A 57,671-nucleotide genomic window follows, 5' to 3' on the forward strand; every position below is an offset into this window, starting at 1 on the left:
AAGCCCAATTGGCGGGTTGAGCGCCTATAATAAGTCTACTTTCTAGACCTATTTCCGTGAATTGGGCTAGTTGGTGAAGAATAGATCTAGTTTCTAGATCTATTTCCGCTGGCGGAGTGCCCGGAAGCACATTTGGCGGGTTGAACGCCTATAATAAGTCTACATTCTAGACCTATTTCCATGAGTTGGGCTAGTTGGTGAAGAATAGATCTAGTTTCTAGATCTATTATCGCTAGCGGGGTATCCAGAAGCCCATTTGGCTGGTTGAGCGCCTATAATAGGTCTACTTTCTAGACTTATTTCCGTGAATTGGGCTAGTTGGTGAAGAATAGATCTAGTTTCTAGATCTATTATCGCTGGCGTAGTGCCCGGAAGCCCAATTGGCTGGTTGAGCGCCTATAATAAGTCTACTTTCTAGACTTATTTGCGTGAGTTGGGCTAGTTGGTGAGGAATAGATCTAGTTTCTAGATCTATTTCCGTCAGAGGAACTTCCTGTTGCCCACTTGGTTGCGCGAAATAAAAAAAGCTGCCCTTTAAGGTTGATAACCTTTTGGGACAGCTCCGGTGATTACTTAATGCCTGAAATGGCGTAGTTCTCGATAATGTGCTTCTGAAAGAAGATAAAAATGATTATAATCGGCACGACCATAAACGTGGAGCCGGCCATCTGAAGCGCATAGTTGCCGCCGTATTGCCCTTTAAGCAAGGACAAGCCGACGGATAGCGTGTACAGCTTCTCGTCATTGGCAATAATGAGCGGCCATAGGAAGCTGTTCCATCCGCCGATGAAGGCGAGAATACCTTGTACCGCGAGAATAGGCTTCGAGATCGGAAGCACGATCTGCAGGAAGGTACGGAATTCGCTTGCACCGTCAAGACGGGTCGCTTCAAGCAGCTCGTCCGGAATGGTGGACATAAACTGACGGAACAGGAATATGCCGAACGCCCCGACAAGGCCTGGCAGCACGACGCCGATCATCGTATTCGTGAGATGCATCTCATTCAAAATCAGGTAGACCGGAATCATCGTAACCTGACCTGGAATCATCATCGTAGCGAGCACGATATAGAACAAGTTATTGCTGCCCTTGAATTTATATTTCGCAAAGCCGAACCCGGCCATCGCATTCATGAATAGACCGATAAAGGAGAAGAGGACGATAATGAGCGTATTTTTCAAATAGACGCCAAAGTTCATATTCTCGAACAAATTTTTAAAGTTTTCCGTCGTGAACCGCTCAGGCAGCAGGGTAGGTGGGATATTTTGAATCTCGCCCTCCGGCTTGAAGGCAGAAAGGATCATCCATACGAAAGGAAGGATGACCAATACCCCGCCGACTGCGAGGCAAATGCCCAGTATCCACTTGAGCGCTTTTTCGCCGCTTGAGGCGCTAGACGCTTTGGTTTGCGAACTCATCCATTACACCTCCGTTAGGATTATAGATCCGTTTCTTTGTTTTGAAATCTGAATTGAACGAGCGTAATAATAATGATTGCGATAAACAGGACGAACGATCCCGCTGCCGCATATCCGAAGTTGCTAAGCTGGAAGCCGTTGCGGTAAATGAACAGCGCCACAGAGGTCGTGCTATCGAGCGGGCCGCCGTTTGTCATAATGAAGGGCTCCTCGAAAAATTGCAGCCAGCCGATCATCGTCGTGATCGATACGAAGAAGATCGCGAAGCGAAGCATCGGAATCGTAATATAGATAAGCTGCTTCCAGGTGCTTGCGCCATCGAGCTGAGCCGCCTCGTAGTAAGATTTCGGAATGCCTTGCAGAGCAGCGATAAAGATGATCATATTTAGACCGATCCCTCTCCATACCGCCATCAGAATAAGCGATATCTTGGCCATAATTGGGTCTTGAAGCCAAGGAACGGTAGGCAGATGGATCGAATCGAGTGCATAGTTAAGCAGACCAAAAGCCGGATTGTAAAGAAAGCCCCATACAACCGCAACGGCTACAACGTTCGTTACCGAAGGCATGTAATAAATAACGCGGAAAGCTTTGAACGCACGGTTCGCGCCAAAATTAATCATGATCGCAATAGCGAGCGAGCATAAGATAACGAGTGGAACCCCGATAATAACGTAAAACAACGTATTCAATATGGCTTTTACAAAAATAGGATCGGCCAGCACGTCTACATAGTTTTTGAATCCGACGAATGAAATATTGGACCAGTCAGCGAGACCCGCCAAGTCCATATTAGTAAAGCTTATTATTAAGGCTACGAGGATCGGCAATAACGAGAATAAGGTAAGTAAAATAAGCGTTGGAGCGATAAAGAAATACGGTGCCTTGCTCTGGGAGATCCCTTTCATATACGACCCTTCCTTTGCTATGAGCGCCTGGCTTCTTCCATTCCTAATGGAACCGGCAGCGGCTCCGTTTCAGGAGCGCTGCCGACACTAGCGATCATTATTTATTCAAAATTTGCTCGGATTTAGCGTTGAAGCTGTCCAGTTCCTTCTGTACGTCTGAGTTGCCGCGGTAAATTTTCTCGAATGTGGATAGAACGTTTTGGGCAATTTCTTCCCATGGCTTAATAACTGGCATTGGCTCCGAGTTGTTCATTTGCTCGCCAATAACTTTCAAGTTAGGGTCAGTCGTCAAAGCTTCGTCTTCCCATGCTTTCTTCGTGGAAGGAAGGGAGTTCGAAAGCTCCAGCCATTTCAATTGCGTTTCAGGCTTGCTCATGTAAGCTAGGAATTTCAAAGCTTCCTCTTTGTGCTCCGTATATTGGAATACGGACAGGTTAGAGCCGCCTAGGGAAGATAGATTGTTCTCTTTCTTAGGAAGCACGGCAGTAGCCCACTTGCCTTTAAGCTCAGGAGCTTGGTCGTTGATTAGTTTAATCATCCATGGGCCGCTGATGAACATAGGCAAAATGCCATCGCCCTTGAACGCAGGGATGATGTCCATGCCAAGATCAATCGGCGCAGAGCCGTCTTTGAAGAAGCTGTTCAAATAGTTGACCGCTTCAACAAACTCGGGTTGGTTGAATAACGGCTTGTTGTTCTCGATAAGCTTCGAGCCATTTTGACGCGCAAACATGAATAGAAGCGATTGCTCGTTTACATCTAGGCTGATGCCGTACTTGTTTTTGCCGCGAGCTTTGAGCTTGGTTGCAGCATCCTTCAGCTCGTCCCACGTTTTAGGAGCTTGATCATATCCGGCTTCCTTCAGAAGGTCTGTACGGTAGTAAAGCACGCGAGTGTCGATATACCAAGGCACGCCGACAGTTGCATTTTCGTATTTAGTCGTTGTAATCGAACCGGGATAGAAGTTCTCTTCAGCAAGCTCCGGATATTGCTCGACGTAAGGAGTCAGATCCAAAAGCGCTTTGGCGGAGCCGAATTCAGGAATCCAAGTCGTACCCATTTGAAGCACGTCCGGGCCTTTCTTGGAAGCGACAGCCGTTAGCAGCTTGTCATGCGCCGTATCCCAAGGAAGCGCCTGTACATTGACTTTAATGTTAGGATTCTCGCTTTCGAATTGCTCAGCAATTTTCGGCAAGGCTTTGGCTTCTTCACCCATGCCCCATACGTTGATCGTTACTTTGCTGTCAGCGGCTTTGTCGTTTCCATTGCCACCGCAGGCAGTGAGTGCTCCGATAATCAGCATAGAGCTGGCTAGCGTAGTTGCTACCGATTTTTTAAACATAAAAAATACCTCCCGAGTAAAAGATTCTAATAAGTACTATGCAGTGAATAAGTGCAAGTTATGCACGAGGGCGGCTGTCATTTCAGCCAAAATGCCGAACGGGACAAGCAGAATGCTGCTCATACACCTCCTGAAGCAAAAACGATCGCCACATGATATATAGCCTATCTTTTTGATGTGGTGAAACGTTTCTATTAACGAAATAATACCCCATTTAAAACTTCCAAACCAAACTGCAATTGATCCTCGAAACGTTTCGACATCATTATAGATCAAACTGAAATCGTATTCAAGCCTTTTTTATTGAACAAAAATAGTCTTATATTGGCAATATAAACGTTTCTATCCTATTTGAAACAGTCATTGACGACTCTTTTTGAATTGTTTATAATCCAGATTAGGTATCAATAGAAACGTTTCGATTCCGTAAAACATGGGGTAATACACATAGTTGTGTTGTATAGACTGATGGACCTGCAAACATTAATGATAAGAATGATGGATCTGAATTGGATACAACGAGGGAGGAACACGGATATGGTGAAGCAACCTGCGGAGCTTCTAAAGCTCATGACGCTTGAGGAGAAGGTTGGTCAGCTGCTGCAGCTGGCGGCGCCTTTCTTTCAAGGCGCGGATGGGCAAATAACCGGACCGATGGCGGAGATGGGCATAACGGAGGAAACGGTGCGCAATACCGGCTCGGTTCTAGGCTTAACGGGCGCTAATGATGTCATTAACGTTCAGAAGCAGCATTTGGCGACCAACCGCCTTGGCATACCTCTGCTCGTTATGGCGGATATCGTCCACGGCTACAAAACGATCTTCCCCGTGCCGCTGGCGATCGGCTGCTCGTGGGATTTGGAGCTGGCCGAGCAAAGCGCGGAGATTGCGGCCAAGGAAGCCGCTGCGGCTGGCGTACACGTCACGTTCGCGCCAATGGTCGATCTCGTGCGTGACCCAAGATGGGGAAGAGTGATGGAATCGACCGGCGAGGACCCTTACTTGAACAGCGAGTTTGCGAGAGCATTCGTAAGAGGCTTCCAAGGGAAGGATCTTGCTAACGATGTTAGCCGCGTTGCTGCCTGCGTGAAGCATTTTGCGGCATATGGAGCTGCAGAGGGCGGACGCGACTATAACACGGTTGATCTTTCCGAGCGTCAGCTTCGCGAGTTTTATTTGCCTTCCTATAAAGCGGCGCTGGACGAAGGCTGCGAAATGGTCATGACGGCATTCAATACGGTAGACGGCATACCAGCTACGGGCAACAAATGGCTGATGCGCGATCTGCTTCGCGGCGAATGGGCGTTTGACGGCGTCATGATCTCCGATTGGGGCGCTGTAAAAGAGCTGATCCCGCACGGTGTTGCGGCGGATGAGGCAGAGGCGGCGATGAAAGCGATCAGAGCGGGCGTAGATATCGAGATGATGACGACCTGTTACGCCGATCATCTCCAGCGCCTTGTCGAAGCGAACGAGATTGACGAAGCGCTGATAGATGAAGCTGTGCTGCGTATTCTGGAGCTGAAGCAGAAGCTTGGTTTGTTCGAGCAGCCATACCGCGGCGCGAATGCGGGGCTTGAGCAGGAAATTGTGGGCTCGGCAGCCCATCTGAAGGCTTCGAGAGAGCTGGCGCTTAAATCATGCGTTCTCTTGAAAAATGAAGCTGTTCTTCCGCTTGGGCGCGAACAGAAAATAGCGTTAATCGGCCCGTTCGCGGCTAACGGCGATATTCTTGGTCCATGGTCTTGGCTTGGCTCTAAGGACGAGGCGGTTCAGCTGGCAGCAGGCATAGCGAGCAAGATCGATGCGTCGCTGCTGTCTGTGTCAGAGGGCTGCGGCATCGAATCGGCGACAGACGAGCAGTGGCAAGCAGCGCTTACGGCGGCAAGCCATGCGGATGTCCTTGTGCTGGCACTGGGCGAGCATTCCGATATGAGCGGGGAAGCGGGAAGCCGCTCCGATATCCGGCTGCCGAAGGTGCAGCTGGAGCTGGTCGCCAAGCTGAAGCAGCTAGGCAAGCCGATGGTCGCTGTATTATTCAACGGTCGGCCGCTTGATCTGCATGGCGTTATCGATCAAGCAGACGCGGTGCTGGAAGCTTGGTTCCCAGGAACAGAGGGCGGCGCAGCTATTGCGGAGCTGCTGTTCGGCGAAGCCGAGCCAACGGGCAGGCTGACGATGTCATTTCCTTATTCCGTCGGCCAAGTGCCGGTCTATTATAACCGGTTCAATACTGGCCGTCCGCAGGGCGCTCCGGATGCGCAGGTGAGATACGTATCGCAATACTTGGACATTCCGAATGAGCCGCTGCTGCCGTTTGGCTACGGGCTAGGATATACGACCTTTGAATACAGCGGAGCGGAGATGGCCGTGGATACGATGAGTGCCTCGGAGCCATTGCGTGTAAACATAACCATAACGAACACGGGTGCTCGCGATGGCGAGGATACCGTGCAGCTGTACGTGCGGGACATGGCTGGCGACGTCGTGCGGCCGCTGCAGGAGCTGAAAGCATTCCGCAAGGTAATGCTGCAGCCGGGCGAGAGCAAAGAAATCTCCTTCACGCTGGAGGAGCAGCAGCTGCGCTATTATCATGCTGATCTTACGTTTGCTAGCGAACCTGGCGACTTTGAACTATATATAGGTCCTAATAGCCGTGATGTAACGGCGCTTAAATTCAAACTAAGCAAGTAGAAAGGCAGTGAGAAGCATGGAAGCTGTAATCGATACGCTTAAGGCGATGGATTTGGTACAGATAAAAGCAGGAGAGCTGACTTTTGATTTTTTGAGCAGCGGGGATCTTGCAAGAGCTGTTCATCAAGGAACGATGCTGAATCAAGTGGTGTCGAACGCGGTTGACGGATCACTTAACAATCTTTATTTGCGCATGCATGGCGCAGAAGGCATATCTTACGAGCCGCTGCTTGGCATTCGTTCAACGAGCCGCATGTCGGCGGCAGGCGAACGCCTGCTTTGGGAGGGGACGGCGTTTGGCAGCATCCCTTACCGCGTTGTTTTCACTGCGACGAAGCATGGCATTTGGTTCTGGGATGTAACGGTTGATTCGCTTGGAAGCGAAGCAAAGATCGACATCATCTACGGACAAGATATCGGACTAGCCGATATCGGCGCGGTACGGACAAACGAAGCCTATATGTCGCAGTATGTTGACCATAAGGCGTTTAAAGACGAGAAGCAAGGCTATGTGCTGTGCTTCCGTCAGAATCAGCCGATGCAAGGCGGCGCATTCCCTTATGTGCAGCATGGCTCGCTTACGGGTGCGGCTGGCTATTCGACGGATGGGTTCCAATTTTTCGGCCTCAGCTATAAGGAAACGGATGTGCCGGAGGCGCTTGCAAAGCCTACGCTCGCGAATGAAGTATATCAATACGAATTCGGATATGCGGCGCTGCAATCGGAGCTTACCCAGCTTAAGGGGGAAGCGCGCTTCGTATTTTATGGCTTGTTCAAAGCGGATCACCCTTCTGCTGTCGATTCGCTCGCATTCGGCGCGGAAGTTCGGAGCGCTTGGGAAGAGGTTGAGCGCTCCAAAGACGCTGACCTATCAGCAGCCTCTGAGCCTTCAGCTCAAGTAGAAATCGCGGCTGACATCGGTTCGCCTGTACGTACGGCATCGATGACTTCGGCGGAGATTGACGCCTATTTCCCTTTCCGTCATCAAGAGGAATGGCAGGATGGCAAGCTGCTTTCCTTCTTCACTGACAGCCATGAGCATGTTGTGCTGAAGGAGAAAGAGCTGCTTGTTGAACGTCCGCATGGTCATATTCTAATGTCCGGCGGCAATGACAAGATGACTGAGAACGTCATGACGACAACTTCATATATGTATGGCATTTTCAACTCGCAGCTTCTTGCAGGCAATACGAACTTCCATAAGATGCTTACAAATGCCCGCAGCGCTCTGAATACGCTCAAAACCTCGGGTCAGCGCATCTACGTAGAGGTGGAAGGAACGTACCGCCTGCTCACAATGCCTTCGATGTTCGAGATCGGGTTCAACTATGCCCGTTGGTATTACAAGATGGCAGACGATACGCTTATCATTACGAATTTCACGACAGTCGATACGCCTGAGGTTCGTCTCCACTTGCGTTCGGTTAACGGGAAAGCCTATCGCTGCCTCGTTTCGAACCAAGTTTCAATGAACAACAACGAATATGAGCTTCCCTTCCATATGGAGCAGGCGGATGGCGTATTTTCGTTTAAGGCAAACCGTGAATCGATCAGCTCCTCTGTCTTCCCTAATCTGCAATACCGGATGACGGTTAATGGAGCGGACATGACAGCAGGCGATGAAAGCTTGCTTATCAGCGGCGTTAAGCCTGGGGCAGCTTCGTTAGTGGTTCTTCAGCTTGGCGCAAGCACAGAATGGACGATTACGATGCAAGGTCTCTTGCATGGTGAGGATCTGCCGCTCATAGAACGGAAGTCGGAGCTGGAAATCGAACGCTACCGTGAATTTTTCCGGGATGTGATGAACGGCTTCCGCCTGTCTGGGGAAGGAACAGCTGAAGCTGCGGCTGAGCTGGACAAAGTGAACGCGCTGGCATGGTGGTACACGCACAATATGCTCGTCCATTATTCCGTTCCGCACGGACTAGAGCAGTATGGCGGGGCAGCGTGGGGAACGCGTGACGTTTGCCAAGGCCCTACGGAATATTTTATGGCGATGCGCAAATACGAGCAGGTTGCTGAAATTCTTAAGACCGTTTATTCGCATCAATATGAGGATGACGGCAACTGGCCGCAATGGTTCATGTTCGACCAGTACTTCCGCATTCAGCAGGAGGAGAGTCATGGCGACATTATTGTCTGGCCATTGAAGGTGCTTGGCGATTACCTCGCTGCGACGAAGGATTACAGCATTTTGCAAGAACGCGTTCCTTATACGGTACGCCACAAGGGTGAATTTACGACGGAATCGGCAACGCTGCTCGAGCATGCGCTGAAGGAAATTGCTTATATGAAGGATCACTTCCTGCATGACACGCATTTGTCTTCGTATGGCGACGGCGATTGGGATGATACGCTTCAACCGGCAAATGCGCAGTTGAAGCAATATATGATCAGCAGCTGGACAGTCGCGCTGACGTATCAGGTGATTGCGCAGTTTGGACGCGTAATGGAGGCAGTGGATGCAGTGCAGGCCGCTGAGCTTACGGAGCTGGCAACCGCGATCAAAGAGGATTTTAACCGATACATGCTTCAGCAGGAAGTTATTCCGGGCTTCGTCTATATGGAGAAGCCGGGCGATGCGAAGCTGATGCTGCATCCTACGGATACGACTACAGGCATTCAGTACCGCCTGCTTCCTATGACACGCAGCATGATCAGCGAGCTGCTGACAGAGGAGCAAGCGGCGGAGCATTACCGCATTATTAAAGAGCAGCTGTATTGCCCGGATGGCGTGCGGCTCATGGATCGCCCTGCGCAGTATGCGGGCGGCGTAAGCACGAACTTCAAGCGGGCGGAGCAGGCAGCGAACTTCGGCCGGGAGGTTGGCTTGCAATACGTGCATGCTCACATCCGCTATGTAGAAGCAATGGCGAAGCTGGGCAAGACCGATGAAGTGTGGCAAAGCCTCTTGATGATTAATCCGGTCGGCCTTCGCGATGTCGTACCAAATGCGGAGCTGCGCCAAAGCAACTCGTACTTTAGCAGCTCGGATGGCAAGTTCAATAACCGCTATGAGGCGCAAGAGCGCTTTGGCGAGCTGCGTGAAGGGACAGTACCGGTTAAAGGCGGCTGGCGGATCTATTCAAGCGGCCCCGGCATTTATATGAACCAATTGATTTCGAATGCACTCGGCATTCGTCAATCAGAAGGCGAGCTGGTCATCGATCCGGTTCTGCCTGCCAAGCTTGACGGCATGCAATTCGAATTCATGTGGAACGGCTTGCCGATCATCTTCGTCTATCGCATCAGCGAGGCGAAGCAGATTACAAAGATTACGATTAACGGCAAGGAAATGCCGCTAATACCGTCAGCTAACCGCTATCGTACAGGCGGTATGCAAATTCCGGGCGAGCAATTGAAAGCAAGCCTGAATGCGGCATCCAACCGGATAGAAATTTTTATGTAAGAAGCTGACTGGCGGTATCCAAGAACCGCCAGTCTTTGTGATATAGTGAAGGAACAATGATAGATAGGAGCGAGTGCTGTGGTTAGTATTAAGGATATCGCTAAACAAGCGGGGGTCTCGATCTCGACGGTATCTTACGCGCTTAACGGCAGCCCCAAGGTGACGGACGAGACGACAGCAAGAATACTTGCTATCGCCAAGGAATTGAATTATGTCCCGAACGCTGCTGCGAGATCGCTCAAGACGAGGGAAACGAAAATTATCGGTGTCTTTCTTACCGACTTCAGCGGCGCGTTCTATGGCGATCTCCTGCAAGGAACGAAGGAGATTCTGTCGCAAAAGGGCTATGACCTTATTGTATGCAGCGGCAAGCAGTCCCATCGGATGCTGCCCGAGCGCATGATCGACGGGGCCATTATATTGGATGAGACATTCGGCAGCGAAGAGCTGATGAGCTATGCAGATCGCGGCCATAAGCTCGTTGTACTGGATCGAGAGCTTTCGCATCCGAACATCAATCAGGTGCTGCTCGACAACAAGGCGGGAGCTAGGCTGGCGGCGGAATATCTTATCGAGCAAGGGCATCGAACGCTTTACGTCGTAACGGGACCTAGCGGCTCATACGATTCGAAGCAGCGGCTGCAGGCAGTTACGCAAGCGGTAGAGCGGACAGCCGGCGTTACGCTTACCGTCATCGAAGGCGATTTCAACAAGTCGGCGGGGGAGCGGGCAGCGGCGCGAATTATGGCAGACAGCAGCGGCGGTTCGGTCTCCGCCTCTGTGTTTTGCTTCAATGATGAGATGGCGATCGGCATGTACAATTATTTGGCGGGGAACTATCCGAACATTCGGATTGGGGAACATATTCATATCGTTGGGTTCGATAATATGGAGCTGGCTTCGTATACGCAGCCACGTCTATCCACGATTGATTATTCGAAGCGCAAATGGGGAGCGCTTGCTGCCGAGCAGCTCATTAAGCTTATAAGCGGCGAAACGGTTGAGCATGAACGGATATATGTTACGCTAATCAAAGGCAATTCAGTCAGAACGGCTAAGTAAAACAAAATGGCAGGAAATGACCCGAGAGATTTTCTATCCTTATGATAGGGAATCTCTTTATTTTATACTTAGCGATGGGATTCCATCTAGATTTGAAAAATCGAGCTCCGCTTTCATTCCTATGTTGTTTTCCGTGCCTGCAAAAAAGTTTAGAAAAGCAGTTGACAACTGTTTCAAAATATATTATCTTTAATTCAAGATAATTAACTTAAAGATAAATGCAGCGCAGAAGGGAGTGATAATCATGGCCAACGAAAAACAAAAACAAAATGATTCATTAGATCTCTTCATCGCGCTGTCTAGAGCGACCCAATGGGTGAACGCGCATGCGGATCGCGATATACGTAAAAATGGCTTAAACCGGACAGAATTCGGCGTGCTTGAGCTGTTGTATCACAGAGGGCCGCAGCCCTTGCAGCAAATCGGCGAAAAGGTGCTGATGAGCAGCGGCAACATTACGTATGTGGTCGACAAGCTGGAGAAGAAGCAAGCAGTTCGCCGCAGAGCCTCAACCGAGGATAGACGTCTTATCTACGCCGAGCTGACCGATCAGGGCAAGCAGTTCGTGGAGGAAGTATTCCCCGGCCATCAAGCGACGATCGAGCAAGCGGTAAACGGGCTTACGGCGGAAGAGAAGCAAGTGGCAAGCAAGCTTCTGAAGAAGCTAGGCAAGTTTGCGCAGGAGAATTATAAGTAGCTGGGATGTTCTTAAATGAGCAGAGTCCTCATTCTTTTCAAAGCGAAGTAGGCTTTAACAGCTATAGGCGGCATCAGCCGCTCCTGTTCGTCTAATATCTTAAATTAGAGATTCTTTAATTAGCGATAAAAACAAAAACAAAAAAATGGAGGAATTTAAAATGAGTATGGCATTAGGATTGTTGGTAGTTCGTGTAGTTGTAGGTTTGTTGTTTGTAGGGCATGGCGCGCAGAAGCTGTTCGGATGGTTTGGCGGTTATGGTCCAAAAGGAACGGGCGGCTGGATGGAGTCGATTGGCATTAAGCCAGGGGTAGCTATGGCGGTAGCCGCCGGACTGATGGAGTTGGTTGGTGGACTGTTATTTGCAGCAGGACTTCTTACGCCGCTTGCCGCAGCGCTTATCGTGCTCGCGATGCTGGGCGCCATTGTAAAGGTGCATGGTCCGAACGGCCTATGGGCTACAGCTAATGGTTATGAATATAATTTGGTGTTAGTAGCCATTGCTATAGGTGTTGCTTTAACAGGTGCTGGCGACTATTCGATTGATGCGCTTATCCGTTAATCTGTCATTTGGTTCGTTACATTACTTTAAAACTAAACTAATATAAAATAGGGAGTGTGTTCGATATGACAACGCAAACGACTGGTATTCATCATATAACTGCTTTTGTAAGAAATCCTCAGGTTACGGCTGATTTTTACGCAGGGGTGCTTGGCCTCCGCTTGATTAAAAAAACGATCAACTTTGATGCCCCTGAGGTTTATCATCTGTACTTCGGCAATGAAATCGGAAGTCCGGGTACGATCATTACGTTTTTCCCTTGGGAAAACTCACGCAAAGGCAAAGTTGGCGGCGGTCAGGTTGGTTACACCACCTATGTTGTTCCCACTGATGCGTTCGATTTCTGGAAAGAGCGGCTTGCAAAGCTGAATGTAGATGCGGTGCAAACGTCGAGATTCGGCGAACAGTATTTGCAATTTGTCGATCCGGACGGCTTAAAGCTTGAAATCGTTGCCCGTGAGCAAGGCGCTTTAAGCAAATGGGCATTTGGCGGAGTTCCAGCGGATAAAGCGATCAAAGGGTTCGGGGGCGCGATTTTGTACAGTACCGCTCCTGCCCAAACGGCTGAGCTTCTTGTAAAAGTGATGGGGCTTTCGAAAGTCGGAGAAGAGGGCGGCTATGCCCGCTTTCAAGCGACAGGTGACCTCGGCAACCTAATCGACGTTAATGTCGAAAGCATGGAGCTGGGCCATGGCGGCGCCGGCACTGTCCACCATATCGCATGGCGGGCGAAAGACGATGCGGAGCATGCGCTATGGAGAAGCCATGTCGAGAGCAATGGGTTCCAGCCTACGCCAATCGTAGACCGTCAATATTTTAACGCGATCTACTTCCGCGAAGCCGGCGGCATTTTATTCGAGATTGCAACGGATCCTCCGGGCTTTGCTCGCGATGAAGAGCCGGCGCACCTCGGCGAGAAGCTGATGCTTCCTGCTTGGTATGAAGAGCATCGCACACAAATCGAGCAATTATTAACGCCATTTGATATCAGGGTATTGGAGGAGGATAAATAATGAAACATCTATTCAAACAAGGGACCGATCAATCTGCACCCGTACTGCTGCTTTTGCACGGTACGGGAGGAACCGAGCGGGATTTGCTCCCGCTCGCGGACCACATATCACCAGATTCATCTGTGCTTAGCGTAAGAGGGAATGTGCTGGAGCATGGCATGCCGCGTTATTTCCGCAGACTAGCTGAAGGCGTCTTTGATCTTGAGGATTTGGTATTCCGTACGAAGGAGCTAAATGATTTTCTAGACAGCGCCGCAATCGAGTATAGCTTTGACCGCAGCAACATCGTAGCGATCGGCTATTCCAATGGTGCCAATATTGCAGGAAGCTTGCTGTTCCATTATGAGGGAACGCTGCGCGGCGCGATTTTGCATCACCCGATGGTGCCGATCCGCGGCTTGGAATTGCCAAATCTGGCTGGCGTGCCTGTCTTTATCGGTGCAGGCTCTAACGATCCGATATGCACGCCGCAGGAGACCGAAGAGCTTGATCGTTTGCTGCAAGGAGCTGGAGCTCCCGTTACGGTTCACTGGGAGCAGCATGGCCATCAGTTGACGAGCTCAGAGGTAGCAGCCGCTGCCGCTTGGTATAAGAAAACCTTCAAGTCCTAATAAAAGCATGCAGATTTAAGCAATCATAATGCCGTGAAAGGGGAGCTGACTGTGCTATCCATTGATCCAACGAGCCAAAGCGTACAGGATAATTACAAGCTGCTGATCGGCAGCATTGTGCCTAGGCCTATCGCTTTCGTTACGACGCTATCGAGCGAGGGAGTGCTGAATGCAGCGCCGTTCAGTTTCTTTAATATCGTGACGGCTAATCCGCCGATGGTTGCGGTATCGGTGCAGCGCAAGCCGGGCGGTGCCTTGAAGGACACCGCCCGAAATGCAGCAGCCGCAGGCGAATTCGTCGTTCATATATCCGACGAGAGTTACATTGAAGCGTTAAATGAGACTGCAGCGAATGTACCGCCTGAGGAGAGCGAGGTAGCTATAGCCGGACTGACGGCGATTGCGAGTGAACATATTAGCGTACCTGGCGTGGCCGAGGCGAGAATACGAATGGAATGCGTATTGGAGCAATCACTCCCGCTTGGCGGTACTGAAGCATCTCCAGCTTGTGACCTGCTCATTGGTCGCGTTGTACGATTTCATATCGATGAGGCGTTGTACGAGAACGGTCGGATCAACGCCAAGGCTTTGAAGCCAGTCAGCCGCCTAGCCGGCAGCGATTATGCGAAGCTGGGCGATCAGTTTTCCATTGAGCGTCCTGTTTGATGAATAGATAAGCAAGCAATACGAAACAGCCCGTACCTTGTGAGCATTCACCGGTGCGGGCTGTTTTTTGACATTGTAGTCTAGATAAGGCGCTTGCGGATCACGCCGGAAAGAAGATCAATAATCGTAATTAGAATGACGATACCGAGCAAAATAATGCCGACGCGATCCCAGTTGCGGGTGCTCAGGGCGAAGATGAGCGGCGTGCCGATGCCGCCTGCCCCAATGACGCCGAGAATGGTCGCAGAGCGCATATTGATTTCGAAGCGGTAGAGCATATACGATAGGAAGCCGGGCAGCACCTGCGGAATGACGGCAAACCATAGGATTTGCAGCCGATTCGCGCCGGAGGAGAGCAGCGCCTCCACGGGTCCCTTGTCCATATTTTCCACTTCATCGGCAAACAGCTTGCCCAGCATGCCGACCGAATGCAAGCCCAGCGCAAGCACGCCGGCGAAGGAGCCTGGCCCGACCGCTTTAATGAACATGAGCGCCAGCACGATTTCGGGAACGGCCCGAATGAAGCTGAGCACCATTTTGCCAGAGCCTGACACGAATCTCGATCCGCTCATATTAACCGCAGCCCAGAAGGCAAGCGGCAGGCAGAGCAGCGCAGATATAAAGGTGCCCAAAATGGATATGGCGAGCGTCTCCAGCAGGCCTCTCAGCAAATCCTCGCCTTCAGGCAAATAAACGAAGCCCCAGTCCGGGGAGAGGATGCCGGTTACGATTGCTTTCGTAATTTGAACGGCGGTTTCTTTAATGCCCGTAAACGGGATGCCCGCAAACGCCCATATATAGACGGCAGCAAGCGCTAAGTAGATCAGCCAGCGGTAACGGTTATTTTTTGGCTTACGAACGATTGTGTTCCATGGTTTAGTCATAGCAGCTTCTCCCGCAGCTTCGTGCTTGAATAATCAATGAGCAAGACGATGGCTAGTGTAAATATAATGATGACGCTTGTTTTGTCGTATTCCAAAAAACCTAACGTAATTTCATAATAATGACCGATGCCGCCAGCGCCTACGAGACCAAGCACGGCTGCTGCGCGAACGTTGATCTCAAACGTATAAAGCGTAAAAGACATGAAATGAGCTTGAATTTGCGGGATAACCGCATATATAATCCGCTGCAAGCCGGTTGCTCCGACGGCGGTCATCGCTTCAAGCGGTCCGCGGTCTATCGCCTCCAGAGCCTCATAGGTTAGCTTTGCGATTAAGCCTAATGAGAAAATGGTCAGCGCCATCATGCCCGGCAGCGGGCCGATGCCAACGATGGATACAAAGATGGCCGCGAGCAGCAGATCGGGAATGGTACGGATCAGATTGAGCACGAAGCGCAAAGGATAACGAAGCCACCCGCTCTTCGTTATGTTGCTGGCGCTAAGCAAAGCGACCGGAATGGCCAATATGGCGCCGATTGTCGTGCCGATGAGCGCCATTCGAATCGTCTCCAGCATCGCGCCGACGATATTGTCGAAATAGGACCATTTTGGCGGGAACATCTCCTCAAGCAGGTCGAACATATTCGGAAAACCTTCAATAAGCTCCCCTAACGTAGCATCGGTCTGGACGGAGCTGCCCCACAGCAGCAAAATAATGATCATTGCCGTCAAATAATGCTTAAGCCTGCTTGGCGCCTTCGGACGATTAAGCTCCGTTTGTGTACTCATGCGCGTCGCTCTCCCAGCAGCTCGGCTTCTTCAATCGGGCGTCCGTAAATTTCCGCAAAACGTTCGTCAGTCGCCTCAGCAACAGGGCCGTCAAATACGACTTGTCCAGCGCGCAAGCCGATGATCCGGGTAGCGTATTGCCTCGCCAAATCCACATAGTGCAGATTCACAACCGTAGTGATGCCCAGATCGATATTGATTTTTTTGAGATCATCCATGACTTGCTTCGTCGTAAGCGGATCTAAAGAGGCGACGGGCTCGTCTGCCAAAATAATTTTGGCTTCCTGCGCGAGCACGCGCGCGATCGCTACACGCTGCTGCTGTCCGCCGGACAGCTCATCGGCGCGCGAATACGCCTTTTCGACAATATTAACGCGTTCCAGCGCTTCGAATGCAATATTCATATCCTTCTCGGGAAATCGTCCCGATATCGTTCTTAGAGTGGAATGATAGCCGACGCGGCCCGCGAGCACGTTGCGCAGCACGGAAGAACGCTTGACGAGGTTGAAGCTTTGAAAAATCATGCCGATGTTGCGGCGGATCAAACGCAGCTGCTTCCCTTTCGCGCTTGTAATGGATTGTCCTTCAATGAGAATATCGCCCTCCGAAATATCGTGAAGACGGTTAATCGAGCGCAGCAGCGTCGATTTTCCGGCGCCCGAAAGCCCGACGATGACGATGAATTCCCCTTTTGCAAACGTTAAATTAATGTTGTTCAAGCCTTTTGTCCCGTTTGGGTACAATTTAGATACATTCTGAAGCTCTATCACGGGAGGATCATTCCTTTGCTCAATATCGTCGTAATAAAGGATAGCCAGTCCGGGCGCAAGTAGGCGCGAACTGGCTTTCGATACGCTATTAGAGGTGCTTTTTTGCGGGGATGGAAGATTACTCGGTCTTAACCTTCTCGCCGTATTCGCGAACGATATTGAAGATGCTGTCCTCGGATTTCACATAGCCCTGGTGGGAGTAGATGTCAAAAATAATTTGGCGGCTAGCTTCGTCGGTGCCAAGCGCAATAAAGGCATCTTGAATTTTTGTCATCCATTCTGCATTCATGTCGGAACGAACGGAAATCGTGTCATTCGGAATATTTTCGGTATACGTCAATACGCGTGTATCTTCAAATACAGTCGGGAAATCCTTCGCTACGATCGTGCGGGCATCTTGGAAAATAGCAGCCGCGTCAACATCGCCGTTCAATACAGCAATAACGCCTTGGTCATGGCCTTTTACGGTAACAGCCGTTACGTCCTTAAGCGGATCAATTCCAGCTTCGAGCAACTTGCCTGCCGGCCATACGAAGCCTGCGGAGGAGGTTACGTTTTGGTAAGCGATTTTTTTGCCTTTCAAGTCCTCAATCGATTTAATAGGGGAATCCTTCTTCACGATAATCATCGATTTGTAGAAATCAACGAGCTGGTCGGTCGGAGCGCCCGTGTCGTCTTGTACGCCAAAGCGCTGCGCTTGAAGAATAACTTCAGCAGCACCCTTGTCCTTTGCTAATACATAGGCAGTTGGGGGAAGGAAGCCTACATCTACTTTTTGCGAAGCCATCGCTTCGATAATGGTGTTGTAGTCGGTAGAGATGCTTACTTCAACTGGGATGCCAAGCTTATCGGAGAGCAGCTGCTCAAGCGGCTTCGCCTTTGCTTCCAGCGTATCTGCATTTTGTGAAGGGACGAATTGCACGGTCAGCTTCTCTGGCACATACCCCTCGGCTTGTTCGGTGGCAGCTGGAGCATTTGTAGCATTTGTTGCAGCGTTGTTTGTTGCCGCAGCTTCGTTATTCGTTTTGTTTGCGCCACAAGCACTGAGCAGAGATACGGACAATAGCAACGGAAAAACAAACTTAGCGATTTTTTTCAAACGATAACCCTCCAAAAATTCTAGTTTATGGTACTTGGTTAACTATAAGGACGGATTATTATCAGATCGTAAAACAGAGGATAAGCTTTTGTAAATTTGGTATATTTTGGTCCATACCTGCTAGCTTAGCTGTTAAAATAGAAGGATTAAGGCAGTTGGAGGGAACGCATCGAGTGAAAACAAATGACGTATTTACGTATGAGATCATGGTGACAAGCGATATCCACGGCCATATTCAGCCGGTCGATTATCGCACGCGCGAGGAGCGCCATACGGGGCTAGCCAAAATCGCAACGCTAGTGAAAGCGGCAAGGCTGCAAACGCCGGAGCTCCTGCTGGTGGATAATGGGGACCTGCTGCAGGGAACGCCATTTGCCTATTATTCCGCGTCAGCGGGCAAGGAGCAATTGAATCCAGCCATTGCAGTGCTGAATGAGCTGAAATACGATGCGGCGGTGCTCGGCAACCATGAGTTTAACTACGGCTTGGAGCTGCTTGGCAAAGCGGTGAAGGATTCCAGCTTCCCTTGGCTGTCGGCGGGCATTGTGGATTGCGATACGAATAAGCCTGCATTTGGCAAGCCATATATCGTAAAAACGTTAAGTCAGGGCATAAAAGTAGCTTTGTTAGGCGTTACGACACACTATATTCCGAATTGGGAAAACCCCGCTCATATTAGAGGGCTAACCTTCATGGATGCGCTGGAAGCGGCCAAGAAATGGGTCGCCCATATTCGAAAGGAAGAAAAACCGGATCTGCTCGTCGTCGCTTATCACGGCGGCTTCGAGCGCGACCTATTAAGCGGCGAGCCGGCGGAGAAGCTTACGGGGGAAAATCAGGCCTACGCCATGTGTACGGAGCTGGAAGGCATTGACGTGCTTATTACGGGGCATCAGCATCGTTTTCTCGCAAGCGAGCTTGGTGGTGTTGCCATCCTTCAACCGGGCTGCAATGGGCAAGCGTTAGGCAAAGTCAGCGTCGCATTCCGGAGAGGGCAAAGCGGATGGACCATTGCGGAGAAGAAGGCGGAGCTGCTGAGATTAGATGAGACGGTTGCCGCTGATCCCGCGATCCTGGTGCTGACGCAGGAGGTGGAGGCACAGACGCAGATCTGGCTGGACCAGCCAATCGGGCAAGTTGCCGGCGATATGACGATAGCAAGCCCGCTGCAATGCCGCAGCGCAGACCATCCTTTTATCGAGTTTATGAATAAGGTACAGATGGATGCGGCGGGCGTTGATGTCTCGAATGCAGCGCTGCTGAGCAATGAATCCGAAGGCTTCCGCGGTGATGTGACGATGCGGGATATACTTGCGAATTTCATGTATCCGAACACGCTGACCGTGCTGAGGCTTACCGGAGCGGATGTAAGAGCGGCGCTTGAGCTGACTGCGGCGTATTTCCAAGTGAATGAGGACGGTACATTAGGCGTCAATCCAGCCTACATTGTGCCGAAGCTGCAGCATTACAACTACGATATGTGGGAAGGCATCGAGTATGAGTTAAACGCGGCGATGCCGATCGGTCAGCGTGTCACGAAGCTGCTTCGGAACGGACAGCCTTTGCAGGGCGGCGAGGAGCTTGAGGTCGTCATGAACAATTACCGGGCAGCCGGCGGTGGGGATTATGATATGTATCAAGGCAAGCAGGTCGTGCGCGAGGTACAGATCGATATGGCGGAACTGGTCGCCCAGTATTTGCAGAAGCATGGCGTGGTCGAGGTAACGTGCAACAACAATTGGCGGGTTGTCATGGAAGCTTAATTACAAGGAGCAGCCCGAAGCCGGAAAATATCGTTTTGGGCTGCTTCTTCTTCTTCCTTCCGCTGTGTTGGCGCTATACCCGATTCATCCGACGATATTCAGAGGGGCTAACCTTCACTTTTTTTGAAAATATTCGGCTTAAATAAAATCCGTTGCTGTAACCGCATGCTTGGGCAATTTGCTCTAATGGCAAATGGGTCTCGGTCAGAAGTGATTTGGCTTTTTCTATTCGAAGCGTGGATAGGTAGCGAGAAGGCGCCAAGCCTACGCTCCGCTGGAACCTGCGGCTAAGCTGTACAGGACTTATGCCGAGCTCAGCTGCAAGATTATGCATGCTTATATCCTGATAGCGATTCTGATGAATGAAGGCCTTGGCCTGTTCAATAAGCGGATCAGCAAACTCAGCCTCCTGATTAACGGGATAGGATTCCGTCTGGCGGCAAAATTGCCAAATATCGTTCAGTATATGATTTTGCCAATACAGATTCTGATCCTCGGTGGATCCCGATTGCTGCTTTAGGCTATTCAAATTGTCGGCCAGGCGATTCCGGTGCTGAATGATCAGCTTGTATGCGGATTCGGACAGCTGCTGCTGGACCGCATGTTCACGTTCATTCATGGCGAATGCATGGCTTGAAACCGAGCCAAGAGTAAATCCGATAAAGTGAAACGATAACGCATGGATCACGCTGCGATGAAAGCGATAGCCCGGCGGACAAACGACCACATCTCCCATTCGAGCTGTTCCCTCTACTTCCCCTATTCGATACGAGAAGCTCCCGCTCTCCACGGCAAACAGCACCCATAGATCATACGTATCTACGCTTAATTGAAACTGGGACTTGCTATCCCAAAAGATATGGTGAGAAAGAATAGGATAAAGGCTGGAGCTGAGTAGCGTCACTTTTCTCCACCTCCACGATGAAATAAAGTATATGGGTATATGATAGCGTAGTGCATGTTAAATCACTAGCCTCCATATTATGATGAAGTCAAATCGATGTAGTGGAGGTTTAGCCAGATGAAAATCGAGCATATAAAATCCGATATTACCGTAATTGGCGGTGGGCTTGCGGGTGTTTGCGCCGCCGTCTCTGCAGCCCGTCTTGGGCAGACCGTATCTTTAATTAATAACAGACCGGTTCTCGGAGGCAATTCCAGCAGCGAGGTCCGGGTATGGGTGTGCGGTGCAACGGCGCATGGAACGCAGCGTTATGCAAGAGAAACCGGCATCATGGGTGAAATGTTCGTCGAGAACCAGTACCGAAACCCCGAAGGGAATCCTTATTTATGGGATCTTGTCGTTCTGGAGACCGTTCGCGCGGAAAAAAATATTCGCTTATTCCTTAACACGGATGTGCATGAGGCGGAAGCGGAAGGACCGGAGCATGACCGGGCCATTCAAAGCGTAACAGGCTGGATGATGGGCTCAGAGCGTAAAATTCGTTTCGAGAGCAGCATGTATATCGATTGTACCGGCGATGGCCTTGTTGGCTTCCTTGCCGGAGCGAAATACAGAATCGGCCGCGAAGCCAAGGATGAGTACAACGAGGATTGGGCGCCGGAGGTGGCGGATGATATTACGCTTGGCAGCACGCTGCTATTTTATACGAAGGAGGCCGATAGGCCGGTCAAATATATTCCGCCAAGCTTTGCCAAGGATATTACGCAAACGACGATACCGATGAAGCGGGTAATCCGCAGCGGAGATTCTGGATGTCACTATTGGTGGATCGAATGGGGCGGAGAGCTGGATACGGTCCATGACAACGAACGGATACGTGACGAGCTGTGGTCGGTTATTTACGGGATTTGGAACTATATTAAAAATTCAGGCCAATTCGATGCGGAAAATATGACGTTGGAATGGGTAGGATCCATTCCCGGCAAACGGGAGTATCGGCGTTTTCACGGGGATTATATGCTGAACCAGAACGATATTTTGGCGCAGGAGCCATTCGAGGACCGTATTGCCTTCGGGGGCTGGTCCATCGATCTTCATCCGCCGCAAGGCATGTACTCGGAAGAGAGCGGCTCGAAGCATCTATATCCGGACGGCGTCTATCACATCCCGTTTAGAAGCTTGTATTCAAGTAATGTTCGCAATATGTTGTTTGCTGGCCGGGACATTAGCGCGACACATGTTGCTTTCGGCACGACAAGAGTGATGGCAACCTGTGCTGTAATCGGGGAAGCGGCAGGCAGCGGCGCTGCGCTTTCCGTACAGAAAGGGATTACGCCGCGTGTGCTTCACCGCGATTATATGAAGGAATTGCAGCAGGTTATGCTGCGGCAGGATGCATCCATCATTGGTGTGGCCGGCAATGATCCGGATGATCTGGCAAAAACCGCCCGCATTTCCGCATCCAGCACGCTGGAGCGAATTGCGATTGAAAACGCCACAGTCATGCATTCACTGGATCGCGATATCGGCATATTGTTCCCGGTTCATCCCGTGCTGGCATCGGTTGAGCTGCTTGTCGATGCTAAGCAGGTCACAACGCTTGAGGTGGAGCTATGGCACACGGGCAAGGGAGAGAATTACGTACCTAAGCAATGGGTGAAATCAGCTTCCAAGTCCGTTGCCGCGGGCAACAAGCAGTGGGTTAAGCTGGATTTGGATTGGCAGCCGGAGTCAGCCTGCAATGCTTTTGTTATCGTCAAAGCGAATGAGGCTATAACGCTGCACGGATCGGATGAGCCGTTAACCGGTGTGCTTTGCTTTGAGAAGGGGCCTAAGCCGGTAGTATCCGCATTGCTGGAGGATCATCAGCCCGACCAGCCGGTCGCGCAGTGGAGCATGCGCAAATGGAATCGTCGGCCGGTATGCTTGAGGGTAACGCCAGATACGGAGTCCTATGCGGCGAGTCAAGTTACCGACGGCTATATAAGGCCTTATGCTGGCCCGCATATGTGGGCATCCAACCCATTATCCGCTAATTCCCAGGAATGGATTCAATTAGTTTGGGATAACGAGCAGGAGATTGGTGAAATTCATCTAACCTTTAACGATGACGTAAATGAGGATTTAATCAACCTGCATCATCATCGAACGCCATTTGCTGTTATTCCCGAGGTCGTGCAAAGCTATCGCATGCAAGCGTACATCGCTGGGGAATGGGTTACGATCCTAACGGAGCAGGATAATCACAAACGGAAAAAAGTGCATCACCTCCCAGAAGCGATTGTTACTAACCAAATAAAACTATGCATAGAGACAACGAATGGATGTCCGCGTGCGGAGGTTTGCGAGATCAGAGTCTATGGTTTATCCTAATCTATTACTATTGGAATCGCTCACAGCATAGACTGGTATAGGTTAGGCGAAAGGAAGGGAGAGGGTATCATGGCTGAGAAACCGTTGAACGTTCTAATTGTCGATGACGAGGTTCCGCTGAGGCAGGAGCTTCGCCTATTCCCATGGGAGGACTGCGGCGCCGTCTTAATCGGCGAGGCCGGGAATGGCGAGGAAGCGCTGCAAGCGTGCGGGGTCTGCGTGCCGGATGTCGTGGTCACGGATATCACGATGCCGATTATGGACGGAATTACGCTCATTAGGGAGCTTAGGAAAAAATACCCTGCCATTCAAATTATTTTGCTGACTTGTCACAGCGATTTCCATTATGTTCAGGAGGCGCTCCGGCTTGGAGCGCTTGAATACTTATTAAAGGTATCGATGGAAGAAGAGGAAATGAAGCAAGCGATGATCAAAGTAAGAGAAGCGATCATCAAGGAGCGCCGTTCCCTTGATAATGAAAGATCTGAACGGCGGCTGCTGCAAGCGGCAGCGTTCGGGAAGCTGCTGCGCGGTCATGCGCTTAACAGCGACGATTGGAAGCCTATTGAGCTGGATGGAGCGGGGCCCTATAGATTGGCGCGCCTGATTCTGGATGCGCCGAATGCTTCTTACATTCCCGCGAGGCAGCGAATCCAACAGACATTGAAAGATAGAGAAAGATCTGATCCGAATTGGCTGACTTGGCTGACTACAGGCGAGAAGGAGTATTTCGTCCTACTGGCAGAACAGCAATCCGAAGCGCAAGCAGCTGCAACGCTTAGCGGGGTCGTACAAGCGCTGGAGTGCTGCTTGAAGGAGTGTGAAGAGCTGTCCGAACACCTGGTGACGGTGCATGCGATTATCAGTGAACCAATCACAAGGAAGGAAGAGCTTGCGTATTCGCTAGCTCATACGACTGAATGGAAGGACGCGCTTTTTTACGATGGATCTTCTGGGAGCAGCGTACGGATCGGCAGGCCGCTTCCTTTCAGCGAGATGACGGATAAGCATGTGAAGGAACTGAATGAGAGGTTAAGAATGGCAAGCAGGTCTTCTGCATTCCTAAAAAATTGCATACAAGGGGATTTACCTAAATGGTGTTCAGCGATACGCATTCGGCCTCAGCAGCTCAAGCAGCGCATGCTGAATTGGCAGATGGAATGGCTGAAGGTCCATGAAGGTGCTGAGCTTGATGGCCGAGGCATTACGCAATTGATGGGAGCACAAACCTTGCGGCAAATGATTGCCTGCCTCATTCATAATATCAACGAAATCGAGAGTGGGGGAACGCGCTCGCGCATCGAAATACGCTCCGCGATCCAATGGATTCAAGCAAACATGCAGCAGCCCATTTCGCTGCCGATCCTTGCTGAGCAGGTCGGCTTAAGCCCGCATTATGTCAGTCGGTTATTTCGTGAACAGACCGGCGACACGGTCAATCAATATATTACCCGTCTTCGAATGGAGAAGGCGGTCGAGCTGCTGAAGCGAACGAATAAAAAGGTGTACGAGATCGCGGAAGAAGTCGGAATTCCGAGCTATCGTTATTTTACCGTTACGTTTCGTAATTGGACAGGGGTGTCTCCGACGGATTACAAACGGAATCCTTAAACAGCTGCGGGATCGGATACGGGGGTATGGAGCATATGTCTAAGTTGGTCAATTGGTATAGCAGCCTAGGTCTTGCTACCAAGCAGTTCATCTATTTATTCATCGTGACGCTTCTGCTCGTGATGGTGCTTGCCTACCGCAATCTGAGCGAGGCAGAAAGTCTATTGAAAAATCAAGTCATACGCGATGCCGAGCTGCTAGTAGGCCGGACAAATCAATATATTGATGCCAGCCTCGACAATGTCGAGAATATGCTCCTGCTGCTCTCTACCCGTTACGATCTGTTCGAGGAAGGAAACGAGGCGCTTGCCGACGATACGCTGCGCAAATTCGCCGATTATAACAATTCGATAGCCAAGACGCTGTATTTGGTTCGTACCGATGGGAAGGTCTACGCGAACTCGCAAGTCAATTATGATATCATCGGCAATCCGAAGCTGCCGGAGCTGTATGAGCTGGCGCTTCAGAATTATGGGGCAATCAATGTAAGCGAGCCCTATTACTCCCCGATGTCTGGTCACACGCTGGCCTATGTTTTGCCGGTTACCGATTTGCGCAGACAAGTGAAGGGTGTTGTCGTTGCAGAGGTGAATCTGGATTTGCTTACGGAGCGAATCGCTCCGATGATATACCAATCGTATGCTTTAGTGACGAAAGACGGGAATATTATTAACCGGCTTGATTCTCGCGATAAAATGCTTCCTTTTCAGGCAGCGGTGTATCCGCCTGTACTGCAGGATAGCTTTCGGAAGCAGCTTGTTTCCCTTAAAGTCGGCGTTAGCCAGATCGAAGGAAATGGTTTGAAACCGCTTGTAGCCGTGAAGTCAACGAAAAACCGGCTGGGCTGGTCCTTAGCGGCATTTATTGAGGAAGACTATTTCTACCAAGACCTGCAGCAGTTAAATTATAATTACCGAACGGCCAGCATCGTGTGGATGATTATTCTGTTGATAAGCGCCTACCTGATGAGCCGATCCTTCACGAAGCCTATTCGCCGGTTCGTAGAAAAGATGGACCGGTTAAACGATGTGCAGATTGTCGCGAAGCTGCCGGTCACAAGAAAGGATGAGATCGGCCGGCTGACACAAAGCTATAATGACATGCTGGAGCGAATTCAAACGTTGCTGCAAAAAACGAAGTCGGCGGAGGAGCAAAAAAAGGAATATGAGCTAAAAATGCTGCGGAGCCAAATTGCGCCTCATTTTCTATATAACACGCTGGCCTGTATAAGCAGCCTTGCCAAGCAGCAGAGGATTGACGAGGTGCGCGATACCATTCGATCCTTGGTTAAGCTGTTAGCCTTCAGCTTCGATAAACAATCGGAATACGTCTCGATCGAAGAGGAGCTGGAAGGGCTGCGAATGTATATGCACATTCAACAGGTGCGTTACGGCGAGCAATACAAATACCGTTTGGATATCGACCCCAGCCTGCTGCAAAACCGGATTCTTAAGCTAACCCTGCAGCCGCTTGTAGAGAATGCCCTGTTTCATGGCATTTCACCGCGTAGCGGAGGCCTTATTGCCATTAAAGGGAGATTGGAGCGGGGCATGATCAGGCTTTATGTTCGTGATAACGGCGTCGGCATTTCAAAAGCCGAAGCTCGCAAAGCGCTGCATGACCATTTCGAGCAGGAACGCTCGAAATACCGTTTTACCGGAATTGGCTTACGCAATGTGCATGATCGAATCCGTATTCATTATGGCGTGCCCTATGGCTTGAGAATAGGGAGCGCCAGCGGCGTCGGAACCGTTATCCGGGTGGACATCCCCGTTCTTACCGAAAACGATGAACGTTTAGGTGTTTTGAGCTAAGCGGTCTATCAGAATTCGAGGCTGTCCTGCGGGATGGCCTCTTGGTTTGTAGGCGCACTTATAGCCGCATTTAAATACGTTCCCTTTCCCTTAAATCCATACACTTTTTACGTTTTTGTGTATATCGGCAAATTGAGGCATTGCTTATACTTAAGACATACTTTGAAAGCGCAATCATAAAAGGAGGGCTTACATGGAAGCCGATCAGAGCTACATACCAGCCTCTCGAATGCAGCCTACTCCGCAAACGAAGCTGCAGTCGGTTTTAAGAACGATCTGGCGTTTCCGGGCATTCTACATCATGCTGCTCCCGGGTGTGATCTATTTTATTATTTTCCGGTATTTTCCGATGTACGGGGTCATTATTGCCTTTAAAAACTTTGCCATCATGGACGGAATAACCGGGAGCGCCTGGGTAGACCCGTGGTATAAGCATTTTAGAGATTTTTATCAATCCCCCTATTTCAGCCAGCTCTTGACGAATACGTTGTTAATTAGCTGTTACAAGCTACTCTTTGGAACATTCCCCCCGATCATACTCGCGCTGCTGCTGAATGAATGCCGCGTTCGTTGGTTGAAAAATATTGTCCAAACACTGACTTATTTGCCGCACTTCTTATCATGGGTTATTATTTTCGGCATCCTGCTGACCTTGTTCTCCCAAAACGGGGGACTGGTGAATCGATGGATTGTGGAGGCGGGCGGCCAGTCCATCCCCTTCTTGACCTCAACGGACTATTTCCGCAGCATTCTGGTCGGTTCCGAGGTGTGGCAAAATCTTGGCTGGGGCGCGATCATCTACTTGGCAGCAATGGCAGGAATCGATCCTACGCTCTATGAGGCGGCAAAAGTGGATGGCGCGAGCCGGCTGCGGATGATTTGGCATATATCGCTTCCAGGGATTCAAAGCATCATTGTCCTTCTCTTCATTCTGAAGCTGGGCCATCTGCTGGATGCCGGGTTCGACCAAATCTATATCCTGTACAATATCCAGGTGTATCCGGTTGCCGATATTTTGGATACTTGGGTATACCGAACAGGCTTGCAGCAATTGAATTTCAGCTTGGCTTCGGCAGTCGGATTATTCAAGTCACTCATTGGACTGATACTGGTGCTGGGAGCTAACCGGCTGGCGAAAAGATGGGGTGAAGGAATATGGTAAAAAGCTTGGACGATAAAATATTCAATGGCGTCGTATATGTTATTCTCGGACTGTGCGGTCTTGCCGCCATTCTACCGATGCTTTATGTCGTATCGGTATCCATCACTCCATTCGGGGAAGTATTGCGAAACGGCGGATTTATTTTGTTCCCGAGCGAGATCACGTTCTCTGCTTACCGCACGCTGTTAACAGAGTCGAATATACCAAAGGCTTTTCAAATAACGGTCCTCATTACGGTTATTGGTACGGCAGTCAATCTCATATTGACCGGCTTGATGGCTTATCCGCTCAGCCGCAAAAACCTGCCGGCAAGAAGGTTCTTTCTCCTGATGATTGTATTTACTTTATTGTTCAGCGGTGGACTTATTCCGACCTACCTGGTCGTCAAATCGATGGGGCTGCTAGACACGATCTGGGCGATGATTTTGCCAAACGCCGTATGGAGCTTTAACGTGCTCATTATGAAGAGCTTCTTCGAGGGACTGCCCGAGGAATTGTTCGAATCAGCTAGGATGGACGGCGCCAAGGAGTTCCGGATTTTGCTCCAGATCGTCACGCCGCTCTCGATTCCGGTCTTGCTTACTGTCGGATTGTTTTATTTAGTTGGTCATTGGAATGAGTTTTTCCAAGCGATCTTCTATGTGACAGACCGGACGCTGTTCCCGCTGCAGGTCATCGTCAGGGAAATTTTGATGCAAAGCCAGCAGCCGCTTGAAAATGCGGAGAACATCATGCCTACCCAGACGATGCAGATGGCTTCCGTTATGATTGCGAGTCTGCCCGTCATCGTGATCTATCCCTTCCTCCAGAAGCACTTTACGAAGGGAATGCTTCTCGGATCGATTAAAGGTTGACCTAGTCGCCGTATGGATAACTGGCCAGCTATACGGACCTATTCAATAGATAGTTTTCAGAAAGGGGATATGAAGATGAGAAAAGTATTTTCATTCTTGCTGACCATTTCATTGTTAGGAGCTTTGCTTGCGGGCTGTTCGGGAGGAGGAGGCGGCGAAACCAATGACGGAAATACAAAAGATGGCGATACGCCCAGCAATGCCTCTACCGCAAAGCCTAGCAACGGGGAAAGCGACAAACCGATTAAGCTGGAAATTATCGAGAGCGGCAATAACCTGCCTACGCCGGATAAGGATATCATTAAGAAGGAGCTGGATACGGCGCTGAATATCGACCTGAATCTGACGGTTTATCCTTCGAATGATGATTACGCAAACCAATTGAACGTTCGCATGTCCTCCGGCAATTTCCCTGATTTGTTCATGGTGAGCCGACAGCAGCTTATCCAATTTTCCAAACAGGGACTATTGCTGGATATAACGCCATATATGGATAAATTGCAGCAAACGGTCGACTATATCGGCGAAGATAGCGTCAAGAAAGGCATGGTAGACGGGAAGGTTTACGGCATCTCCAAATCCCCGCAAATCCCTTATAACACGTTGTGGATTCGCAAGGATTGGCTGGATAAGCTGAAGCTGGAGGTTCCGACAACGATTGAGCAATTGAAGGACGTAGCGGAGGCCTTCACCACTCAGGATCCCGATGGCAACGGCAAACCGGACACGTTTGGTTTGACGGGAGGTAAGCTGGGCGCATTTTCACCGGTATTCGGAGCGTTCGGTGTCGGTATGCCAGGGAATTTCTATGAGAAAGACGGGGCAGTTGTTAATGCGCTGTACGATCCGGCTATGAAAGACGCACTAACGCTCATTCAGCAAATGATCGCTTCGGGCTCGGTTGATCCCGAATTGCTAGCCAACAGCGGGCTTCAGCATCAGGAGAAGGCCATTAAGGGTCAAGCGGGCATGGTCTATATCGATTGGCCGAATATGACGAAGGAGCAATTCGTCGAGCAAATCAAGACCGTTAATCCGAATGCGGAGTGGCTGCAAATGGCCGCGCCGAGCGGACCTGGGGGACAATTTGACGGCTCATGGGATATTGGCGCAGCGCCGGGGCGATTTGCTATTCCGAAGGCATTGGAGAAGGATCCGGAGAAGCTACAGCGCGTCTTCGATCTGCTGAACTATATCTCGAACCCGGATGGCGGCTCGATGCTCGTTCAATTCGGGGTGAAGGACACTCATTTCACTATGGATAACGGAAAGCCGAAGATGACGGATAAGGCAGGCGACGTCGGTTATTCATGGTTATACCAATTCACAGGAAGACCTGAAATGGAATATTTGCAAGCAAAGTTCACCATGCAGTCTGATGCAATCAAATTTGCTAACGATCAGCCTCGCATTAAAGCGCTCAACGGATTTGTCGATAATCCCGAAGGCTTTAATCCGGCTGACGCCGATCGGTATATCGAGGAAGAGATTGCGAAATTTATTTATAACAAACGCCCAATAAGCGAATACGATGCGTTTATTAAGACGCTTGAGACATCCATGAATTATAAAGCGTTCCTGGATAGCGCATACGAGCAGTTGAAGGCGCTAGGGTACGGAGGCTAACGTATTGAAAGCTGCAAATGGAGCGTGAAAGACAAGGCGGCTAATTACATGTATGCAAGCAGGAGGAGCGGTCTTATGGAAACGACTTCGCTGAATATTCTTGAATTGAAGAACCAATTTGACGAGCAAGGGTACTTGATTATACCGGATGTTTTATCACAGGATAAGGTAACCCGTTTGAATGCAGCGATCGATGAAGTTCTCGCAGAGGAGCAGGAAACGCTTGCCCATAATATTTATAATAGCGTTTCTCGGCATGCTGAGATCGCTTCGTTGATCGACCATGCCACCATCCTTCCGTTAATCGTTAATTTGCTTGGCCATAATATTCAGCTGCATATCTCCCATCTAACGGTGAGGAAGCCTAATCCAAACGATGTGAAAACAGCTACGCACAGCTTTATCGATTGGCATCAAGACGGCCCTCATCCGCAGTTTCCGGTCATTGCAGGCTTAACGGCTACCTATTATATTAAGGTCTGTTATATTTTAAGCGATATGTCGCAGCCAAACAGAGGCAATACAAAGGTGATTCCGGGCAGCCATAAGCAGCCATACAATCCGAACCATAAGGATGTAAGCCAGCAATTGGATGGAGAGGTACAGGTGTGCGGAAAGCCTGGGGATGTGTTTATTTTTGCGCAAAATCTGTGGCATGCCGGCTCGACAAATCATTCCGAGTTCACGAGAAGACAGCTGTTTCTCGGCTACAGCCCGATCTGGATGCGTCCAATCGATTACCATCAGGCAGACGAGAGTCTCTTGAAGGACGCCGATCCGATCCGCCGTCAACTGCTTGGGCAAATTAGCGACAATAAATTTAAGTATTATGTCCCTGAAGATTCGATGGTGCCGCTCAAATCAATGCTCATCGGACATTCTTAATGTTTGAATCGGGCTCAAATTAAAGCTGAGTAATCGTTTCGCTTGTGCGGTGACATTCCCGCAGCGCAAAAAGGAGCAGTTAAAAACGAGTAATTGTCGTTTTTAACTGCTCCTTTATTTTTCAAGCAGATGTAATTAGATCGCATTCGCCAGCAGCTCCGCATAAAATTCCGCTCCATGACGCTTTAAGTGGACACCGTCCTTAGAGAAGAAGTCCTTTTTCCCCTTGCTTGCCGAATACCAATCCACGAGCGTCACATTTGCTGTTTTGTCGGCGGTTTCAGCCAGCATTTTATTAACGGTATCCTGCCATTTGCGGGGCACGCGCGTGTTCACCATCAGAATCCGGCGATCCGGGCCGATGGCAGACAGCAGCTTATTAAGCTGCTTGGATGTAAAGGAGCCGTTCGTTCCAAGCTCAATGATGACCGTGGCTCCAAGCTTATTGCTTTTTTTCAAAGCTTCAATGACATCTACGGCCTGAGGGAGCTGTCTTCCTACTTTGCCGTCGATCACGATGCCCGGCAGAAGCTTTTCCAAATACGGGCCTGCATCCAAAATAACCGAGTCGCCGAAAGCAGTGATGCTATCTGGATCGATGGAGGATGCTGGATTTTGCTCGGGTGATGGCTTGGGCTCGGCGGTCTCGCTCTCTGTAGAGCTATTGCTTGCCGGCTTGTCGTCATCCGTATGTGTTGGCTTCGAGCTTTCGGTTACGGGTTTATCTGGTTTTTGAGATGGTTGTATTTGCCCAGAGGAAGCGCCCGAATCATTAGGCTGCGGCGTCACTGTAGGCGGCTTCGGTTGCTCAGCAGCATCTGGCGCAAGATTGCTCACGGTTTCATTTGGGCTTGTAGCTTCATGTTTGCTGCCTTCAGGCTCGGATACGAGCTCGTTGGAAGTGTTCGGCTTCACGGTGGCTGCGTTGCTGCCGCTTCCGCTTGCTGATTGTAAATCTGTACGGCTTGCGCACGAAACACTGGATACGATAAGTACGATCATCGCGAAATAAGCGGATGATTTTTTGAAGCTCGGCGTGTAGATGCTGCTCGGCGCGTTCTGTTTAAGCCAGGCGAATAGCTTGCCAAGCGCACCGTGCCGAATCGGCTCTTCAACGAAGCGCCAAGAAAGCTCGGCTAAGACGAAGGTCAATACGATTTGAATAAGCGCACGTACCGGATGGAATTCCCCGCTCTCGGCGGTTGGCGTAGTCAGCACGATAATCGGATAATGATACAAATAAATGCCATAGGAGCGAACGCCTATCCATGTGAGCGCGTTGCTGCCGATTATACGGGACAGCCTGCTTGCCGGGTGAGCCAGTACAGCTACAACCACAGCGGTTGCGATGGCGAGCAGCACCATTCCGCCGCGGTAGAGGAAGGAATCGTATTCGCCTACTTTACCAATCATGACCAAAATAATGACAAACCCTATTGTTCCAACCGTATCAAGCGTGTTGCGGCTTCGGGAAGATATCGACTCGGATAGCTTCCAGCTCGGCCAGACGATCGCAAGCGCCGCTCCGATAAGGAGGGCGAATGCTCTCGTGTCTGTGCCATAGTATACTCGGCTCGGATCTACTCCCGGCTCATAGAGCAGCGCCATCAAGCCTGCCGATAAGGCAGCTGCCGCTAGCGTGCATAATGCGAGCTGTCCGCGCTTTGGCACAAAGCGGATGACGGCTACAAGAATCAAAGGCCATATCAGATAAAATTGCTCTTCAACCGCTAGCGACCATAAATGACCGAACGGAGATGCGGGCCCAAAGCTCTCAAAATAGGAAACCTCATGAAAAATGAGCCACCAATTGCTTATATAGAGCAAAGCCGATCCGATATCCCCTTTTAGTGAGAGGAGCCTAGCGGAATCGCTGATCCATAACCATAAGGAAACGATTGCGATCATGAAGAACATCGCGGGAAGCAGCCGCCTTGCGCGGCGGAAGAAAAACGTTTTTAAGTCGAGCGGTTTTTTTTGGCCGAGCCGCTTAAGGAGGCTGTCCGTGATGAGATATCCAGAGAGGACGAAGAACATGCTCACGCCAAGCAATCCGCCCGGTACCGCGTCCACGTTCAGGTGATAGGCGATAACAGCAAGGACGGCAATCGCGCGCAAGCCATCGAGGCCTGGCATATAGCGGCTGCTGCTGCCAATTGGCTTAGGCACGGCGATTTCCTCCTTCTCGTAATGGGCTCGGAAAACTTGCGGCATGGTTGGTTTGACGAAGGTTGTGAGACAAGCGATGGTGTTTGACAATACGGATGGTAAAAATGATGTTCAGCCCCTCTGGATGTTAAATCGTTGTATAAGCAATTATAGGGCGGGAGCTTCCAAAATTCGTAACAGAACAGTTACAATCCGGAATCAAATTGGAAACAACAAAAACGAAAAGTTACGCGTGAAAATGAAGTATGTATGGACGGGCAAAGGGAACTTTAACCATAGAGTGATTAGGTGAGTCAAACTCATCTGCATAATGCTCACGCAGCAGGTACAGTCGCAAACGTTGGAGGAGATTTTTAGTGAAAATGAAACTGATAAGTGTGATGTTGATGGTTGCTTTTGTCTGGGTATCTAGTGGATCAGGAGCAGCTATGGCAGCGAAGGGGTTTAGCTCGTTTAAGGCGGCTTTTGTACGCAATGGGGAGCTTTGGCTAAAGGAAGGCCGGCAAGAGAAGAAGCTGGTTAACGGACCTTTCGTACGAAATCCAAAATGGTCGTTCGACGGAGAGTGGCTCGCGTATACGAAAGGGGAAGCGGAGAAAGAGCTGTGGGTGCTGCAACTGCGTACCGGGCAAAGCAAGCTTGTCTCGATGGAAGGCGGGAGAAATTTTCAATGGGCGCCGCATGCTGAGATGCTTGCGTACCAGACGGAGGAGCTGCTGCAATATGTCGATGTGTTCAGGCCGGACAAGCCGCTGGGCGCTGCCAAAGGCATCGGCAACTATTCATGGCTGCCGGATGGCAAGGGGTTCTTTGCTTCCTCGCAATCGGAGCTGCTGCCGGACGGATGGACGCCGATCAGCCTTTATCAAATACCGCTAGCTGGCTTGTCCAATCCAAGCCAATATGTAACCGTGCATGTGCTCCCTAGCCCATCGGATGATTTTTTTGCGGTTGCAACCAGCGTATTCAAATGGTCGGCGGATGGGCGGTGGATCGCTTTTCTTGCGAAGCCCACCGCATCCTTATCAGCCGACAGCAACACGCTTTGCGTTATTACAACGGATGGAGTCGTTTTTCGAACGCTGGACGAAATGGCTAATAATGAACAGTGGTTTGAATGGGCGGAGCGCGGTGACCGTTTGGCTTATATTGCCGGTATTGGGCGTGAGGCTACGAGCAACAAGCAGCTTAAAGTGATAGCAGTAACCTCGGAAAAATCGGCTGAGTACACGCCTAAGGGCTTTGTTGATCAAGCTTTTGCGTGGCAGGACGAGCAGCATATTGTCGTATCGAGAGCAGCCGAGTCTAAGCCAGGGGATGGCCAAACAACAATTGCTTATCCTTTTTTAATGAGGGTGGAGCTGGAGAGCGGGGAGCAAACATCAATTACGAAACCCTCCAGTAAGCATGGTACCTATCATCCGGTTGCGTTAAAGTCGAAGCTTGCATGGGTGGAGCGTGACCAGTCAACGGCGAACGTTATCGTAGCGAATGAACGTGGACGCCATGCGGCGCAATGGATTAAAGGCATCGACACCGCAGAGTCCTACTATGAACAGTGGTACTGGGATGAGGTTCTGGCGTTTTATGAAGGAAGGTGAGGGAGAGGACTTTACTCTGTAAGCCCTTATAGGTGTTTACAGACCACAAACAAGGGTTACTTATTCGCTGTAAGAACATATGCGTTCTTACAGTGCCGATGCGAGGTAACGCATACGCCGATTTCACCCTGTTAGCACATATGTACCCCCACCCCCCACATAAACCAAAAAAAACCGAGACGCTAAGTCTCGGTTCAACATTTAAATCTGTACGAGCAGCAATATGATAGACGATAAGCATAAGCATGTGCTGATCAAGCAAAGGAACATGACGACCTGCTTATGGCTGAGCCCGGCACGCAATAGGCGATAATGCGCCTGGCTGGCGTCTGCCTGATAGATCGCTTTGCCTTGCAGCATGCGTCTCACGACCACAAACAAGTTATCGAAGATCGGCACGCCCAGCGCTAGAATCGGAATAAACAATGACATGACCGTTGCTTGCTTGAATGCGCCATCCAGCGCAATAACCGCTAAGATGAACCCCAGAAAGGTTGCTCCTGCGTCGCCCATAAAAATTTTTGCTGGCGGCTTGTTGTACCGCAAGTACGCAATCGTTACGCCAACCAAAATAATAGCCATGATGGCTGAGTTGGATTGACCTTTGGCTATGGCGACAATGAACAGCGTAACCGCAGAAATGGCGGAAAGAGCGCCAGCGAGCCCGTCCATGCCATCGGTAAAGTTAATAACCGTCGTAACGCCAAAAATCCACAAAATCGTAAGTGAAAATTGCAAAATGGCCGGAAGCACCACATATTCACCTGAAAACGGGTTGTAAAATCCAGTGAATGCTATGCCGGAGGCATAGACGAGAACGGCAGCGGATATTTGCACAATAAACTTGGGAAGCGACGGGAAGTCCTTGCCCTTCGTCTTATACCAATCATCAATCGTGCCAATGATGAGCAGCAGCACACCGCCTAGGAATATAGCGGCGGTTCGCAGCGAAAAATCCTGTGTGACAAGCAAATAGGTAAGGAAAAAGCCGATGAAAATAACATAGCTTGCCGTGAGCGGAATCGGCTCCCGATGGAGCTTGCGTTCGACGTCCTTCCGGGGCTTGTCCACAAAATCAAGACGGAATGCGAGCCTGCCAAACGGCGGGATTAAGAAATAAACGATAGCAAAGGACATTAGCAAAGAGATAGCGTATAAAATAGTTGTCACCACCGATACGTTTTGAACGAACAACAAAATTATACAGTCCAAGCCGAACATTGTCGATTAGAGGAAACTCATGTGAGAAGATATTAATTTTTTCACCTCTACAAATTGACCGCTGTCCAAGATAGCGTAGCTGTTAAATAATCTGGATGCATCCAACCTCGATTTTGTGAATAAGGATAAGCAATCCTTTTTTTTATAAGAAGAGAAAGCTAGCAAGGAAACTTTTCATATCCAAAATAAAGAGGAGAGATATAGCTATGTGGCTGGATTGTGCCATTATTGGCGGAGGGCCAGCGGGCTTAAATGCTGCGCTTGTGCTTGGAAGATCGCGGAGGAATGTCATTTTGTTCGATCATAACCGGCCAAGAAACGCAGTGACGCATGAGTCGCACGGCTTCATTACGCGGGACGGCATAGAGCCGCGCGAGTTTCGAAGGCTTGCCCATGCCGATATTGCCAAGTACCCTTCGGTGACCGTTAAGCCAGACAAGGTGACGGAGGTGTCTCCGAATGGAGCGGGCTTTCAGGTGTCGACGAGCAACGGTGTCATGTACCACGCACGTACAATCATATTGGCTACCGGACTGAAGGAAGTGCTGCCGGCGGTGCCTAACATCGATCATTATTATGGGAAAAGCTTGTTTAGCTGCCCCTATTGCGACGGCTGGGAGCTGAGAGATAAGCCGCTGATCGTCATTTCGGAGGGGGCGAATCTATTCCATTTGGCCAAAATCGTCTATAACTGGAGCAAGGATTTGCTCTTATGCACGAATGGAGCGAATAACTTAAACGCTGAGCAAATCGGCAAGCTTAGGCAGAAGGGCATTCAAGTGAGCCAGCACCGGATTAAAGCGCTGCATGGCGAGAATGGACGGCTTAGCCGCGTCGTTTTTGAGAATAACGCTGAAGCAAAGCGTGCAGGCGGCTTCGTTTCTCCGTCATGGGATCAGGCGGCGCCCTTCGGTGAAGCGCTTGGCTGCGCAATGACGCCGGCAGGCGGCTTTGTCACGGATGATTACGGCAGAACAAGCATCAGGGGCGTGTATGCGGCTGGCGATACGTCTATCATTGCACCCGCTCAGGTTATCGTCGCCGCAGGCGAGGGAAGCAAAGCAGCGATTGGCGCTAATACGGATATGACACAGCAGGATTTTGGATTCTAGTTGCGCGAAGCGCTGCATGCATGGCATGCTTGAACAAGTGGCCGCCTAGTCCAGGAGGTTTTTTGCTACATAAAGAAGAGAAGCATAGAGCGTGGTTGTTACAGCGGTTCGCTTTGTGGGTATTGGTGTGGGACGAAATTAATTAGACTATTCTACAATACGTAGAAAGCTCTATCCGTTGGCAGGAGGAGAGATGATATGCTAGAGAAGCTGCATCCAGATGATTATGTTTTAAACCAGTACCCATTTATGCGAGATGAGCTGCAATATAATTTGATTCATTTGATTTCCGCGATTGAAGGGGCGACTGCCTTGAAGACGCCTGACGGCCGTATGCTTTTTGCGGGCTCGCCGGGACATAATGCTTGGCTATGGCTGTCGGAGGACATGGCCGATGATCGAAGGACAGCGCTGATGCAGGAGCTTATTGCCTATTACGAAGGAACCGACTTGTCCGGCATTTGCGGCACACCGGCTACGGCAGAGTTTTTTGCTAAGCTGTATGCTGAGGCCAACCAACTGGAGTACCACGCTTATATGCTAATGGAAACTTACTCATGCCCAAAGGTGATTAAGCCCATTAAAGTCAAGGGGAAGATGATCCAGGCTGCTCGGCAGCATTTGGAGCTTGTCGCCGAATTTTTGGCCGGTTTCACCGAAGATGCTTACGGCGCGTCGGTTATACCTGCAAGCCAGCTTCCGGCTGCTGAGGGCATGATCATGAGAGGCGATTTATATTTTTGGACCGTTAACGAGCTTCCGGTATCGATGGCGAACATCGCCCACCGATCTCCCCGGCACGGAAGGATAAATGCCGTCTATACACCGCAGGTGCTGCGAAAGAACGGATATGCAAGCGCGATTGTAGCGGGTCTTTGCTCGATTTTGGAGGAAGAGAACCGAGAGCCGATGCTGTATGCGGACACCAAAAATCCAGCCTCCAACAAGGTATACAAAAATGTAGGCTTCGTAGAGAGCGGACCGATTGCCGAAATCCGTTTTAGGTAGGGGCAAGCAAGCTCATAGAAAGTAGGGAACCATCTGAAAATCGATCGTTTACTGGCGATGACCGTACTTCTCCTTAATCGCGGGCGGATAAGCGCGAAGGAGCTCGCTGACCGTTTTGAAGTATCCACTAAGACGATCTATCGCGACATGGATACGCTGAGCCAAGCTGGTGTCCCGATACTTGCTCATCAAGGCACAACGGGCGGGTTCGAGATTATGGAGCAGTACACCATTTCGCGTCAATATTTATCGTTAGGAGAAATCTCGTCTATTATTGCGGCTGTAAAAGGGATAGGTACCGCCATGGATGATGCAACCTATGCGAGCTTGCATGAGAAGGTCAAGACGCTGCTGCATCAATCGGACAAGCACCAAGACGGCAACGTCGGAGAGCGCTTGATCTTCGATCTCAACCCTTGGGAGCAGGGACCGGAAGCACGCCAAAAGGTGAACTTGTTAAAGCGGGCTATTGATGAAACCCAGAAGGTGCAGTTTAGCTACGTGAATATGAATGGCTCGGAGTCGGAGAGAATGGTCGAGCCCTATGCACTGCTATTGAAGGCAAATGTATGGTATTTGCAGGCGTATTGCTTGCTCCGTGAGCAGTTTCGCGTATTTCGTTTGTCTCGCGTGCAGCAGCTTCAAATGCTCTCCGATCCGTTTGAGCGTCGCGAAGTGCCTTCGTTAGAGGGCTACACATGGGGTACGGAATGGACAAAAAACGCGGATACGGAAGTAACGCTTATCTTCCACCCGAAAGCGCGCTACCGTGTCGGCGATTCCTTTCATTCGGATCAAGTGACGGTTCTGGAGGATGGGTCCTTGCGTGTAGAAGGAAAGTTTACGGTAGATGAATGGTTTTATGGCATGATTCTCAGTCACGGTGATTCAGTAAAGGTGGAGCATCCGGCCTATATGGCAGAGCAAGTGATGCAGCGCGCCAAAAATATTATTAGTCGTTACGAGAACTAGGACAGACAGCTGTCCACTTTCCCCAAGTACAATAAGAGCATATTCAAGGAATGGGGAATGATGGATGAATACGAATCTTATTCAAAAACCAGCAATGACGTTAATCGGAGTAGCCGCGCGGACGACAAATGCGGAGGAAGCAGGTCCAAATGGGCGGCTGCCTGCGCTGTGGAACACTTATTTCGCAAGCGGCATCGCCGAGCAGACGAAGGTCAGCAACAGCCATTTGATCTATGGGCTATATACCAATTACGAGAGTGATGCTAGCGGCGCTTACACCGTTGTTGTCGGGCATGAATGCAGTGACGCAGCGGTTGATGTACCGGAGGGCTTCGTGCAGGCAACGATTCCGGAGGCCCAGTATATGGTGTTTAGGACGAAGAGGGGCCCCGTTTTCGAGGTTGTGGTGCAAGCGTGGAACGAGATTTGGGCTTATTTCGAGCATTCGTCATTAAAACGTACCTACACAGGCGATTTCGAGCTGTATGATGGCCGAAATCTTAATCCGGCGGATGCAGAGGTCGACATCTATATCGCGGTAAAATAAAGCCAGCAAACGGCAGCCATACAAGGCAAAGCGAGCCTTGTATGACTGCCGTTTGCTTTTGGCGGGATGAGATTGCCTCGAAGTTTATCCGATGCTGCTCGCTATGAGCACCTTAACCCCTTTGCTTTCTATCGCTTCAATGGCTTCGATGCTGGCTTCGTCATCGGTAATAAGCAGGTCGATATCCGTGATAGCGCCCGATTTGGCAAAGAAATCGACGCCTAGCTTCTCATGAGGGGCGAGGCATATCGTTTTTCTGGAGACGGCTATTGCCGTACGGCCAAGGGATGCGACTTCGGGAGTCGCCGTGCTTAATCCGTTTTGTGAAATACCGCCTCCTGTAGCAAAGCAGAGGTCAAGCGTGAATTGTCTTAAAAAATCGTTTGCGAGCGTATCCGACACATTGCCCGATGGCTTGACCTTGCCGCCGAGAAGATAGACGTCTATCTTGTCGCTTTCCTTTAAAGCATCCGCAATTCGGATGGAGTTGGTGACCACCGTGAAAGGGAAGCTGGGCAAAAAAGGAAGCATGCCGAAGTGAATGCCTCCGCTGCCGATGAACACCGTATCTGCTTCCTTAATGAAGGATGCGGCCATTTTCGATATGGCATTTTGATGCGGTGCTCCGCTTTGATAACGTAAGCTTGGCGGTTGAGGAGCTTGCCTAACCTTTACAGCCGGAATAGCTCCGCCATGCGTACGCCTCAAGAGCCCTTTCTCCTCCATGATGGATAAGTCCCGTCTGATGGAGTCAATGGATAACTCGAAGAGATCTGCCAGCTCCTTGGCAAGCACGCGTCCGTCCTTCTCAAGCAGCTCCAAAATTTTGTCTCGTCTTTCGTCAGAGAACATAGTAGACCGCCTCCAAAATTCATCTTATCATCGATGATGTTTCCATTTTATTCGGTTTTATTCCGTTTTGTCAAATATTATCTTCGTGTTTATTCAGTTATTATCATTATTATTCTTCTATCATTAAATAAAAAAGCACTCCAACCTAAAGTTGAAGTGCTTGCTGCGACTACTCCTCGCGGAAATCCTGTACGAGAACCTCCAGCGCGCCCGTCACCGGGTCGAGGATAAAGCCATGAACCGGAATATCCTTCGGGAAGAGCGGATGCTTGCGAATAAGCTTCACGCTGTGCATAACGCCTTCCTCGGCGCTTGAGAAGCCCCTTAAAAACTTCTCCATACGAATGCCTGAATTTTCAAGCGTTTCAAGAACAAGCGGGTCGATGCCATGATCAACGAACTTGCTGACCATGCCAGCCGTATCAAGGTTTGTCATGCCACAGCCATGGTGGCCGATGACAAGCACCTCGCGCGCCCCAAGCTCATAGACGGAAACGAGAATACTGCGCATCGCGCTTCCGAATGGCTGAGTCAGAATGGCGCCTGCATTTTTAATAAATTTGGCATCGCCATTTTTTAAATTAAGCGCTTTGGGCAGCAGCTCGACGAGCCGCGTATCCATGCAGGTAAGAATGGCTACCTTTTTATCGGGAAATTTGTCGGTTAGATAGGCTTCATATTGCTTCTCTTCTACAAACTGCTTATTAAATTCTAACATGCGGGGAACGATGGACATATGATTTCCTCCTATCGAAGTTTCTATATCTATTTATTTTATTATTCATAGAAATAGGGAGCTAGTCAAATGATCATTTAATGAATTAATCCGCTTTGCTTCGCTTTTTCCACCATTTTAACAGAATAGCGATTAATCCATTTTTTCAGCGCAAGCCCCAGAAGCAGTGCGATACCGGCGAAAACCGCAAGAGCGATCAGATCTCTGATGACAATATCCCATAAAATACCGCCTACCGCTTCGCGCATCATGCTGATGGCATACGTAAATGGTAAAAAGTGATGAATCGCTTGAAAAAACGGCGGCGTCACCTGTATGGGGAACGTACCGCCCGATCCAGCAAGCTGGAGCACGAGCAGGACGATCGCCATCGCTTTGCCGACATTGCCGAATATCGATACGAGTGTATATACAATGAGCATAAATACGGCGCTAAGCACGACGCCAAACAGCACAAACCACATTTTATCAGCAACAAACGCCTTGAGCAGATAGATGTCGCCTAATGTTACGAGCAGCGACTGCACGATGGCAATCGTAAGGAAGGTGAGATAGCGGCCGAAATAAATATGATAGCTCCGGTACGTATTCTCTGGATGATGAACGTCCACGGTCAGCAAGGAGACGAGCAGCAGCGCTCCGACCCATAAGGACAGTGTTGTAAAAAAGGGCGACATCGCCGACCCGTAATTCGGTATCGGGAACAGCCTGTTTTCCTTCAATACGACAGGCTCCGCGAAAAAAGCGCCCTCGCGCTCGGCATCGTTTTTGAGCAGGTCAACGAGCTCATTCAAATTGCCTTCCTTCTCAAGCTCGCGGATACGCTGTGCGAAGTCTTTGATCTTCTGCTCTGCCGCAGGCAAGTTTTTCTGGATTTTCGCAAGCTCCTTGCTGCCTAGCTCAAGCCCCTTCGCCGCATCGTTCACCACCTGCAGGGCGCTCGGAACCCGTTTGTTTGCTTCTGATAATACCGACTGAGCTTTTGCTGCCGCCTGCTTGGCTTTGTCCGCCGCCTGCTTAATGCGCGGCATTATTTCACTATCGTAGCGGCTTAGCACGTCGGTTAGCATTTGTGCGGTTTCCGAGGACAAGCTGCTCAGGCGGTCAATGAGGCTCTGTGCAGGCTGCTCGCCTCTCTCGATGGCCGATTGAATCTGCTGAACGAGCACAAGCTGCTGCTTGAAGCGGCTGTTCACCTGTTTCAGCCGATCAATTGTAGACGTAAGCAGTTTGCCATCAACCGCTTCATTCAACTTCTCAAGGAGATTGACCATCCCTCCCGTTACCGTAACCGCGCTTGTTAGACGCTTCTCTGCAAGAGCTAAGGTGGACTTTACGACCTCCGGATCAATCGAGCTGTCCTGCAAAATACCGGTAAGCGCCTGAACAGCGTTGGCCGTCTCAAGCAGCAGCTGCAAATCCTGCTTGATGAGCGGCCCTGCCGTATCGAGCGTAGTTGTACTTTGGTCAAAAAAAGTGCCGAGCTGCTTCGTAAATGCCTCGCCGTCCTTAGCGAGCTCTGCTGCTTTCGGCAGCTCTGTTTGAACGGTTGCGACGATTTTTTTCGATTTGTCGATATCGGTAGACGCGAGTGCAACAGCCTCGTTCATTTGCGGAATTAGCGCCTCAAGCGTGAATACGGTATTGCGAACCTTCTCAATCGCAGGCTGATTGGCTTCCAGCTCTATGCCGATTTGATTGAAGATGCGAAAAATCGTTTCGTTCGCGGTTTTGACGAAGCTTGCGCGAACCTCTTCAATAATGCCGCTCGCGCCCTTCTGGGCGATTTTTGGCGATACCGCATTGATCTTCTCGTTCACGGCATAGTCGAGCTCTGCTTGCTGCAGATTGTCCGTCAGCACAGTCGCCATTTTGGCCGAAAAGTCGGCTGGAATGGTGATGCTGGCATAGTAGTCGCCATGCTTTACACCCTCGATCGCCTTCCTCTCCCCAACAAACACCCAGCCTATCTTTTTGTTTTCCTTCAGCGAAGCTACGATTTCGTCCCCGACCTGAATCGGCGTGCCGCGCAGCTCGGCGCCTTCGTCATTGTTCACGACGGCAATGGCGAGCGAGCCGGTCTGGCCGTATGGGTCCCAGGATGCTTTGATATTAAACCATGCGTAGAGGGAAGGTAGAAAGGCGAGCCCGAGAATGATGATGGCAGCTGCACTGTTTCGAGAAATATTGCGAAGATCCTTGCTGTAAATGGCCCAGATATGTCCCATGTTCTCCCACCCCAAAAATGTTTTTCTTAGTATAGCTGAATAAGCCGAAATCTACACCACGGATTTGTCAAAGCTGGTGCTGGCATGTTACTTGAGGGGTGGGTGCTTCAAATGAAAGCATGAAAAAACAGCAGCTCAAGGTTTTCCCTTGAGCTGCTGCCTATTTCGTTATTGCTGTACGGCTGCGGAACGAATCTCGTTCACAGCCTCAGCAAGCAGCTCGTAGGAACGAAGACGCGCTGCGTGATCATAGATTTGGCTGACGACAATTAGCTCATCGGCCTCCGTCTGTTCAATGATTGAGCTCAGCTTGTCCTTGACGGTTGTTTTTGTACCCGCAATCGTGAAGCTGAGCTGCCTTTGCACCATCATTTTCTCCTGCTCGCTCCATAGTCCGTCCATGCTATCGACAGGAGGATTTAGCTGTCCCATACGACCGCGGATGAGGTTCAGGAACGCTTGCTCCTGCGAGGTAGCAAGAAAAGCAGCAGCCTCATCCGAGTCTGCGACAACGATATTTAAGCCGACCATAGCGTAGGGCTTGTCCAATACCTCAGATGGCTTGAAGTTATCGCGGTACAGCTTCAAGGCAGGGAGCAGGAAGTCTGGCGCAAAATGGCTGGCAAACGCAAACGGAAGGCCATGGTGCCCGGCAAGCTGAGCGCTAAAGCCGCTTGAGCCAAGCAGCCAGATCGGCACGTCCAGCCCCTCGCCCGGCACTGCTCTTGGCATCACGCCGCGGGATTCTTCGCTAGGATTGAAATAATGGCGAAGCTCGCTAAGCTGCTCGGGAAAATCTTCCCCGTTGCTGCCGAGCCCGCGGCGAAGTGCGCGCGCCGCAACCTGATCGGAGCCTGGTGCTCTTCCAAGGCCAAGATCGATACGTCCAGGATACATCGACTCCAGCGTACCGAATTGCTCCGCAATGACGAGGGGGGCGTGGTTTGGCAGCATGATGCCGCCGGAGCCGACGCGGATTTTCTGCGTGCCGGCGGCTACATAGCCAATAACAACAGACGTTGCGGAGCTGGCGATACCGGGCATGTTGTGATGCTCAGCGAGCCAGAACCGATTGTAGCCCCATTTCTCGGCATGCTGGGCAAGATCAAGCGTGTTGCGGAAGGACTGAGCCGGCGTACTGCCGGTAACGATGGGGGCAAGATCTAATATGGAAATGGGAATGTTAGGTATCGACATAGCGGATTGTACCTCCTAAGGAAAGCGTAAACGGGATAAAGACCGTTTCGCAGAAAATGGATTCGCTGCATGGATCATGTATGGCTAGTAGACCGAGCCTAAACGTAAAACCCCAGCGCCAGCAAGGGCGAGGGGCATCGAATGATAACGTTTATTGCGGGTTTGTTGTCCAAATACCAGCTGTTTTGAGAAATACGCGATCTGGCAGCTTCAGCGCTGCTAGGACCAGCTCTGCAACATCCTCTGCTTGCATCATGCGGTCTTCGTCGCCGATTTTGAGACCGGCATTCGAAGCGAGCTCGGTGTTCACTGTACTTGGAGTCAAAGCGGTAACGCGAATGTTCGATTTGCGAACCTCCTGCATAAGCGCTTCGGTCAAGCCGATTACGGCGAATTTGGATGCGCAGTATGCGGAGCCGGTTGCAAAACCGCGCTCGCCTGCCGTCGAAGCGATGTTGATGATGCTTCCGCTGCTTTGCTCAAGCATCGTTGGAAGCGCGGCGCGAGTGACGTAATAGGTGCCCATTACATTTGTCTGAATGATGCGCTCCCATTGCTCAGGATCCATATCCAGCACAGTGCCGAACGATGCGATTCCGGCGTTGTTGATCAGAATGTCAATAGAGCCTAGGCTATCCTTCAGAGCAGCAACTGCTTGATCGACATCCGATTTGACGGAAACATCCGCTTTGGCAATGACCACTTTTACGCCGTATTTGTTTGTAAGCTCAGCTTGCAAAGCCTCCAGATCGGAGCTTGTCCGAGCAACCAGACCAAGGTTTACGCCCTCTGCGGCGAGTGCGATTGCGACTGCTTTGCCGATTCCTTTTCCAGCACCTGTAATGATAGCCGATCTATTTTTTAATTCCACGATAATCTCTCCTCTGCTTGAAGCTGGTTTCTTGATTCGTATGATAAGACATAGGTATGATATCCTTTTAACAAGAAATCAAATACGTCATGTCTAATTATTATGATACATCACACTTATTACAAGTACCAACTTTTTAGTAAGATAGTATCAATTTTATACTAAAGGAGTCGTTAACGTTGGGAGATCAGCATTTCAAAGAGACAGTAGAGCTTACCCTGAAAGTAATCGGCGGCAAATGGAAGCCGGTCATTCTTTGCCATTTAACCGAAGGGACGCATCGCTTTGGCGAGCTGAAACGAGAAATGCCGGCCATTACTCAAAAAATGCTTACGCAGCAGCTGCGCGAATTAGAGGATGACGCAATCATCGAACGGAAGGTTTATGTGCAGGTTCCCCCAAAGGTGGAATACTCATTGACGGGGTACGGAGCGACGGTGAAGGAGCTGCTTAACGTCATGTCGAAGTGGGGCGAGCAGCACCAGGAAAGGTATGCGAAGCAGCATCAAGAATGAATGAAAACCTCCTCATAGTTCCCAAATGGGTACTACGTTACATCAAAGTGCGTACTATTCTTTTTGACTATGAGTGTCTAGAATAGGGGTTGTTACTCAAACAAAACCTATGAGGAGTGAACGATAAATGAAATTGCAATTAGCGTTAGACCTAGTTGATATTCAGGGAGCCATTGAAGTCGTAAAGCAAGTAGAGCCTTTTGTTGATGTTGTGGAAATTGGTACGCCGATCGTGATTAACGAGGGACTGCATGCGGTAAAGGCACTTAAGGAAGCTTTCCCTAACCTGACTGTGCTTGCTGATTTGAAGATCATGGATGCAGGCGGTTACGAGGTTATGAAGGCTTCTGAGGCCGGTGCGGATATCGTGACGATTCTTGGCGTTGCTGAGGATGCGAGCATCAAGGGCGCGGTAGAAGAGGCCAAAAAACAAGGGAAGCAAATTTTGGTCGATATGATTGCCGTTAAAAATCTAGCGGAGCGCGCTGCACAGGTTGATTCGTTTGGCGTTGATTACATCTGCGTGCATACGGGCTACGATCTTCAAGCAGAAGGCCAAAACTCCTTCGAGGATCTTCGTACGATCAAAGCGGTTGTCAAAAATGCGAAAGTAGCCGTTGCCGGCGGAATCAAGCTAAGCACATTGCCTGAGGTCATTGCTGTGGCTCCTGATCTTATCATTGTAGGCGGAGGAATTACCGGACAGGCTGACATCAAAGCAGCAGCATCTGAAATGCAGCAATTGATCAAGCAGGGTTAATGATGATGTACAGCAATCATAACTTGGCTGCGATATTGCAGGAGCTGAACGTTGCTGCTGAACAGCTTGCGGAGGAGCAGCTAGAGCAATTAGCCGTTGCGATCGGCGCGGCTGGGCGCGTATTCGTAGCCGGAGCAGGCCGCTCCGGTCTGATGATGCGGGCGTTCGCCATGCGGCTCATGCATCTGGGGCTCGATGTCTATGTCGTAGGCGAGACGGTCACCCGAAGCTTAGGCAAAGGGGATTTGCTTCTGATTGGCTCTGGTTCGGGCGAGACAAAATCGCTTGTGCCGATGGCGCAAAAGGCTCGAAGCCTTGAAGCGTCGGTAGGCGCATTGACGCTCTCTCCTTCCTCGACGATCGGCGGGCTGGCGGATATCGTGGTGAAGCTGCCGGGGGCGCCGAAGGACCGAGCGGATGAGGCAGCCTCGACGGTCCAGCCGATGGGCTCGCTGTTTGAGCAAATGCTGCTGCTCGTATGTGATGCCGTTATTCTGCGGCTGATGGAGAAGCGGGAGTTGAGCGGAAAGGCGATGTATGGCAATCATGCGAACTTGGAATAATCGATATACGATGCAAAAGAGAGGGTTTCTTGGTCATAATTGATCATGGAATCCTCTCTTTTTTTCGTTGCCACACGTAAACGGGCTGGGCGAGGATCTGGTGGCGAATTGTTGTTGGCCGAAATGTCATAATTTGTGTTATTATCAGAGAGGAAAAGGCTTTGTGTGAAAATGAAGGATTCTATTTTTTGATTGGTGCAATCGTTTGCGCGAGTCATGAAGGAGGAAGCAGCCTGTATCAAACTTATATCTTTGATTTATATGGTACATTAATCGATATTCAGACGGATGAGGAAAGTCCGCAGCTCTGGAAGAGCATGGCTTTATACTTTCGCTACAACGGCATGAGTGTATCGAATAAAGCGCTTCAAGCGCTTGTACTAAGCGAAATCAAGCTTCATATAGAAGAAGGCCGGAAGCAATACGAATTCCCCGACTTCGTCATGGAGGAAGTGCTCGCTGACGTAGTGCGAAAGCTGAAAGGAAATGCCAATGAGGCATGGCTGCAGGAAGCGGTACGTTGGTTCCGTATTTTGTCGATGCGCAAGCTGGCGCTTTATGACGGAGCCATTGATGTTCTTGCAGGCTTGAAAAACAAAGGCAAAAGCATTTATCTCTTATCCAATGGACAAAAAACGTTTATTGAGATGGAGCTGAAATCGCTAGGTATTTGTGATTACTTTGATGGAATAGCGATATCATCGGTAGCGCGCGTTTGTAAGCCTGATTCTCTTTTCTATGCGTACTTAAGCGGGAAGCATCAGGCTGATCTCTCTTCAGCGCTAATGATTGGAAACGATCCCCGTACGGATATGGAAGGCGCGCGCCGCGCTGGCATCGACGGCTGTTACCTTCATACGGAAACCTCGCCAGCCAATATGGCGGTAGACAGCAAATGGCGCATATGCGACGGCGACCTGCGCAAGATTCCCGGCTGGCGATAGAAGGACAGGCTGAATAGCATGAAGCTGCATTGCAGCAAGATAGATAACCAACCAGCATGACATGAAGATGCATTGCAGCAAGCTTGATAACCAAACAACACGGCATGAAGCTCCCTTAATCAAGCTAAAGTGAAGGTAAGCTTACCCTAACACACCAATAAACTTGCATGGAATCAGCCCCGCGCGTCAATGTAAGTTACAGCCCCAGTAAGCCCGTTTCACGGTGAATGGAGTCGCTTTTGCCCACTCGCAAGAGAGGCTCGATAGCAAAGGCGATGCGGAAGCGAAGGCTTTCAACCGGATCTTTGAGCTTAATGCCCATCAGCTTCTCGCATTTATCGAGCCGATAGATAACCGTATTGCGGTGTACAAAAAGCTGCTTGGACGTCTCAACGAGCTGGCACTGCGTATCATAAAATACATTCAGCGTACGCATCAGCTCCTTTTGCTCGTTTTCCTCCGCCCAAGAGAAGCATTGGAACGTCTCCTCGTAAAACTGCTTCAGCTCGTCATAAGGAATCATCCGAAAAAGATAGCTGATATCTTTGGATTGATACGATTGAACAAACCTCGTTTTTTTCATTTGATAGCCGATTTGCAGCGCTTTGACAGCCTCATTGTAGGAGAGCCCGATGTCGAGCACATTCGTTACGGGATTGCCGATGCCAAGCGAAATGCTGAGCTGGGATTGCTCATGCAGCTGCAGCGTCATAGCAGCCAGCTGCTTCAGAAATACGGTCTCCTCCCACTTTGACTCCTGAATGAACAAGAGCATGCCGAACAAATCATTTTTCGTAAACATGACAAAGTCTACGCCGAGCAACAGGAACTGGCGCTTAATCAGCTCATATTGCACGTCGCGCTCGGAAATCAGCCGCTCTTCGGAAGACGCAGCGTTTTTTGCCATGCCTGCTGATAGTCCGATTTGCTCGTCTTTGCGCGCAGCTATGAGCAGCCATGTGCCCTGCGGCTTGAGACCGTACTTTTTGCCGCGATGGAGCGCTTCCTGCTCAGAGCCGATAAAGCCGTCGATCAAATCCGAGAAAAACTCGTTTTTGTACCGTCGCGACCGCTCCTTCACCGCCTGCCGCTTCGTCATCTCCATCCCAATGACGTTGGATGCCTGCTCAAGCGTTAAGCCGTACTGGTTGGAAGCCGCCTGCTTGGGCTGGAAGGCAATCAGGTATCCCTCGTGCCGGTAGGTGAAGATCGGATACAGCTCAATATGGCGATATTTGCGAAGCGCGGGATCTAGCAAGCAGAGCTGAACTGGCGCTTGCATGGCGGGGATACCGCGTAACACCGACTCGGCAGCAGAGATGAGCGATTGCATGCTTGGCTGCTTGAAGTGGTGAGAGTAGGCGGTAGCCTGCAGCTTACTGCTTAACAGCAAAATGGGTGAGGACAGCAGCTGCGTCAGCGCGGTAATGATCTCCGGAATGCCGTTTCCTTTCATAATCATGGCCGAAAACTGCTTGTGGATCGTGAGCGAGTACTGCAATTCATCATTTTTGTTGTCCAAAATTATGCTTGTCGAACGCTGCAAAATTTCCCCGAGCGAATGCTCCACCGAAGAAATTTCGATAATCGGAAAATGAATCCGATTCGCCTCATCTATTACCTCCTGCGGAATGTCGAGCGCAAATCGTTTGGTTTTGACCGCTAGCCCTGAGCATTTGAGCTGGTCCATCTTGGTCATAAGCTCGAGCAGCGTCTCCGGCTTCTCCTTCATAAAATAGCCGTTCGTGAGCAGCAGCTCGCCCGGCCGCAAGAAATGAATGATATCGGGCGCATCCATAATGTTGACGGTTTGAACGGTACGTGATAATCCGCTGTGGCCTGCGATCATTTGCGATTTGGCAAATATGGGGTTGGAAAGCAATTGCTCGAGCAGCATGTAAGTTCATCACCTCATTCTTATTAATGATATAAAAACTAACACCAAAAAAGGCTGTTGTAAAGAGTATGCTGGACGAATGATCCAAATGTCATATGAACCTTTGGACGTATTGAACAATGACAGCGAGCGCGCGAGAAGCTATGATTTTTTTAAGTGAATCAATGTTAACTAACATTACATAAAAGCGAAGGTTAAGCGGATTAGCAGACTTCGTCCTAAGTTGAACATCAAAATGCGTAATCAGAGGTGAGAGCATTGCTGGATTTACTTCTTACACAGGTGCGGCTGCAAAAGGAAACAAGGCTTATGGATGTAGGGATAAGGCAGGGGATGATCGTCTACTTAGCGCCGAGCGGCGGCGCGGATGTGCCAGAAGCGTTAATGGTTGAGCAAGGCTATGAAGGGATGCTGCTGCCGGGCTTCGTGGAGCCGCATATTCATCTGGAGAAGGCATATCTCCTCTCGCGGATGGAGCAGGAGGCGGCATCCTTGCAGGACGCCATTCAAATGACCGCCGATATGAAGCATGGCTTCACGAAAGAGGACATGGCAGCACGTTCCATGGCGGTCATCCGTGAAGCGGTACGCTGCGGGGTTACTCATATGCGCTGTCACGCGGAGGTTGATCCGATTTTGGGCTTGTCCGCGTTCGAGGCTGCTATGGAACTGAAGGAGAAGGTGAAGCATGCGCTTGATTTGCAAATTGTCGTATTCCCACAGGAGGGCATAAGCAAAAGCCCCGGTACAGCTGAGCTCATGGAGGAGGCAATGCGGCTTGGCGGCGATGTGGTAGGCGGCATTACGTATCAGGACTCTGACTTGGACGCGCATTTGCAGTTCGTGTTCGATCTGGCGGAAAAATACGGCAAGCCTATCGATTTGCACGCTGATTTCTCTGATAACCCCGAGCAGCTTGCAATTAGCGACATCGCAAGCAGAACGATTGCGGCAGGCATGCAGGGGCTTGTATCGGCGGGCCATGTGACCTCCTTAGGATCGCTCGAACGGGGGCAAGCGGTTAAGGTAGCCGAGCTGATTAAGGAGGCCGGCCTTCATATTATGAGCCTGCCTGCTACCGATTTGTACATTAACGGCAGAGGCGACCAAGAGAAGCAGCGGCGTGGGCTCACGCCGATCTGCCTGCTGCGGGAGAAAGGCGTGAACGTTGTCATCGGCGTCAACAATGTGCGCAACCCGTTTACGCCGTTTGGCAAAGCTGATCCGCTCGAGACCGCTTGGCTGCTCGCAGTTACCGCTTATATGGGCGGAGAAGCCGATGCTCGCCATTTGATAGAGATGGTGACCGGTGGGGCTGCAAGAGCGCTTGGCATACAACAATATGGACTGCAAATAGGAGCGCAAGCGGATATGGTGCTGTTCTCGGTGCCGACCGAGCGAGACATTCTGCTTGATAAGCCGGAGCAAAGAACGGTATGGAAGCACGGGGTTAAAGTAGCGGAGACGCGTGTTGCGGGCAGCTTGCAAGGGCTTTTATAAAAGACCATATAGAGGAGTGGGTTTTGGGATGAAAAAGCTATCAGGTAAAAAATGGACGTTAGGTTTGCTGGTTGTTGTCATGACGTGGGTATTGGCTGCTTGCGGCGGCGGTGCCAATGATTCGAAGGAGGCGGCTGCGAATGCGACTGCCGCAAGCGAGGGAGCGGAAAGCAAAGAACCGATTCTGATCGGGATGTCGACGGAAGCGACAGGCGATAATGCGATGAACTCGGTCAACCTATACCAAGGCGTTCAGGTGGCGGTTGATCAAGTGAATGCCAAAGGCGGCATCGACGGCCGTCTAGTCGAGCTTGTCGTACGCGATACGGAGCAAAATCCGACGCGCGGCATCAGCATCATTCGTGATTTTAGCCAGAAGGAAAAAGTGCTTGCCGCAATCGGGGGCTTTCACAGTACGGTCATGCTGGCGCAATCACCAATCATTATGGAAGAGAAGTTCCCGTTCATGGTTGCAACCTCCAACGTTCCGGCATCAGTGGAGTCCGGCATGCCTTGGACGTTCGGCGTACGGATGAACGCGAACATTACGGCGGAATATGCGGTTAAGTTCATCAAAGAGCATTTTAAAACGACAAACATTGCGGTACTGCATGAAAATGGCGGGTATGGCAAAGGCGCTGCAGCGGCGATGACAAAAGTGCTCGAGGCGGAAGGGCTGAAGCCGGTAGCCGTCGAGTCGTTCGACAATGCGAAGGACAAAGATATGACGGCACAGGTGAATCGCGCGAAAGAAGCGGGAGCAGAGGTCATTTATTTGTTCGGCCAAGGCGCAGCGAATGGCTACGTGCTGCAAGCGATGGATAAGCTCGGCTGGAAGGTGCCGATTGTCGGCGAGAACGGCATGGCGAACAAAGGCGCTCAGGAGGTAGGCAAGGAGCTGGCGGAAGGCACGTATGCGATTCAAACGGCTAATTTCAACGTGGATCAAACGCGCGAGGCGGCGAAGGTATTTTTGGCAGACTTTACGGCGAAATTCGGACATATTCCTACGACCTTCGCATCTGCGGCACAAGGCTATGACGGCGCGATGATGCTGTTCCAAGCGATTGAGAAAGCGGGCCTCAGCGGCGATTTGGCGAAGGATCGCGAGGCGATTAAAAATACGCTGGAGACGGATCTGGGTACGTACAGCGGCGTCATTAAGGATTGGGAGCAAGCGTTCACGCCTGAAAATCACGATGCGGTTGATGTGAACTCGTACCTCATGTGCGTATGGAAGGACGGCAAGCTCGTTATTTCCGACAAGCAATAAGTCACATTAAAGGAAAGAGGGATGGACATGTCGATTATACTTCAGCTCGTCATTAGCGGGCTTTCGGTTGGATGTCTATATGCCCTGATCGCGCTTGGCTACAGCTTGACGTTTGTAGTGAATGGGACGCTGAATATGTCGCAAGGACAGCTGGTCATGCTCGGCGGGGTGCTTATGTTCGGCTTCTCCGAGCTTCTGCACCTTCCCTTCTTCGCTTCATTCGCGCTTGCTGCGCTTATCGTAGGGCTGCTGAATTTAGGAATTGAGCGACTGGCGATCCGCAAGTTCGACAAAGGCGCAAATTCGATCGAGTGGGTGCTCAGCACGATTGCGGTCGGCATTATTATTCAAGACGTTGCCCTCTATATTAACGGTCCGGATGAAGGCGTGACGCCTTCCCCGGTGGGCGATCAGATGCTTCGCATCTTTGGAGCCGGCATCTATTGGAAGGAGTTTATTTTTCTTCCGGTTGTCGGGGTATTGCTGGTGCTTCTGATTTTATTTTACAAAAAATCGCACTGGGGCTTATGGCTGCGGGCGACGGCGGACAATCGGACGGCGGTTGAGATTATGGGCGTCAGCAGCAACAAAATCGTTGCGGTCGCTTATGTGCTTAGCGGTCTGCTGGCAGGAATTGGCGGCGCATTAATGTCTACCAATTACGCGGTTTCCGTCGATATCGGGCTGCCGCTTGGACTTAAGGCGATATCCGTAGCGATTCTTGCAGGCGTGAACAATCCAAAGGGCATCGTTGCCGCTGGACTTATTTTGGGCATATCGGAAGCGTTCATCGGACAGTACATTTCGACGGCATTTCGGGAAATGTTCGTTTATGGCTTAGTTATTCTTGTGCTGTATTGGAAGCCGATGGGCCTCTTCAATGCGCGCAAAACTATCGTTAAAGTGTAATTTTGGATCGTCAGGGGGTGCGCAGATGAATCAACTTATAAGGCAAAGCTTTGGCTATCGCATGGCTGCAGGGTGGATTGCCGGTCTTGCAGCCGTCGGGCTGCTTGCCGCAGGCCCTTGGATGGTCGATACGTACTATTTGAATCTATTGTTTATGATCGGCATTTTTGTGATCACCTGCACAGGCATGAATATTTTGATCGGCTATTGCGGCATCGTCTCGATCGGGCATGCGGGATTGATGGCGATTGGCGCGTATATGTCCTCCTTCCTCAGCACCAAATATGGATTATCCTTCTGGACCGTTGCGCTGGTGGGCATGCTCGTATCGCTGCTGATTGGAAGCTTGATTGCGATCCCGACTATTAGGGCGGGAGGCGTTTACTTATCAATGATTACAATCGCCTTTGGCGTCGTTATCCATGAGGTGCTTATTCGGTGGGATGCCTTCTCTGGCGGGCCGCTTGGCATTTCCGGTATTGCGAAGCCGCAAGTCGCCGCCTATACATTCGATTTAAAGAGCATGTATTTGTTCGTGCTCGCCCTTGCTATCGTCGCGCTGCTGCTTGCTCGCAACCTGCGCCGCTCCTCATGGGGAAGAGCGATGATCGCGACCAAGGAAAATGAAATTGCCGCAGCTTCTCTTGGCATTCGAAAGTTTACCGTGCAGTACGCGGGGTTTGCGATTAGCTCGGTGCTGGCTGGTTTGTCGGGCGCGATTTACGCCCATACAAATAGCTTTATTAGTCCGGATACGTATAACTTCCAAACGTCCGTCCAACTGGTGCTCATCGTTATTTTGGGCGGCGCGGGGAGAGTGCTTGGACCGGTTATCGGTGCCGCCATCATCGTATTTTTGCCTGAGGTGCTTGATATGGAGAAGCTTCGGATGGCTTTGTACGGCGGCATTATGTTTGCGGTGCTGTTCTTCCTGCCGAAGGGAATTGTCGGCACGCTCGCCGGCTGGCTTGCACCATGGCTTAGCCGATTTGCTGGCAAGGAAAATAGAAGGGCATCGGGGCAGACCGATATTGAAAAAGGGCTATTCTCCGCGTCATTGCAGGCAGGGGAGAAGCAGATGCTCGTGCTTGAGGGCATCAACAAGCATTTTGGCGGGCTGCATGCGCTGAAAGATGTCAGTCTTACCGTAGCCTCGGGTACGATTCACTCATTAGTAGGGCCGAACGGCGCCGGTAAAACAACGCTGCTTAACGTTATATCAGGACTGTACAGCGCAGATCAAGGCTCGTTTGCGCTTCACGGGAAGCCGCTCGTGCCGCGCTCGCTCTCCGCTGTGGCTGAGCTTGGCATTGCTCGAACATTTCAGCACTCTCGGTTGTTTAAGGAGCTATCCGTGCTCGAGAATGTGATGACGGGCATGACAAAGCGCGAGCGCAGCGGGTTCGGGTCGTCGCTGCTTCGAACGCCTAAGCAGCTCCGTTTGGAGCGGGTGATGGAGGAGCGTTCCCACGATCTGCTGGACTTGATCGGATACGAAGGCGATCGGCATATGCCGGCAAGCCAGCTGCCGTATGGCCATCAGCGAATGGTCGAGATTGCCCGCGCGCTCGCGACAGCGCCAAGCCTGCTCCTCCTTGATGAGCCGGCGGCAGGCATGACGGCGGCCGAAATCGAGCAGCTGGAGGAGCTGCTTCGCAAGCTCGTTGAGCATGGCATGACGGTCATTTTAATTGAGCATCATATGGATTTTGTGCAGCGTGTATCCGATACGGTCACGGTGCTTGATTTTGGCAAAATTATCGGAACCGGAAGCCCGGAGCAAATGCTGAGCGACCCGCGCGTCATTCAGGCTTACCTAGGCGGAGAGGAGGTGGCTGCCGGTGCTGAGCATTAAAGGACTGGATGTTCGCTACGGCGCTATCCATGCGTTAAAGGGAATAGATGTGGAGTTGAAGAAAGGCGAGATCGTAGCAGTCATCGGCTCGAACGGCGCTGGCAAGACGACCCTTCTCCAATCGGTTCTCGGACTCGTTCGTCCGCATGCAGGCGTTATTGAGCTGGATGGCAAGCCGATTACCCAGCTGTCCGCTAACAAAACGTCGAATCTTGGCGTATCGCTCGTGCCGGAAGGGCGCGAGGTGTTTGGCACGCTGTCGGTTGTCGAAAATTTGCGGATGGGACTGAAAAAGAAGATCGGTTCCGTTTCGAAGCAGCAATTCGATAAAGAGCTGGAGCTGGTTTTTGAACGGTTTCCTCGCCTGCTGGAGCGGCGCAACCAGCTTGCCTATACGCTTAGCGGCGGCGAGCAACAGATGCTGGTCCTATCGCGGGCGATGATCAGCAAGCCGAAGCTGCTGCTGCTCGACGAACCATCACTAGGGCTTGCTCCCATTATCGTAAACGAGATATTTGCTACCATAAAAGAATTAGCCTATGACGGGACTTCGATATTGCTCGTCGAGCAGATGGCGCATAAGGCGCTGTCGATTGCGAAGCGAGGATACGTCGTTGATAATGGAGCTATTGCTTTACACGGGACGTCCGCTGCGCTTCTGAATGACGATCGCATGATTAAAGCCTATCTAGGCGCACATTAACTAAAAGATGAAGTAGAGGGTGACGAACGTGAGCATCACAAAAATTAACCGTATTCGCATAAATGACAGCCTGTTTGATATCACGCTGGATGTAGAAAAGGGTATTATTTCGCATAAAGCGCCTAGCAACAACAACTCCGCCGGTGAGTCAGCTGGGGTTAAGGATGCCGAGGGCTTGCTTTATTTGCCGGCAACGACCGATATGCATATCCATCTGGACAAACATTTTCTTGGCGAGCCGTGGAAGCCGCTGCAGCCGTTTATAACATTGCCCGGGCAATTAGCGTTTGAAAAGGCGATGCTTGCATCGCTGCCGACCACGGTATCCGAGCGGGCTCGCCGCCTTATCGACCTGCTGCTCAGCCATGGCACGACCAAAATTCGGACGCATGTGGACGTTGATCCGCAAATCGGCATTTCGCATTTGGAGCATGTCTTGCAGGTCCGTGAGGAGTATCGCGGCGTAATGGAAATCGAGATCGTCGCGTTTCCGCAGCAGGGGCTGCTGCGGTCGGATTCGCTGGGAGTCATGAAGGAAGCGCTGCGCGCGGGTGCCGAGTATGTCGGCGGCGTTGATCCAGCAGGGCTGGACCGCCTTGTCGATCGCAGCCTGGATACGATGTTCGAGCTTAGCGCTGAATTTGATGCCGGCGTCGATCTTCATTTGCATGACCCTGGCCATTTAGGCTTGTACACGATTAGCCGGTTCGCCGATCTAACGGAACAAGCGGGCAAAGGCGGCAGAACCGCGGTTAGCCATGCGTATTGTTTAGGGCAAGTATCCGAAGCGGAATCAAGAGAGCTGGCACGGCAGTTGAAGGCTAGCGACGTGGCGATTATTACGAGCGTTCCGCTGGATCGGCCGATGCCGCGTGTTGATCAGCTTTTGGCTGAAGGCGTACGCGTACATGTTGGCTCAGACAATATTTTGGATGCGTGGAGCCCGTTCGGAAACGGAGACTTGCTTGCTAGAGGCGCGAAGGTTGCTGAGAAATTTGGCTGGATACTTGATGACGCGCTGCTGCAAACGTATCCGCTTATATCGGCAGGCAAGCTTGCGCCGGAGGTTGGCGACTCTGCCAGCTTCATGCTTGTATCCGCAGTGAACGCGAAGCACGCGATTGCATCAGCTCCTGTTCGGGAGGCTGCTTTCTCGGGTGGTAAGCTGATAGGCGGCAAATGGGCAGAGGTACAGCCGAAAAAGGCTGATCATGCCGGCTTGATGATTTAAGGCGGAGCATTTGTTCATACTGCGTGCTTTTCTATTCTGTATGATTGGCTGTCTTTCGCAAAGCGACCATAGAGTGTTAGACGCCTAATGCA

47 protein-coding genes are annotated in these 57,671 nt (G+C 50.6%); 31 read left to right on the top strand and 16 right to left on the bottom strand.

From position 1 onward, the window contains the following. Positions 1-569 precede the first annotated feature (569 nt). The 3 genes from HI950_RS17055 to HI950_RS17065 form a co-directional block, all read right to left on the bottom strand. A complete protein-coding gene (locus HI950_RS17055) occupies positions 570-1,418 on the bottom strand; it encodes a carbohydrate ABC transporter permease (protein WP_169084184.1) in 849 nt (282 codons plus the stop codon). Positions 1,419-1,438: 20 nt separating this feature from the next. Then, entirely contained in the window at positions 1,439-2,326 is an 888-nt protein-coding gene (locus HI950_RS17060) for a carbohydrate ABC transporter permease (protein WP_169084185.1), read from the bottom strand. 97 nt (positions 2,327-2,423) lie between these two features. Beyond that, a complete protein-coding gene (locus tag HI950_RS17065) occupies positions 2,424-3,668 on the bottom strand; it encodes a sugar ABC transporter substrate-binding protein (protein WP_169084186.1) in 1,245 nt (414 codons plus the stop codon). A 537-nt stretch (positions 3,669-4,205) separates the two neighbouring features. On the opposite strand from HI950_RS17065, the gene HI950_RS17070 reads away from it, so the two are divergent. The 8 genes from HI950_RS17070 to HI950_RS17105 all read left to right on the top strand — a co-directional run bounded on the left by HI950_RS17070 (position 4,206) and on the right by HI950_RS17105 (position 14,382). Then, a complete protein-coding gene (locus HI950_RS17070) occupies positions 4,206-6,362 on the top strand; it encodes a glycoside hydrolase family 3 N-terminal domain-containing protein (protein ID WP_169084187.1) in 2,157 nt (718 codons plus the stop codon). 16 nt (positions 6,363-6,378) lie between these two features. Continuing rightward, positions 6,379-9,771, top strand: a complete 3,393-nt coding sequence (locus HI950_RS17075; RefSeq protein WP_223285341.1) for a GH36-type glycosyl hydrolase domain-containing protein — start codon at positions 6,379-6,381, stop codon at positions 9,769-9,771. A gap of 78 nt (positions 9,772-9,849) precedes the next feature. Beyond that, positions 9,850-10,833 carry a LacI family DNA-binding transcriptional regulator gene (locus tag HI950_RS17080; RefSeq protein ID WP_169084188.1) on the top strand — a complete coding sequence of 328 codons (984 nt, stop codon included), beginning with the start codon at positions 9,850-9,852 and terminating at the stop codon, positions 10,831-10,833. Between the two features lie 244 nt (positions 10,834-11,077). Further along, positions 11,078-11,530, top strand: a complete 453-nt coding sequence (locus tag HI950_RS17085; protein WP_169084189.1) for a MarR family winged helix-turn-helix transcriptional regulator — start codon at positions 11,078-11,080, stop codon at positions 11,528-11,530. Between the two features lie 160 nt (positions 11,531-11,690). Next, complete coding sequence (locus HI950_RS17090; RefSeq protein WP_169084190.1) at positions 11,691-12,092, top strand: DoxX family protein; 402 nt, start codon at positions 11,691-11,693, stop codon at positions 12,090-12,092. 65 nt (positions 12,093-12,157) lie between these two features. Next, on the top strand, positions 12,158-13,105 hold the full coding sequence (locus HI950_RS17095) for a ring-cleaving dioxygenase (protein ID WP_169084191.1): 948 nt from the start codon (positions 12,158-12,160) through the stop codon (positions 13,103-13,105). After that, positions 13,105-13,716 (top strand): alpha/beta hydrolase, encoded by a 612-nt coding sequence (locus HI950_RS17100; protein ID WP_169084192.1) that lies wholly within the window; start codon positions 13,105-13,107, stop codon positions 13,714-13,716. The genes HI950_RS17095 and HI950_RS17100 overlap by 1 nt, the downstream gene beginning before the upstream one ends. Positions 13,717-13,767: 51 nt before the next feature. Continuing rightward, on the top strand, positions 13,768-14,382 hold the full coding sequence (locus HI950_RS17105) for a flavin reductase family protein (protein WP_169084193.1): 615 nt from the start codon (positions 13,768-13,770) through the stop codon (positions 14,380-14,382). 80 nt (positions 14,383-14,462) lie between these two features. On the opposite strand, the gene phnE (HI950_RS17110) is transcribed toward HI950_RS17105, so the two are convergent. From phnE (HI950_RS17110) to HI950_RS17125, 4 genes are all read right to left on the bottom strand, one after another. Next, positions 14,463-15,266 carry a phosphonate ABC transporter, permease protein PhnE gene (gene phnE, locus HI950_RS17110; RefSeq protein WP_169084194.1) on the bottom strand — a complete coding sequence of 268 codons (804 nt, stop codon included), beginning with the start codon at positions 15,264-15,266 and terminating at the stop codon, positions 14,463-14,465. After that, positions 15,263-16,054: a phosphonate ABC transporter, permease protein PhnE gene (phnE, locus tag HI950_RS17115; protein ID WP_169084195.1), complete on the bottom strand. Its 792-nt coding sequence runs from the start codon at positions 16,052-16,054 to the stop codon at positions 15,263-15,265. The genes phnE (HI950_RS17110) and phnE (HI950_RS17115) overlap by 4 nt, the downstream gene beginning before the upstream one ends. After that, the gene (gene phnC, locus HI950_RS17120) at positions 16,051-16,824 is read right to left on the bottom strand and encodes a phosphonate ABC transporter ATP-binding protein (RefSeq protein WP_169084196.1); all 774 of its coding nucleotides are present in this window, start codon (positions 16,822-16,824) and stop codon (positions 16,051-16,053) included. Before phnC ends, phnE (HI950_RS17115) begins: the two co-directional genes overlap by 4 nt. A 118-nt stretch (positions 16,825-16,942) precedes the next feature. After that, positions 16,943-17,923 carry a phosphate/phosphite/phosphonate ABC transporter substrate-binding protein gene (locus HI950_RS17125; RefSeq protein ID WP_169084197.1) on the bottom strand — a complete coding sequence of 327 codons (981 nt, stop codon included), beginning with the start codon at positions 17,921-17,923 and terminating at the stop codon, positions 16,943-16,945. Positions 17,924-18,129: 206 nt separating this feature from the next. Between HI950_RS17125 and HI950_RS17130 the strand changes: the two genes are divergently transcribed. Next, entirely contained in the window at positions 18,130-19,686 is a 1,557-nt protein-coding gene (locus tag HI950_RS17130) for a bifunctional metallophosphatase/5'-nucleotidase (RefSeq protein WP_169084716.1), read from the top strand. A 73-nt stretch (positions 19,687-19,759) separates the two neighbouring features. On the opposite strand, the gene HI950_RS36730 is transcribed toward HI950_RS17130, so the two are convergent. Continuing rightward, entirely contained in the window at positions 19,760-20,590 is an 831-nt protein-coding gene (locus HI950_RS36730; protein ID WP_169084198.1) for an AraC family transcriptional regulator, read from the bottom strand. Between the two features lie 117 nt (positions 20,591-20,707). Here HI950_RS36730 and HI950_RS17140 point away from each other — a divergent pair, with 117 nt between their 5' ends. From HI950_RS17140 to HI950_RS17170, 7 genes are all read left to right on the top strand, one after another. Next, complete coding sequence (locus HI950_RS17140) at positions 20,708-22,963, top strand: FAD-dependent oxidoreductase (RefSeq protein WP_169084199.1); 2,256 nt, start codon at positions 20,708-20,710, stop codon at positions 22,961-22,963. 69 nt (positions 22,964-23,032) lie between these two features. After that, complete coding sequence (locus HI950_RS17145; RefSeq protein WP_169084200.1) at positions 23,033-24,574, top strand: response regulator transcription factor; 1,542 nt, start codon at positions 23,033-23,035, stop codon at positions 24,572-24,574. Between the two features lie 35 nt (positions 24,575-24,609). Next, a complete protein-coding gene (locus HI950_RS17150) occupies positions 24,610-26,388 on the top strand; it encodes a cache domain-containing sensor histidine kinase (protein ID WP_169084201.1) in 1,779 nt (592 codons plus the stop codon). Positions 26,389-26,617: 229 nt separating this feature from the next. After that, the gene (locus HI950_RS17155) at positions 26,618-27,550 is read left to right on the top strand and encodes an ABC transporter permease (RefSeq protein WP_187768123.1); all 933 of its coding nucleotides are present in this window, start codon (positions 26,618-26,620) and stop codon (positions 27,548-27,550) included. Beyond that, the gene (locus HI950_RS17160) at positions 27,544-28,404 is read left to right on the top strand and encodes a carbohydrate ABC transporter permease (RefSeq protein WP_169084203.1); all 861 of its coding nucleotides are present in this window, start codon (positions 27,544-27,546) and stop codon (positions 28,402-28,404) included. The genes HI950_RS17155 and HI950_RS17160 overlap by 7 nt, the downstream gene beginning before the upstream one ends. A 69-nt stretch (positions 28,405-28,473) precedes the next feature. Further along, positions 28,474-30,030, top strand: a complete 1,557-nt coding sequence (locus tag HI950_RS17165) for an extracellular solute-binding protein (protein WP_169084204.1) — start codon at positions 28,474-28,476, stop codon at positions 30,028-30,030. A 75-nt stretch (positions 30,031-30,105) separates the two neighbouring features. Next, complete coding sequence (locus HI950_RS17170; protein ID WP_169084205.1) at positions 30,106-30,915, top strand: phytanoyl-CoA dioxygenase family protein; 810 nt, start codon at positions 30,106-30,108, stop codon at positions 30,913-30,915. 135 nt (positions 30,916-31,050) lie between these two features. Here the strand turns inward: HI950_RS17170 and HI950_RS17175 are convergent, their stop codons facing one another. After that, positions 31,051-33,084 (bottom strand): acyltransferase family protein, encoded by a 2,034-nt coding sequence (locus HI950_RS17175; RefSeq protein ID WP_169084206.1) that lies wholly within the window; start codon positions 33,082-33,084, stop codon positions 31,051-31,053. 356 nt (positions 33,085-33,440) lie between these two features. On the opposite strand from HI950_RS17175, the gene HI950_RS17180 reads away from it, so the two are divergent. Next, positions 33,441-34,685 carry a TolB-like translocation protein gene (locus HI950_RS17180; protein ID WP_169084207.1) on the top strand — a complete coding sequence of 415 codons (1,245 nt, stop codon included), beginning with the start codon at positions 33,441-33,443 and terminating at the stop codon, positions 34,683-34,685. 201 nt (positions 34,686-34,886) lie between these two features. Here HI950_RS17180 and HI950_RS17185 read toward each other — a convergent pair whose 3' ends face one another. Then, entirely contained in the window at positions 34,887-35,822 is a 936-nt protein-coding gene (locus tag HI950_RS17185; protein ID WP_223285357.1) for an MraY family glycosyltransferase, read from the bottom strand. A 290-nt stretch (positions 35,823-36,112) separates the two neighbouring features. Here HI950_RS17185 and HI950_RS17190 point away from each other — a divergent pair, with 290 nt between their 5' ends. The 4 genes from HI950_RS17190 (at position 36,113) to HI950_RS17205 (ending at position 39,545) form a co-directional block, all read left to right on the top strand. Next, a complete protein-coding gene (locus HI950_RS17190; protein WP_169084208.1) occupies positions 36,113-37,018 on the top strand; it encodes an NAD(P)/FAD-dependent oxidoreductase in 906 nt (301 codons plus the stop codon). 198 nt (positions 37,019-37,216) lie between these two features. After that, on the top strand, positions 37,217-38,026 hold the full coding sequence (locus tag HI950_RS17195) for a GNAT family N-acetyltransferase (RefSeq protein ID WP_169084209.1): 810 nt from the start codon (positions 37,217-37,219) through the stop codon (positions 38,024-38,026). Between the two features lie 57 nt (positions 38,027-38,083). Then, a complete protein-coding gene (locus HI950_RS17200) occupies positions 38,084-38,998 on the top strand; it encodes a helix-turn-helix transcriptional regulator (RefSeq protein ID WP_317618391.1) in 915 nt (304 codons plus the stop codon). Between the two features lie 64 nt (positions 38,999-39,062). Beyond that, a complete protein-coding gene (locus tag HI950_RS17205; RefSeq protein ID WP_169084210.1) occupies positions 39,063-39,545 on the top strand; it encodes a GyrI-like domain-containing protein in 483 nt (160 codons plus the stop codon). A gap of 84 nt (positions 39,546-39,629) precedes the next feature. Here HI950_RS17205 and HI950_RS17210 read toward each other — a convergent pair whose 3' ends face one another. From HI950_RS17210 to HI950_RS17230, 5 genes are all read right to left on the bottom strand, one after another. After that, complete coding sequence (locus HI950_RS17210; RefSeq protein WP_169084211.1) at positions 39,630-40,397, bottom strand: DeoR/GlpR family DNA-binding transcription regulator; 768 nt, start codon at positions 40,395-40,397, stop codon at positions 39,630-39,632. A 169-nt stretch (positions 40,398-40,566) separates the two neighbouring features. Beyond that, positions 40,567-41,133 (bottom strand): beta-class carbonic anhydrase, encoded by a 567-nt coding sequence (locus HI950_RS17215; protein ID WP_169084212.1) that lies wholly within the window; start codon positions 41,131-41,133, stop codon positions 40,567-40,569. 77 nt (positions 41,134-41,210) lie between these two features. Continuing rightward, positions 41,211-43,361: a YhgE/Pip domain-containing protein gene (locus tag HI950_RS17220; RefSeq protein WP_169084213.1), complete on the bottom strand. Its 2,151-nt coding sequence runs from the start codon at positions 43,359-43,361 to the stop codon at positions 41,211-41,213. Between the two features lie 168 nt (positions 43,362-43,529). Continuing rightward, positions 43,530-44,558 carry an LLM class flavin-dependent oxidoreductase gene (locus HI950_RS17225; RefSeq protein ID WP_169084214.1) on the bottom strand — a complete coding sequence of 343 codons (1,029 nt, stop codon included), beginning with the start codon at positions 44,556-44,558 and terminating at the stop codon, positions 43,530-43,532. A 151-nt stretch (positions 44,559-44,709) separates the two neighbouring features. Further along, complete coding sequence (locus HI950_RS17230) at positions 44,710-45,429, bottom strand: 3-ketoacyl-ACP reductase (RefSeq protein ID WP_169084215.1); 720 nt, start codon at positions 45,427-45,429, stop codon at positions 44,710-44,712. Between the two features lie 179 nt (positions 45,430-45,608). Here HI950_RS17230 and HI950_RS17235 point away from each other — a divergent pair, with 179 nt between their 5' ends. The 4 genes from HI950_RS17235 to HI950_RS17250 all read left to right on the top strand — a co-directional run bounded on the left by HI950_RS17235 (position 45,609) and on the right by HI950_RS17250 (position 48,211). Further along, complete coding sequence (locus HI950_RS17235; RefSeq protein WP_169084216.1) at positions 45,609-45,944, top strand: winged helix-turn-helix transcriptional regulator; 336 nt, start codon at positions 45,609-45,611, stop codon at positions 45,942-45,944. A gap of 127 nt (positions 45,945-46,071) precedes the next feature. After that, positions 46,072-46,704, top strand: a complete 633-nt coding sequence (hxlA, locus tag HI950_RS17240; RefSeq protein ID WP_169084217.1) for a 3-hexulose-6-phosphate synthase — start codon at positions 46,072-46,074, stop codon at positions 46,702-46,704. Positions 46,705-46,709: 5 nt separating this feature from the next. After that, entirely contained in the window at positions 46,710-47,267 is a 558-nt protein-coding gene (gene hxlB / locus HI950_RS17245) for a 6-phospho-3-hexuloisomerase (protein ID WP_169084722.1), read from the top strand. Between the two features lie 161 nt (positions 47,268-47,428). Then, on the top strand, positions 47,429-48,211 hold the full coding sequence (locus HI950_RS17250; protein WP_223285342.1) for an HAD family hydrolase: 783 nt from the start codon (positions 47,429-47,431) through the stop codon (positions 48,209-48,211). A gap of 196 nt (positions 48,212-48,407) precedes the next feature. Here the strand turns inward: HI950_RS17250 and HI950_RS17255 are convergent, their stop codons facing one another. After that, the gene (locus tag HI950_RS17255; protein WP_169084218.1) at positions 48,408-50,108 is read right to left on the bottom strand and encodes a PucR family transcriptional regulator; all 1,701 of its coding nucleotides are present in this window, start codon (positions 50,106-50,108) and stop codon (positions 48,408-48,410) included. A 249-nt stretch (positions 50,109-50,357) separates the two neighbouring features. Here HI950_RS17255 and HI950_RS17260 point away from each other — a divergent pair, with 249 nt between their 5' ends. The 6 genes from HI950_RS17260 to HI950_RS17285 are packed head-to-tail and all read left to right on the top strand — an operon-like array spanning position 50,358 to position 57,579. Further along, positions 50,358-51,608: an amidohydrolase family protein gene (locus HI950_RS17260; protein WP_317618392.1), complete on the top strand. Its 1,251-nt coding sequence runs from the start codon at positions 50,358-50,360 to the stop codon at positions 51,606-51,608. 28 nt (positions 51,609-51,636) lie between these two features. Next, on the top strand, positions 51,637-52,881 hold the full coding sequence (locus HI950_RS17265; RefSeq protein WP_169084219.1) for an ABC transporter substrate-binding protein: 1,245 nt from the start codon (positions 51,637-51,639) through the stop codon (positions 52,879-52,881). 27 nt (positions 52,882-52,908) lie between these two features. Continuing rightward, the gene (locus HI950_RS17270) at positions 52,909-53,790 is read left to right on the top strand and encodes a branched-chain amino acid ABC transporter permease (RefSeq protein ID WP_169084220.1); all 882 of its coding nucleotides are present in this window, start codon (positions 52,909-52,911) and stop codon (positions 53,788-53,790) included. A 25-nt stretch (positions 53,791-53,815) separates the two neighbouring features. After that, positions 53,816-55,645 (top strand): branched-chain amino acid ABC transporter ATP-binding protein/permease, encoded by a 1,830-nt coding sequence (locus HI950_RS17275; RefSeq protein ID WP_169084221.1) that lies wholly within the window; start codon positions 53,816-53,818, stop codon positions 55,643-55,645. Further along, positions 55,632-56,348, top strand: a complete 717-nt coding sequence (locus HI950_RS17280) for an ABC transporter ATP-binding protein (protein WP_187768118.1) — start codon at positions 55,632-55,634, stop codon at positions 56,346-56,348. Before HI950_RS17275 ends, HI950_RS17280 begins: the two co-directional genes overlap by 14 nt. A 28-nt stretch (positions 56,349-56,376) precedes the next feature. Then, positions 56,377-57,579: an amidohydrolase family protein gene (locus HI950_RS17285; RefSeq protein WP_169084222.1), complete on the top strand. Its 1,203-nt coding sequence runs from the start codon at positions 56,377-56,379 to the stop codon at positions 57,577-57,579. Positions 57,580-57,671: the final 92 nt, after the last annotated feature.

The organism is Paenibacillus sp. PL91, from assembly GCF_012935325.2.
Lineage (GTDB): Bacteria > Bacillota > Bacilli > Paenibacillales > Paenibacillaceae > Pristimantibacillus.

What these genes read in the sequence shown, in the direction of transcription:
- HI950_RS17055 (WP_169084184.1), bottom strand. Translation starts at nt 1,418, where the DNA reads ATGAGTTCGCAAACCAAAGCGTCTAGCGCCTCAAGCGGCGAAAAAGCG.
- HI950_RS17060 (WP_169084185.1), bottom strand. Translation starts at nt 2,326, where the DNA reads ATGAAAGGGATCTCCCAGAGCAAGGCACCGTATTTCTTTATCGCTCCA.
- HI950_RS17065 (WP_169084186.1), bottom strand. Translation starts at nt 3,668, where the DNA reads ATGTTTAAAAAATCGGTAGCAACTACGCTAGCCAGCTCTATGCTGATT.
- HI950_RS17070 (WP_169084187.1), top strand. Translation starts at nt 4,206, where the DNA reads ATGGTGAAGCAACCTGCGGAGCTTCTAAAGCTCATGACGCTTGAGGAG.
- HI950_RS17075 (WP_223285341.1), top strand. Translation starts at nt 6,379, where the DNA reads ATGGAAGCTGTAATCGATACGCTTAAGGCGATGGATTTGGTACAGATA.
- HI950_RS17085 (WP_169084189.1), top strand. Translation starts at nt 11,078, where the DNA reads ATGGCCAACGAAAAACAAAAACAAAATGATTCATTAGATCTCTTCATC.
- HI950_RS17090 (WP_169084190.1), top strand. Translation starts at nt 11,691, where the DNA reads ATGAGTATGGCATTAGGATTGTTGGTAGTTCGTGTAGTTGTAGGTTTG.
- HI950_RS17095 (WP_169084191.1), top strand. Translation starts at nt 12,158, where the DNA reads ATGACAACGCAAACGACTGGTATTCATCATATAACTGCTTTTGTAAGA.
- HI950_RS17100 (WP_169084192.1), top strand. Translation starts at nt 13,105, where the DNA reads ATGAAACATCTATTCAAACAAGGGACCGATCAATCTGCACCCGTACTG.
- phnE (WP_169084194.1), bottom strand. Translation starts at nt 15,266, where the DNA reads ATGACTAAACCATGGAACACAATCGTTCGTAAGCCAAAAAATAACCGT.
- phnE (WP_169084195.1), bottom strand. Translation starts at nt 16,054, where the DNA reads ATGAGTACACAAACGGAGCTTAATCGTCCGAAGGCGCCAAGCAGGCTT.
- HI950_RS17130 (WP_169084716.1), top strand. Translation starts at nt 18,130, where the DNA reads ATGGTGACAAGCGATATCCACGGCCATATTCAGCCGGTCGATTATCGC.
- HI950_RS17140 (WP_169084199.1), top strand. Translation starts at nt 20,708, where the DNA reads ATGAAAATCGAGCATATAAAATCCGATATTACCGTAATTGGCGGTGGG.
- HI950_RS17145 (WP_169084200.1), top strand. Translation starts at nt 23,033, where the DNA reads ATGGCTGAGAAACCGTTGAACGTTCTAATTGTCGATGACGAGGTTCCG.
- HI950_RS17150 (WP_169084201.1), top strand. Translation starts at nt 24,610, where the DNA reads ATGTCTAAGTTGGTCAATTGGTATAGCAGCCTAGGTCTTGCTACCAAG.
- HI950_RS17155 (WP_187768123.1), top strand. Translation starts at nt 26,618, where the DNA reads ATGCAGCCTACTCCGCAAACGAAGCTGCAGTCGGTTTTAAGAACGATC.
- HI950_RS17160 (WP_169084203.1), top strand. Translation starts at nt 27,544, where the DNA reads ATGGTAAAAAGCTTGGACGATAAAATATTCAATGGCGTCGTATATGTT.
- HI950_RS17165 (WP_169084204.1), top strand. Translation starts at nt 28,474, where the DNA reads ATGAAGATGAGAAAAGTATTTTCATTCTTGCTGACCATTTCATTGTTA.
- HI950_RS17170 (WP_169084205.1), top strand. Translation starts at nt 30,106, where the DNA reads ATGGAAACGACTTCGCTGAATATTCTTGAATTGAAGAACCAATTTGAC.
- HI950_RS17185 (WP_223285357.1), bottom strand. Translation starts at nt 35,822, where the DNA reads ATGTCCTTTGCTATCGTTTATTTCTTAATCCCGCCGTTTGGCAGGCTC.
- HI950_RS17190 (WP_169084208.1), top strand. Translation starts at nt 36,113, where the DNA reads ATGTGGCTGGATTGTGCCATTATTGGCGGAGGGCCAGCGGGCTTAAAT.
- HI950_RS17195 (WP_169084209.1), top strand. Translation starts at nt 37,217, where the DNA reads ATGCTAGAGAAGCTGCATCCAGATGATTATGTTTTAAACCAGTACCCA.
- HI950_RS17200 (WP_317618391.1), top strand. Translation starts at nt 38,084, where the DNA reads ATGACCGTACTTCTCCTTAATCGCGGGCGGATAAGCGCGAAGGAGCTC.
- HI950_RS17205 (WP_169084210.1), top strand. Translation starts at nt 39,063, where the DNA reads ATGAATACGAATCTTATTCAAAAACCAGCAATGACGTTAATCGGAGTA.
- HI950_RS17210 (WP_169084211.1), bottom strand. Translation starts at nt 40,397, where the DNA reads ATGTTCTCTGACGAAAGACGAGACAAAATTTTGGAGCTGCTTGAGAAG.
- HI950_RS17215 (WP_169084212.1), bottom strand. Translation starts at nt 41,133, where the DNA reads ATGTCCATCGTTCCCCGCATGTTAGAATTTAATAAGCAGTTTGTAGAA.
- HI950_RS17220 (WP_169084213.1), bottom strand. Translation starts at nt 43,361, where the DNA reads ATGGGACATATCTGGGCCATTTACAGCAAGGATCTTCGCAATATTTCT.
- HI950_RS17225 (WP_169084214.1), bottom strand. Translation starts at nt 44,558, where the DNA reads ATGTCGATACCTAACATTCCCATTTCCATATTAGATCTTGCCCCCATC.
- hxlA (WP_169084217.1), top strand. Translation starts at nt 46,072, where the DNA reads ATGAAATTGCAATTAGCGTTAGACCTAGTTGATATTCAGGGAGCCATT.
- hxlB (WP_169084722.1), top strand. Translation starts at nt 46,710, where the DNA reads ATGTACAGCAATCATAACTTGGCTGCGATATTGCAGGAGCTGAACGTT.
- HI950_RS17255 (WP_169084218.1), bottom strand. Translation starts at nt 50,108, where the DNA reads ATGCTGCTCGAGCAATTGCTTTCCAACCCCATATTTGCCAAATCGCAA.
- HI950_RS17265 (WP_169084219.1), top strand. Translation starts at nt 51,637, where the DNA reads ATGAAAAAGCTATCAGGTAAAAAATGGACGTTAGGTTTGCTGGTTGTT.
- HI950_RS17270 (WP_169084220.1), top strand. Translation starts at nt 52,909, where the DNA reads ATGTCGATTATACTTCAGCTCGTCATTAGCGGGCTTTCGGTTGGATGT.
- HI950_RS17275 (WP_169084221.1), top strand. Translation starts at nt 53,816, where the DNA reads ATGAATCAACTTATAAGGCAAAGCTTTGGCTATCGCATGGCTGCAGGG.